The organism is Stenotrophomonas sp. SORGH_AS_0321, assembly GCF_031453215.1.
GTDB classification, from domain to species: domain Bacteria; phylum Pseudomonadota; class Gammaproteobacteria; order Xanthomonadales; family Xanthomonadaceae; genus Stenotrophomonas; species Stenotrophomonas chelatiphaga.
Genome location: NZ_JAVIZG010000001.1, coordinates 2,109,480 through 2,166,496, shown reverse-complemented (window position 1 = coordinate 2,166,496; position 57,017 = coordinate 2,109,480). Strand labels below are relative to the sequence as shown.

General features: G+C 68.5%; 52 protein-coding genes (2 of these 52 cut by a window edge). 36 read left to right on the top strand and 16 right to left on the bottom strand.

Translation table 11 applies throughout. The features are described from left to right. Positions 1–226 carry the 5' portion of a prepilin peptidase gene (locus QE373_RS09430; protein WP_309685785.1) on the bottom strand. 320 nt of this gene lie to the left of the window's left edge, so only the first 226 of its 546 coding nucleotides appear in the window; its start codon is at positions 224–226; its stop codon lies beyond the left edge, outside the window. Between the two features lie 102 nt (positions 227–328). After that, a complete protein-coding gene (locus QE373_RS09425; protein WP_309685783.1) occupies positions 329–535 on the bottom strand; it encodes a Flp family type IVb pilin in 207 nt (68 codons plus the stop codon). A gap of 582 nt (positions 536–1,117) precedes the next feature. Here QE373_RS09425 and QE373_RS09420 point away from each other — a divergent pair. The 7 genes from QE373_RS09420 to QE373_RS09390 all read left to right on the top strand — a co-directional run bounded on the left by QE373_RS09420 (position 1,118) and on the right by QE373_RS09390 (position 14,139). Next, positions 1,118–2,107 (top strand): helix-turn-helix domain-containing protein, encoded by a 990-nt coding sequence (locus QE373_RS09420; RefSeq protein WP_309685781.1) that lies wholly within the window; start codon positions 1,118–1,120, stop codon positions 2,105–2,107. Between the two features lie 199 nt (positions 2,108–2,306). Continuing rightward, positions 2,307–6,935 carry a YadA-like family protein gene (locus QE373_RS09415; RefSeq protein ID WP_309685779.1) on the top strand — a complete coding sequence of 1,543 codons (4,629 nt, stop codon included), beginning with the start codon at positions 2,307–2,309 and terminating at the stop codon, positions 6,933–6,935. Between the two features lie 66 nt (positions 6,936–7,001). Then, on the top strand, positions 7,002–7,850 hold the full coding sequence (locus tag QE373_RS09410) for an OmpA family protein (RefSeq protein WP_309685777.1): 849 nt from the start codon (positions 7,002–7,004) through the stop codon (positions 7,848–7,850). A gap of 132 nt (positions 7,851–7,982) precedes the next feature. After that, positions 7,983–8,267 carry a hypothetical protein gene (locus tag QE373_RS09405; protein WP_042613608.1) on the top strand — a complete coding sequence of 95 codons (285 nt, stop codon included), beginning with the start codon at positions 7,983–7,985 and terminating at the stop codon, positions 8,265–8,267. A 62-nt stretch (positions 8,268–8,329) separates the two neighbouring features. Beyond that, positions 8,330–9,259, top strand: a complete 930-nt coding sequence (locus QE373_RS09400; protein WP_309689684.1) for a M14 family metallocarboxypeptidase — start codon at positions 8,330–8,332, stop codon at positions 9,257–9,259. Positions 9,260–9,413: 154 nt separating this feature from the next. After that, positions 9,414–11,393, top strand: coding sequence for a choline BCCT transporter BetT (gene betT, locus QE373_RS09395; RefSeq protein ID WP_309685774.1), 1,980 nt, complete (start codon positions 9,414–9,416; stop codon positions 11,391–11,393). A 205-nt stretch (positions 11,394–11,598) separates the two neighbouring features. Continuing rightward, positions 11,599–14,139, top strand: a complete 2,541-nt coding sequence (locus QE373_RS09390; protein WP_309685772.1) for a methyl-accepting chemotaxis protein — start codon at positions 11,599–11,601, stop codon at positions 14,137–14,139. 635 nt (positions 14,140–14,774) lie between these two features. Here QE373_RS09390 and QE373_RS09385 read toward each other — a convergent pair. Beyond that, positions 14,775–15,752 (bottom strand): zinc-binding dehydrogenase, encoded by a 978-nt coding sequence (locus tag QE373_RS09385; protein ID WP_309685770.1) that lies wholly within the window; start codon positions 15,750–15,752, stop codon positions 14,775–14,777. Between the two features lie 146 nt (positions 15,753–15,898). Beyond that, the gene (gene fabR, locus QE373_RS09380) at positions 15,899–16,552 is read right to left on the bottom strand and encodes an HTH-type transcriptional repressor FabR (RefSeq protein WP_057687575.1); all 654 of its coding nucleotides are present in this window, start codon (positions 16,550–16,552) and stop codon (positions 15,899–15,901) included. A gap of 93 nt (positions 16,553–16,645) precedes the next feature. Here fabR and QE373_RS09375 point away from each other — a divergent pair, with 93 nt between their 5' ends. The 14 genes from QE373_RS09375 (at position 16,646) to QE373_RS09310 (ending at position 29,871) form a co-directional block, all read left to right on the top strand. After that, positions 16,646–17,722: an iron-sulfur cluster-binding domain-containing protein gene (locus QE373_RS09375; RefSeq protein WP_309685767.1), complete on the top strand. Its 1,077-nt coding sequence runs from the start codon at positions 16,646–16,648 to the stop codon at positions 17,720–17,722. Between the two features lie 13 nt (positions 17,723–17,735). Further along, positions 17,736–18,866 carry an acyl-CoA desaturase gene (locus tag QE373_RS09370; protein WP_057506802.1) on the top strand — a complete coding sequence of 377 codons (1,131 nt, stop codon included), beginning with the start codon at positions 17,736–17,738 and terminating at the stop codon, positions 18,864–18,866. Between the two features lie 142 nt (positions 18,867–19,008). Then, positions 19,009–19,983, top strand: coding sequence for a glucokinase (locus QE373_RS09365; protein ID WP_309685765.1), 975 nt, complete (start codon positions 19,009–19,011; stop codon positions 19,981–19,983). Positions 19,984–20,037: 54 nt separating this feature from the next. Next, positions 20,038–21,042 carry a N(4)-(beta-N-acetylglucosaminyl)-L-asparaginase gene (locus tag QE373_RS09360; protein ID WP_309685763.1) on the top strand — a complete coding sequence of 335 codons (1,005 nt, stop codon included), beginning with the start codon at positions 20,038–20,040 and terminating at the stop codon, positions 21,040–21,042. Further along, positions 21,039–21,785, top strand: coding sequence for a copper homeostasis protein CutC (locus tag QE373_RS09355; RefSeq protein WP_309689681.1), 747 nt, complete (start codon positions 21,039–21,041; stop codon positions 21,783–21,785). The genes QE373_RS09360 and QE373_RS09355 overlap by 4 nt, the downstream gene beginning before the upstream one ends. Positions 21,786–21,954: 169 nt before the next feature. After that, complete coding sequence (locus tag QE373_RS09350; RefSeq protein ID WP_057506831.1) at positions 21,955–22,425, top strand: DUF2975 domain-containing protein; 471 nt, start codon at positions 21,955–21,957, stop codon at positions 22,423–22,425. Beyond that, positions 22,425–22,652: a helix-turn-helix transcriptional regulator gene (locus QE373_RS09345; protein WP_309685761.1), complete on the top strand. Its 228-nt coding sequence runs from the start codon at positions 22,425–22,427 to the stop codon at positions 22,650–22,652. The genes QE373_RS09350 and QE373_RS09345 overlap by 1 nt, the downstream gene beginning before the upstream one ends. Before the next feature lie 51 nt (positions 22,653–22,703). Next, positions 22,704–24,239 carry a TerC family protein gene (locus QE373_RS09340; RefSeq protein ID WP_309685758.1) on the top strand — a complete coding sequence of 512 codons (1,536 nt, stop codon included), beginning with the start codon at positions 22,704–22,706 and terminating at the stop codon, positions 24,237–24,239. 227 nt (positions 24,240–24,466) lie between these two features. Next, the gene (locus QE373_RS09335) at positions 24,467–25,327 is read left to right on the top strand and encodes an STAS domain-containing protein (RefSeq protein ID WP_309685756.1); all 861 of its coding nucleotides are present in this window, start codon (positions 24,467–24,469) and stop codon (positions 25,325–25,327) included. A gap of 1 nt (position 25,328) precedes the next feature. Beyond that, complete coding sequence (locus tag QE373_RS09330; protein WP_123699094.1) at positions 25,329–25,691, top strand: STAS domain-containing protein; 363 nt, start codon at positions 25,329–25,331, stop codon at positions 25,689–25,691. Beyond that, the gene (locus QE373_RS09325) at positions 25,688–26,089 is read left to right on the top strand and encodes an ATP-binding protein (RefSeq protein WP_309685753.1); all 402 of its coding nucleotides are present in this window, start codon (positions 25,688–25,690) and stop codon (positions 26,087–26,089) included. Before QE373_RS09330 ends, QE373_RS09325 begins: the two co-directional genes overlap by 4 nt. Then, positions 26,080–27,099 carry an ATP-binding protein gene (locus tag QE373_RS09320; protein WP_309685751.1) on the top strand — a complete coding sequence of 340 codons (1,020 nt, stop codon included), beginning with the start codon at positions 26,080–26,082 and terminating at the stop codon, positions 27,097–27,099. The genes QE373_RS09325 and QE373_RS09320 overlap by 10 nt, the downstream gene beginning before the upstream one ends. Then, complete coding sequence (locus QE373_RS09315) at positions 27,096–27,968, top strand: ATP-binding protein (protein ID WP_057506811.1); 873 nt, start codon at positions 27,096–27,098, stop codon at positions 27,966–27,968. The genes QE373_RS09320 and QE373_RS09315 overlap by 4 nt, the downstream gene beginning before the upstream one ends. Beyond that, positions 27,955–29,871 (top strand): response regulator, encoded by a 1,917-nt coding sequence (locus QE373_RS09310; protein ID WP_309685749.1) that lies wholly within the window; start codon positions 27,955–27,957, stop codon positions 29,869–29,871. The genes QE373_RS09315 and QE373_RS09310 overlap by 14 nt, the downstream gene beginning before the upstream one ends. A 17-nt stretch (positions 29,872–29,888) precedes the next feature. On the opposite strand, the gene QE373_RS09305 is transcribed toward QE373_RS09310, so the two are convergent. The 9 genes from QE373_RS09305 to mdcA all read right to left on the bottom strand — a co-directional run bounded on the left by QE373_RS09305 (position 29,889) and on the right by mdcA (position 38,105). Next, on the bottom strand, positions 29,889–30,608 hold the full coding sequence (locus tag QE373_RS09305; protein WP_057506813.1) for a GntR family transcriptional regulator: 720 nt from the start codon (positions 30,606–30,608) through the stop codon (positions 29,889–29,891). 84 nt (positions 30,609–30,692) lie between these two features. Next, positions 30,693–32,039 (bottom strand): SLC13 family permease, encoded by a 1,347-nt coding sequence (locus QE373_RS09300; RefSeq protein ID WP_309685747.1) that lies wholly within the window; start codon positions 32,037–32,039, stop codon positions 30,693–30,695. A gap of 88 nt (positions 32,040–32,127) precedes the next feature. Continuing rightward, the gene (mdcH, locus tag QE373_RS09295) at positions 32,128–33,045 is read right to left on the bottom strand and encodes a malonate decarboxylase subunit epsilon (protein WP_309685745.1); all 918 of its coding nucleotides are present in this window, start codon (positions 33,043–33,045) and stop codon (positions 32,128–32,130) included. Beyond that, a complete protein-coding gene (gene mdcB / locus QE373_RS09290) occupies positions 33,042–33,899 on the bottom strand; it encodes a triphosphoribosyl-dephospho-CoA synthase MdcB (RefSeq protein WP_309685742.1) in 858 nt (285 codons plus the stop codon). Before mdcB ends, mdcH begins: the two co-directional genes overlap by 4 nt. After that, positions 33,896–34,534, bottom strand: coding sequence for a malonate decarboxylase holo-[acyl-carrier-protein] synthase (mdcG, locus tag QE373_RS09285; protein WP_309685741.1), 639 nt, complete (start codon positions 34,532–34,534; stop codon positions 33,896–33,898). The genes mdcB and mdcG overlap by 4 nt, the downstream gene beginning before the upstream one ends. Before the next feature lie 3 nt (positions 34,535–34,537). Next, positions 34,538–35,242: a biotin-independent malonate decarboxylase subunit gamma gene (gene mdcE, locus QE373_RS09280; RefSeq protein ID WP_309685738.1), complete on the bottom strand. Its 705-nt coding sequence runs from the start codon at positions 35,240–35,242 to the stop codon at positions 34,538–34,540. Beyond that, positions 35,239–36,129, bottom strand: a complete 891-nt coding sequence (locus tag QE373_RS09275; RefSeq protein ID WP_309685736.1) for a biotin-independent malonate decarboxylase subunit beta — start codon at positions 36,127–36,129, stop codon at positions 35,239–35,241. The genes mdcE and QE373_RS09275 overlap by 4 nt, the downstream gene beginning before the upstream one ends. Further along, positions 36,126–36,449 (bottom strand): malonate decarboxylase acyl carrier protein, encoded by a 324-nt coding sequence (gene mdcC / locus QE373_RS09270; protein ID WP_309685734.1) that lies wholly within the window; start codon positions 36,447–36,449, stop codon positions 36,126–36,128. Before mdcC ends, QE373_RS09275 begins: the two co-directional genes overlap by 4 nt. Positions 36,450–36,461: 12 nt before the next feature. Then, positions 36,462–38,105: a malonate decarboxylase subunit alpha gene (gene mdcA / locus QE373_RS09265; RefSeq protein WP_309685732.1), complete on the bottom strand. Its 1,644-nt coding sequence runs from the start codon at positions 38,103–38,105 to the stop codon at positions 36,462–36,464. 191 nt (positions 38,106–38,296) lie between these two features. Between mdcA and QE373_RS09260 the strand changes: the two genes are divergently transcribed. Then, positions 38,297–38,593 carry a DUF3817 domain-containing protein gene (locus QE373_RS09260; protein WP_223181708.1) on the top strand — a complete coding sequence of 99 codons (297 nt, stop codon included), beginning with the start codon at positions 38,297–38,299 and terminating at the stop codon, positions 38,591–38,593. A gap of 11 nt (positions 38,594–38,604) precedes the next feature. Here the strand turns inward: QE373_RS09260 and QE373_RS09255 are convergent, their stop codons facing one another. From QE373_RS09255 to QE373_RS09245, 3 genes are read right to left on the bottom strand one after another with little or no spacing between them, the layout of a single operon-like run. After that, complete coding sequence (locus QE373_RS09255; protein WP_309685730.1) at positions 38,605–39,741, bottom strand: MFS transporter; 1,137 nt, start codon at positions 39,739–39,741, stop codon at positions 38,605–38,607. Positions 39,742–39,761: 20 nt separating this feature from the next. Continuing rightward, entirely contained in the window at positions 39,762–40,547 is a 786-nt protein-coding gene (locus QE373_RS09250; protein WP_309685728.1) for a DeoR/GlpR family DNA-binding transcription regulator, read from the bottom strand. Then, positions 40,544–41,206: an HAD family phosphatase gene (locus QE373_RS09245; protein WP_309685726.1), complete on the bottom strand. Its 663-nt coding sequence runs from the start codon at positions 41,204–41,206 to the stop codon at positions 40,544–40,546. The genes QE373_RS09250 and QE373_RS09245 overlap by 4 nt, the downstream gene beginning before the upstream one ends. 332 nt (positions 41,207–41,538) lie before the next feature. Between QE373_RS09245 and moaA the strand changes: the two genes are divergently transcribed. From moaA to treY, 14 genes are all read left to right on the top strand, one after another. Next, positions 41,539–42,534, top strand: a complete 996-nt coding sequence (gene moaA, locus QE373_RS09240) for a GTP 3',8-cyclase MoaA (protein WP_309685724.1) — start codon at positions 41,539–41,541, stop codon at positions 42,532–42,534. An 8-nt stretch (positions 42,535–42,542) separates the two neighbouring features. Then, on the top strand, positions 42,543–43,541 hold the full coding sequence (moaCB, locus tag QE373_RS09235) for a bifunctional molybdenum cofactor biosynthesis protein MoaC/MoaB (protein WP_309685722.1): 999 nt from the start codon (positions 42,543–42,545) through the stop codon (positions 43,539–43,541). Further along, positions 43,538–44,794, top strand: coding sequence for a molybdopterin molybdotransferase MoeA (locus tag QE373_RS09230; RefSeq protein WP_309685720.1), 1,257 nt, complete (start codon positions 43,538–43,540; stop codon positions 44,792–44,794). Before moaCB ends, QE373_RS09230 begins: the two co-directional genes overlap by 4 nt. Continuing rightward, positions 44,791–45,051 carry a MoaD/ThiS family protein gene (locus QE373_RS09225; protein ID WP_309685718.1) on the top strand — a complete coding sequence of 87 codons (261 nt, stop codon included), beginning with the start codon at positions 44,791–44,793 and terminating at the stop codon, positions 45,049–45,051. Before QE373_RS09230 ends, QE373_RS09225 begins: the two co-directional genes overlap by 4 nt. 2 nt (positions 45,052–45,053) lie before the next feature. Further along, on the top strand, positions 45,054–45,545 hold the full coding sequence (locus QE373_RS09220) for a molybdenum cofactor biosynthesis protein MoaE (protein WP_309685716.1): 492 nt from the start codon (positions 45,054–45,056) through the stop codon (positions 45,543–45,545). Between the two features lie 14 nt (positions 45,546–45,559). Next, on the top strand, positions 45,560–46,303 hold the full coding sequence (gene modA / locus QE373_RS09215) for a molybdate ABC transporter substrate-binding protein (RefSeq protein WP_309685715.1): 744 nt from the start codon (positions 45,560–45,562) through the stop codon (positions 46,301–46,303). Positions 46,304–46,306: 3 nt separating this feature from the next. Then, entirely contained in the window at positions 46,307–46,990 is a 684-nt protein-coding gene (gene modB / locus QE373_RS09210) for a molybdate ABC transporter permease subunit (RefSeq protein ID WP_309685713.1), read from the top strand. Further along, positions 46,980–47,666 carry an ATP-binding cassette domain-containing protein gene (locus tag QE373_RS09205; RefSeq protein ID WP_057507676.1) on the top strand — a complete coding sequence of 229 codons (687 nt, stop codon included), beginning with the start codon at positions 46,980–46,982 and terminating at the stop codon, positions 47,664–47,666. Before modB ends, QE373_RS09205 begins: the two co-directional genes overlap by 11 nt. Positions 47,667–47,716: 50 nt before the next feature. Continuing rightward, the gene (locus QE373_RS09200) at positions 47,717–48,193 is read left to right on the top strand and encodes a YetF domain-containing protein (RefSeq protein WP_057507675.1); all 477 of its coding nucleotides are present in this window, start codon (positions 47,717–47,719) and stop codon (positions 48,191–48,193) included. Positions 48,194–48,495: 302 nt separating this feature from the next. Next, positions 48,496–50,037 (top strand): glycogen synthase GlgA, encoded by a 1,542-nt coding sequence (glgA, locus tag QE373_RS09195; RefSeq protein WP_309685710.1) that lies wholly within the window; start codon positions 48,496–48,498, stop codon positions 50,035–50,037. A gap of 56 nt (positions 50,038–50,093) precedes the next feature. Next, positions 50,094–52,268, top strand: coding sequence for a 1,4-alpha-glucan branching protein GlgB (glgB, locus tag QE373_RS09190; protein WP_309685708.1), 2,175 nt, complete (start codon positions 50,094–50,096; stop codon positions 52,266–52,268). Then, the gene (treZ, locus tag QE373_RS09185; protein WP_309685705.1) at positions 52,265–54,004 is read left to right on the top strand and encodes a malto-oligosyltrehalose trehalohydrolase; all 1,740 of its coding nucleotides are present in this window, start codon (positions 52,265–52,267) and stop codon (positions 54,002–54,004) included. The genes glgB and treZ overlap by 4 nt, the downstream gene beginning before the upstream one ends. Next, positions 54,001–55,878 (top strand): 4-alpha-glucanotransferase, encoded by a 1,878-nt coding sequence (locus QE373_RS09180; RefSeq protein ID WP_309685703.1) that lies wholly within the window; start codon positions 54,001–54,003, stop codon positions 55,876–55,878. The genes treZ and QE373_RS09180 overlap by 4 nt, the downstream gene beginning before the upstream one ends. Next, a protein-coding gene (gene treY / locus QE373_RS09175; RefSeq protein ID WP_309685701.1) for a malto-oligosyltrehalose synthase crosses the window boundary here: on the top strand, positions 55,875–57,017 show its 5' end (the start). 1,395 nt of this gene lie beyond the right edge of the window; 1,143 of the gene's 2,538 nt are visible here — the first part of the coding sequence; it begins with the start codon at positions 55,875–55,877; its stop codon lies off the right edge, out of view. The genes QE373_RS09180 and treY overlap by 4 nt, the downstream gene beginning before the upstream one ends.

Here is a 57,017-nt window from a genome sequence, read left to right as displayed (position 1 = left end):
TCCAGCGCATGGCGTAGAAGGGAAGCAGGCTGCACAGGCCCAGCAGCAGTCCGGCGCCGTGTGGCACGGTGCTGGCGATGCCCTGCCGCATGGCCTGCCAGGCAAGCAGCAGCGTACCCAGCAGCAGTGCGCCCAGCAGCCAGCGATTGGGTACGCGTCGTGCGTACAGATCGCTGGCGATGACCCGCATGCTCAACGTGGTTGCCAGCATAGCGAACAGCAACATGTGGCCTCCCTTTCCCTGGAAACGATGCAACCTGCGGCAAGCCGCCGCCATCGCTGTTGGCCGAGGCCAACAGCGATGCGCAACAAGCGATGTGCTTCGAGATCAGCCCCCAGTGGCCGGGGGCGCCGAACCGCCGGTGGCTTTATCGACGACACCGCTGAGCTTTTCGAACAGGTTTCCAAAGAACGTTTCGATTGCTGGGCCTGCAGCGACGACCAACGCGCCAGCGACGATAGCGGCCAACAGGCCGTATTCCAGCGCGGTGACGCCGTCTTCTTCTTTCAGGAACGTGCGGATCGATGCATTCATGACGGTTTTCTCCTTGTACCTGTCAACGGTTGCATGGTGGCTCCTTTCGATTAACCGGACGCGGCCGGGGTGATAATCAAAGGCCATGCGCGGGCGCGGCCGAGTTAATGCGGCCGTGAATACGGGTGGCAGGTTGAAGGAATAAAAAACCGCGCCGCCGCCAGCGGCGCCGTCGCTTCCTTAGATAGTGGGATGTACATCACATCACCACGTTTCCCCTGGGTAGCCAGATGTCCCCCGGCCAACCACCGTGGTCCTACTGTGCCGTAGTTTCACCCGCCGATGACATCTTTCGATGCGCAAATTCGGCACAAATGCGAAATCCGCCGTCCTGCAATGGCCGTGCCCGTAATCATTTACGTTTGGATCGTAATAAACGAGTCCAGGCCGATGCGGGACGACGGAAAATTGACGCCGCATCTCAACTGTTTATTCGGACGCGCCCACGCAGTTTAGGAATGTTTACGGCCATAGATAATAGGGCATACTCCACCCCATGAATGACAAGGCGGGGTTGGCGGTCACGCGAATGTGGCCGGCACCGGCCGTCGTACGGAAATTGCAAAGGGGGGCGTCACTGTCATGGCAGATGGTGTGGGAAGCGAGAGCACGGATGGGCTGAGGCCGATGGACCTGGCCACGCTGGGCAACGTGCTGCGCGTCTGCGAGGTGGAGCTGGTGCTGCTGGATGGCAACGGACCACGCGCTGCAGTGGATGCACGTGTACAGGACGAAGCGTTGTTCTGCCATGCGGTCACCGGCTTCCAGGCTCGGGGCCGGTTCATGCTGCCCACCGACTGGGCCCTGCTGGGCTACGTGCATGCATCGGACCCGGCATTGAGCTGGTGCCACGGCGTGCCACTGACTGCGGGCACGGTGTTGACCGTGCTGCCGGATGGCATCAGCGAATTCGCCCTTGGCGCAGGCACGCGCTTGACCCTGGTGATGGTGTCTGCGGCGCGGCTGCAACGCAAACTGTCCGAACTCAGCCTGCGCAGCATGCCACCATCGGGCCAGGCGCTGAATCTGTTCTCCATCAGCGAGAATTCCCTGCTGGCCAACCACTACCGTCAGCTGCAGGACGCGCTGGTGGGCGCCGATGGGGCGACGATGGCAGGCGAGGGCAGCGAGCGGCTGCTGCACGAGCACGTGCAGGCACTGCTGGCGGCTGGACCGGGCGAGCAGGCGATGAACACCCGTGCGCGGCGCACCCACTACCTGATCGTGCAGCGGGCCGAGAACTTCATGCGCCTCAACCTGCGGCGCAACATCTACATGAACGAGATCTGTGACGCGGCGGGCGTCAGTGAGCGTGGCCTGCGCTATGCGTTCGAAGACCTGTTCGGGATCTCGCCCAACCGCTACCTGTCGATGCTGCGGCTGTGCGCGGCGTGCCGCGGCTTGTCGATGGCCGACGGTGGCCGGCGGTCGGTCAAGGCGATCGCGCTGAGCTGCGGCCTGTGGGATCTTTCGCGCTTCGCCGACAACTATCGCAAGGTGTTCGGCGAACTGCCGCGCGACACGTTGATGCGCGCACCGGGTGCGCCAGGGATGGTCGGGCAGCCTGCCTGATGCCGGTGCGCAACGCGCGCAGGACCCGGTTGCCGAATTGGTGCATCGCGCTGCCGAATCTGGTCGAGGTCTTGCCGGATTGCGCGCTTGCCCTGCCGGAATGAAGTGCCCCGCCTTCGTTGCACGCGCTCAAATATGAGTCACCTGCCAGCAGGCAGATCTCTGACTCACGAAGCGTCGTCCACGGGGGACTGAACTCATGAATCGTATTTTCCGCTTGGTGTGGAGCAGGCAGCTGCGCGCCATGGTCGTGGCCTCTGAACTGGCCACCGGCGCCCACGGCGCCTCTTCGCTCATCGATCAACGTGCCGCGCTGCCGGCGCCGGCGATGCTGGCCGTTGCCCTGGCGCTGGCGTTGTGCGCCGGGACGGCAGCCGCCACCGAGAACAACCAGACCCTGCGCGACCTGCAGGCGCTGACCGCCAAGTACACCCAGCAGGCGCCGGTAAAAGTGGATGCCGAGGTGACCCTGGCTGCCCTTGCCGGCCATGCTTCGGGTAATGCATTGGCCAATGTCGATGCCAGCGTTTCGCTGGGCATTGCCAGCAGCCTGCCGGTGGTGAGGACTGTCCTGCCGGCGAAGGTGGACGTCGCGGCAGTAGTGCGTACGCCGAGCGTCGCAGCACCGGCAGCGGCAGTTGCCACGCAGCTTGGGGTCAACGCGTCGGTCGGCGCAGCCGCTGCGCCTTCGACCCCGCTTGCCGCGATCACTGCCGCGGTGGATGCAGGCGTCACCGTCGCGCCGACGTCGTCCGCCCTGGTGCAGGCGACGCTGGCGAGCGCAGTGCAGGCGGATGCTGCAGGCACCGACGCAGTGGATGCGAAGGTCGCCGCGCACGCATCGGTCCGCCTCGATGCGAAGGAAGAGGAGCTGGTCGCCACCGATGCCGCGGTCAGTGCCGCGCTGGATACCGGGGTGGCCGGTGGCGTAGGCGTGAACGGTGATGCGCATCTGCTGGCGGTGGCCGATCGCAACCCGAAGCTGGCCACCCAGGCAACGGCGGCCGCGCAGGCCAGCGGGCTCAACCTGGGCAGCGTGGTCGGCGGTGTCGGATCGCTGCTGGATGGCGTGGGCAACGCCGTCGGCGGGTTGGTGCAAGGTGATCTCAACGGCGTGGTAGGTGGGGTGGTGGGTGGCGTAGGCGGACTGGTCGGCGGGGTGACCGATGGCCTTGGCCTGTCGTCGCCGTCAGCCATTCCGCCGACCAGCCCCAAGGCGCCGCGTCCGGCGGATCCGAACTCCGGCCTGATCATCGGCAGCGGTGGCCTGGTCGGCACCCTGTCCACGCTGGTCGGCCCGACCGCGCAGGGCCTGCTCGGTGGCGATGGCTATGTCCGCAACGGCAACCTGGCGGTCAGCAGTGCCAACGTGCAGCAGACCTATTCGGTGACCAACGTGCTGGGCGTGCCGGTGGTCAACCTGACCCCGGTCGGCACGCTGCTCAATGGACTGGGCGGTGCCACCACCGGCGGCAGCTCGCACCTGACCCTGATCGGCGGGGTGACCTCGGACAGCTACATCTACAACATCAACAACGGCGATCCCAATGGCCTGCTCGGCCTGCTGCTGCCGGGCCAGGCGCCGGACTGGGCCGCCTCATGCCTGAATGTGCTGGGCGTCGTGTCGATCGATTGCTGGGCGGTCAATCCCGCGCAGGATTACCAGGTGTTGATGGGCGACGGCGCCTACGCCAACGGCTCGCGCGAAGTGGTGATCGGCGCCAACGCCAGCCATCGGCTGCCGCTGCAGGATGCCAACGTTGCGTTCCCGGGCAACGGGGTGAACGATCCGAGCGATCCGACCGGCGTACCCACCGCGGACTACGCCGCGCGCATGGGCCATTCGGTGATCGTCGGCGACAGCGCCAGCGGCACCGCCAACGGCCAGGTGCTGCTGGGCGCCGAAGCCACCTCCAACCAGGCCAACAGCGTGGCGCTGGGCTACCGTTCCAGCGCGTTGCGGGGCGCACAGGCCAGCTACAACGCCTACGGCCTGGACACCGCGCAGGTGTCCAGTGGCGAGGTATCGGTGGGCTTTGCCGGTGGCGAGCGGCAGATCAGCAACGTGGCGGCCGGCAGCCTGGGGACCGATGCGGTCAACGTCGCGCAGCTGCAGGGTGCGGTCGACCTGATCAATGCCGCCGGCGTGATGGCGATCACCTACGACGACGATGGCACCGGCGCGCCGAACTTCCGTCGCGCCACGCTCGGCGGCGGTACCGGCACCACCACGCTGGCCAACGTGGCCGATGGCGTGGATGCCAACGATGCGGTCAACGTCAGCCAGCTGCAGGCGGTGGAGCAGGGCGCGGTCCGCTACGACGTGGCCGCCGACGGCAGCGTTGATTACCGCAACGCGACGCTGGGCAACGGCAGCGGCACCACCCGGCTCGGCAACCTGAGCAACGGCCTGGTCGCGGCAGGCAGCACCGAAGCGATCACCGGCGCCCAGCTGCTGTCCACCAATGAAGCGCTGGTGGCCTATTTCGGCGGCACCACCGCGTTCGATCCGGCCACCGCGCTGTTCACCGCCCCGGCCTTCGCGATCACCTCGGTGGCAGCCGACGGCGTGCTTGCCCCGGCGGTGTATGACAACGCCAGCGATGCCTTCGCGGCGGTGGACGGTTCGCTGGTCAACCTCAACACGCAGATCAATGACATCCGCAACGGCGAGGCATCGCGCTTCTTCAAGGTCAATTCGGCGGGCGTGGATGCGGCGGCCGGCGGCCTGGAATCGGTCGCCATCGGTGGCGGCGCCAGCGCTGCGGCGGCCAACGCGGTGGCGATCGGCTCGGGCAGCATCGCCGACCGCGATGGCACGGTGTCCATCGGTGCTGCCGGCGCCGAACGCCAGCTTGTCAACGTCGCCGATGCGACGGCGGCCACCGATGCAGTGAACCTGGGCCAGCTGCAGGCCTCCGAACAGGGTGCGCTGCGCTATGACATCGCCGCCGATGGCAGCGTGGATTACAGCAGCGCCACGCTGGGCAACGGCGCCACCGCGACCACGCTGAGCAACCTGGGTGCAGGCGAGGTATCGGCCAGCAGCAGCGAAGCGATCAACGGCGCCCAGCTGTTCGCCAGCAGCCAGTCCGTGGCCACCCGGCTGGGCGGCGGTGCCGGCGTGGATGCCAGCGGGGCGGTGACCGCACCGACCTACACGCTCAACAACGTCGCCGCCGATGGCAGCGTCAGCAGTGGCGACTACAACGATGTTGGCAGCGCCTTCGATGCGGTCAGCAGTTCGCTGGCCAACGTTGCCGACAAGACCGATACGGTCGACCGCCTGGCGGTGAAGTACGACGCCGATGCGTCGGGCAATGCGAGCAACCGCATCACCCTGGCCGGCGATGGCAGCGGCAGTGCGGTGCTGCTGGACAACCTGGCCGATGGCAGCGTGACTGCGGGCAGCCGCCAGGCGGTCACCGGCAACCAGCTGTCGGCGACCAACCAGACCGTGGCGAACTATTTCGGAGGTACCACGATGTATGACGGCGGAAGCAACATCTGGACCGCGCCGACCTTCCGGATATCGTCCATCGCCACCGATGGCACGGTGACCGGCAATGACTACGGCAACGTGACGGTCGCCTTCTCGGCGGTGGATTCCTCGCTGCTCAACATCAACCAGCGCATCGACACCATCGCCGGTGGCAACCCGTTCCTGTCAGTGAATTCGGCCAAGGCCGGCGCCACCGCCAGTGGCGTCGACGCGGTGGCGGTCGGGCCCGAAGCCAGCGCAGCCGGGGCGGCCAGCGTGGCGATCGGCGATGGCGCCGATGCATCGGCCGGCAACAGCGTGGCGCTGGGCGCAGGCTCGGTCGCCGACACCGGCGCGCAGGCGGCTTACACCGGCGCCTACGGCCAGGCCGGGGCCAGCAATTCGGCGGGCGAAGTCTCGGTGGGCAGCAGCGGGGGCGAGCGCAAGGTCACCCATGTTGCCGACGGCTCCGAACGCTATGACGCAGTCAACGTCGGCCAACTGCAGAACGGGGTCAACTACGCGATCGATGAATCCAAGAGCTACACCGATCAGCAGATCAACAACATCAACAACGGCACCTCGGGCATGTTCCAGGTGAACAACTCGCAGGGGCTGGCCAATCCGTCGGCCAGCGGGGCCAACGCGGCGGCCGGCGGTGCCGGTGCAAGCGCCGCCGGTGCCAATGCCACCGCGCTGGGCAACGGTGCGCAGGCCCGGGCCGACAATGCCGTGGCACTGGGTGCAGGCTCGGTCGCCGACCGTGCCAACACGGTGTCGGTGGGCAGCGCGGGCGCGGAGCGGCAGATCGCCAACGTGGCCGATGGCAGCCAGGCCACCGATGCGGTCAACGTCCGCCAGCTGCAGGCCTCGCAGCAGGGCACGCTGCGTTATGACAACAACACCAATGGCACCACCAACTTCAGCAGCGTCACCCTGGGGCAGGCCGGCAGCGGTCCGACCCAGGTGCGCAACGTCGCCGCCGGCACCGCCGGTACCGATGCGGTCAACGTCGACCAGCTGCGCAGCGGCATGGCGCAGACGCTGGACTGGTCCAAGGCCTATACCGACGAGCGCATGGACAACTTCGACCGCAACCTGAAGCGCACCGACGACCGTGCATCGGCCGGTATTGCCTCGGCGATGGCGGTGGCCTCGCTGCCGCAGCCCAGCGAGGCGGGCCGCAGCATGGCCTCGTTCGCGGCGGGCAGTTTCAACGGCGAATCGGGCATGGCGGTCGGTCTGTCCGGCGTCTCCGATGGCGGGCGCTGGATCTACAAGTTCAGCGGTTCAACCAACACGCGCGGTGATGGCGGGGTGGCCGTAGGTGCCGGCATCCAGTGGTAAGCACGCCGGACGGGCCGGTGCGAGATGCCGGCCCGTCCAGGCTCCAGCAATGACAGGGGGAACCTGATGGACACGACGATTACACATGAGAGGGCGCTGCGCGCGGTGCTGCTGCCTGCGCTGCTGGCCTGCCTCACGCTGGCCGGCTGCCGCAGCCATGGCGCGGCGGGCGAGGCACCGCTTGCCAGCAGCAGCGCCGGCGAAGCCGTGAGCTTCCCGGAACCCGGCAAGGCCTCGCTGAAGGAAGGCGTGTTCGCCGACCCGGCCGACCTGCGGCGCTTCGCGCCGGGCATGAGCAAGCGCCAGCTGTACGCCTTGCTGGGCACGCCGCACTTCAACGAGGGCATGTGGGGCGTGCGCGAGTGGAATTACCTGTTCAACTTCCGCACGCCGCAGCGCGGTGAGTACTTCACCTGCCAGTTCCAGGTGCGGTTCGATGGCAAGGGGATTGCCCAGGGTGGCTACTGGAAGCCGCAGTCATGCGCGGCGCTGGTCGAACCGCCGCCGCCGCCCCGCGCGGAACTACCGGCCGCGCTGCCGCGCGAGCCGCTGCGGCTGGCCGCCGATGCGTTGTTCGCCTTCGACAGTGATGAACTGAGTGCGGCCGGCCACCGCGCGGTGGACGCGGTACTTGGCCAGGTGCAACGTGCCAGCGAGGTACAGCGGATCGAGGTGGTCGGTTACACCGATCGCATCGGCAGCGCGTCCTACAACCAGGCGCTGTCACAGCGTCGCGCCGAGGCCGTGCGCCGTGCGCTGGTGGACGGCGGGGTGGCTGCCGAGGCGATCCGTGCCGAGGGTCGCGGCGATGCCGAGCCGCTGGTGCAGTGCGACCAGCGCAGCCAGCCGGTATTGATCGCCTGCCTTGCGCCGAACCGCCGGGTGCAGATATCCGGGCGAGCCCGGGTCGACTGACCTTTCCTTTACGTGGGCGGCCTGCGGGCCGGTCCACATCCCGTGTCCCCCTGGTTCCCCGGCACGCGCGGCAGCGTCTCCCCCGTCCAGCCCGCGCGTGCCGGTGAACCAGCTCTCTCCAGGCAGGATTGCATGAACGCCCAACTGGCCATGAAGACCTACACCACGATCAGCCTGTACGGACAGCTCGGCAACCATGCCGTGGTGCGCCTTCCCGGGCGCCGCCATCCCGGCCTGATCGTGCAGTCCGACACCGTGGCCGGATTCATCGCACAGCTGCAGGAGGCGCAGGTGTCGCTGCGTGCCGGGCGGCTGCCCCGCGCCGACGCCGAGATGGATCTGCTGATCGAAGTACTGCAGGACTGGTATGCGCAGATCGAAGAGCGCCTGGCCGATGCCGGCGAGGCGATGGGCTGATACCGGGCGGTGGCGGGTGCGGTGCTAAAATGCGTGCTGATTTCCGCTGCCGCGAGCGCACCATGACCCCTGTTGCCTTCTATCCCGTGGGAACCCCCGGCCAGCCCTGGGGCGAGGTCGAGCGCACGCAGTGGCGTGCCCGGCAGCAGCGCCTGCGCCGTTTCGACCAGGACGTGCTGCCGCGCATCGATGCGTTGTCGCGCACCTTCGAACGCGTGCAGTACGGTGCGCTGGACTACGCCGGCGAGACCTATCCGCTGCTGGCCCTGCGCAGCCCCGACTGGGACCGGTCACTGCCGGCGGCGCTGGTGACCGGTGGCGTGCATGGCTATGAAACCAGCGGCGTGCTGGGCGCGCTGGAGTTTCTCGAACAGCATGCCGCCGCCTACGCCGGGCGCATCAACCTGCTGGTGGTGCCCTGCGTGAATCCATGGGGCTACGAGCGTATCAACCGCTGGAATTTCGATGCCATCGACCCGAACCGGAACTTCCGCGCAGGCGGTCCAGCGCGCGAATCGACGGCGCTGATCGAGCTGGTGGCCCCGCTGAAGTCGCAGTTCGTGCTGCACATCGACCTGCACGAGACGACCGACAGCGACGAAAGCGAGTTCCGCCCGGCAGTGGCTGCGCGCGACGGCAAGCCGTTCGAGCCGGGCCTGATCCCGGATGGCTTCTACCTGGTGGATGACACCGAAAACCCGCAGCCGGCGTTCCAGCAGGCGGTGGTGGCGGCGGTGGAGCAGGTGACCCACATCGCGCCGGCCGACGAGGCCGGGGAGATCATCGGCTCCAAGGTGGTCTCGCACGGGGTGATCGAGTATCCGCTGGTGGCGCTGGGCCTGTGTGCCGGCATCACCGGTGCCCGTTACACCACCACCACCGAAGTCTATCCGGACAGCCCGCGGGCTACGCCGGCGCAGTGCAACCAGGCCCAGGTGGTGGCGATCCGGGCGGCGCTGGATCATGCGCTGGCGCATGCCGATCGCGCGTGATCTGACGTTTCCAGCACCTGCAGGGCCCGGCCCGGCAGCCGACTGACGTCGGTTTTACCGGGCTTGGCGAGCAATTTGCCGGCTCTTCATTCGTTCTCCATGTGATTTCGTCCACACTTCCACGGATATATCACTGATCTGGAGTAGGCCGTCCATGGAAGCACTGGAGCCTGGCATCCCCCCGGTGCGTACCCTGCGACCTGTCTTCGCCGTTGCCTCGGTGATCGTCGTGGCGTTCGCGGTTTTCGTCAGCCTGTTCCCGCTCGGGGCCGGGCGGATGCTGATGCAGGCGCAGGACTGGGCCTCGTCCAACGTGGGCTGGTACTACCTGCTGGCGATGACGCTGTACCTGGTGTTCGTGGTGGTGGCCGCGCTGTCGCCGTATGGCAGCATCAAGCTGGGCGCCGACCATGACGAGCCGGAGTTCAGCTATCTGTCCTGGGCCGGCATGCTGTTCGCGGCCGGCATCAGCATCACCCTGTTCTTCTTCTGCGTGTCCGAACCGCTGACCCACTTCATGCAGCCGCCGCAGGGTGATCCGGCGGCAGGAGAAGCCGGGGCGCGCCAGGCCATGCAGCTGCTGTTCCTGCATTGGGGCCTGCACGGCTGGGGCGTGTTCGCGCTGGCGGCGATGGCGATGGCCTACTTCGCCTACCGGCACAACCTGCCGCTGGCCCTGCGTTCGGCCCTGTATCCGCTGATCGGCAACCGCATCAACGGACCGATCGGCTACACCGTGGATGCGCTGGGCATCGTCGCCACCGTGTTCGGGCTCGGCGCGGACATGGGCTTCGGCGTGCTGCACCTCAACGCCGGCCTGGCCCATCTGTTCGATGTGCCGCATACCCACGGCGTGCAGATCACCCTGATCGTGCTGATGATGGGCGCGGCGGTCGCGGTGGCGGTCACCGGCGTGGAAAAGGGCGTGCGCTGGATGTCCAACATCAACATGCTGCTGGCCATCGCGCTGGTGCTGTTCATGCTGTTCGCCGGCCCCACCCAGTACCTGCTGGGCACGCTGATGCAGAACGCCGGTGACTACCTGGGCAGCGTGGTGGGCAAGAGTTTCGATGTGTATGCCTACGGCGGCAAGCCGGGCTGGATGGGCAGCTGGACGGTGTTCTACTGGGCCTGGTGGATCGGCTGGTCGCCGTTCGTGGGGCTGTTCATCGCGCGCATCTCGCGCGGCCGCACCATTCGTCAGTTCGTGTTCGGCGTGCTGTTGATTCCGCTCGGCTTCACCCTGGCGTGGTTGTCGATCTTCGGCAACAGTGCGCTGGACCAGGTGCTGCACCATGGGCAGTCGCAGCTGGCGCAGCTGGCCATCGACGACCCGCCCACCGTGCTGTACGCCTTGCTGGAAAGCTATCCGTGGAGCCGGGCAGTGATCGCGGTGACGGTGCTGGTGAGTTTCGTGTTCTTCGTGACCTCGGCCGATTCCGGTGCGGTGGTGCTGTCCACGCTTTCTTCGCACGGCGGGTCGCCCGAAGATGACGGTCCGCGCTGGCTGCGGGTGTTCTGGGGCACGGTCACTGCCGTGGTCACCGCCGGCCTGCTGCTGGCCGGCAACATGGATGCGTTGAAGTCGGCCGTCGTCTTGGCGTCGCTGCCGTTTTCCGCGGTGCTGCTGCTGATGGCGTGGGGACTGATGCGGTCCTTCGCCGATGAGTCGCACCGCAAGCGGGCGCTGCAGTACCGTGCCTCGCCGTTGGTGGGGGCCAGCCGGCACCACCAGGGTTGGCGCCAGCGCCTGGGCCAGGCAGTCAACTTCCCGGTCCGCGACCAGGTGTACCGTTTCATGGATGCCGACGTGAAGCCGGCCATGGAAGCGGTGGCCGAGCAGCTGCGCGGGGATGGCTGGGAGGTGTCCACGCGGCTCGAGGCGGGTGACATGGAGCTGTCGGTCAACCATGGCGACCAGCAGGATTTCCTGTACCGGGTGATCCTGACCGGCTACCGGGTACCGTCGTTCGCCTCGCACCAGGCGCGCAACAGTCGTTACTACCGGGCCGAGGTGCATCTGTACGAAGGCAGCCAGGACTATGACCTGGTGGATTACAGCCGCGAGCAGATCATCAACGACATCATCAGCCAGTACGAGCGCCACGTGCAGTTCCTGCACCTGAGCCGCTGATTTCCCGCTGGCGCCGGGCGATGCCCGGCGAGCGCACGGTAGCGCCGAGCCATGCTCGGCGAGCGCAGCGGCGAGCGCAGAAGCGGACGGCCAGCGGCCGTCCCTACCAAGCGGGGAGGGGGCCGACGCTGGCGCCGGGGCGACGGTCAAGAAACCGTCACACAGGTCGATAGAGAGGCTGTCCGCCCCCCTTCCGAGTTCCGTGATGCGCGCCGTTTCCCTCTCTTCCCGCTCCAAGCGCCCGCCCAGCGTGGCCCGGCGCCTGATGCTCGGCACCGGCCTGCTGGCCCTGGCCTGCTTCGGTTTCACCGCTGTGATCAGCTACTGGCGCAGCAGCGACGCGCTGCTGGACAGCGCGCAGGCGCGGCTGCAGAACCTGGCCGGGCAGGAAGCCCAGCGCATCGCGGCGGAGATCGCGGTGGCCGCCGATACCGGCACGGCGTTGGCCAACAGCTTCAGCGTGCAGCGATCGCTGGGCAGCCTGGACCGCACGGCCGCCAACGAGATCATCCGCGCCCAGCTGCAGGCACATCCGCAGTGGCTCGGCATGGGCACCTTGTGGGAGCCCGATGCGTTCGATGGCAAGGACGCTGCGTTCGTGGACAGCGAGGGCCATGACGGCAGCGGCCGTTTCATGACCTGGTGGGCCTGGCAGGACGGGACGCTGGTACGCGAGCCACTGCGCGATTACGAAAAGCCAGGGGATGGCGACTGGAACCTCAAGCCCCGCCAGACCCTCGCCCAGGCGGTGGTGGAACCGTATTACTACCCGGTGGCCGGCAAGGACACCCTGATGACCACCGTGGCCACCCCGATCCTCGAAGACGGGCGCTACCAGGGCGTGATCACGGTGGACTTCACCCTGGCCACCCTGCAGGCGCGCATCGCGGCGATGCGTCCGATGGAGGTCGGCCACGCGACGCTGCTGTCGCCGGCCGGTTCGGTGATGGCCAGCCGGGATGCGGCCGAGGTCGGCAAGCTGCGTGACGATGCCGGCACCCAGGCGATGCTGGCCGCCGTGGCCAAGGGCGAGATGGTCAGCAGCGAAGACCGCTTCAACGGCGAGCAGCAGTTGCAGGTGTTCGGGCCGCTGCGGGTTGGCTCAGCGCCACAGGTGTTCGCGTTGGGTATCGCGGTACCCAAGGCCCACGTGATGGCGCAGGCGCGCACGCTGCTGTGGGTGATCGTGGCGGTGGGCCTGTTCTCGGCCGTGCTGCTGAGCGCGGCGTTGTTCGTGCTGCTGCGGGCGCTGGTGCTCAAGCCGCTGGCCGAGGCCGAACGGGTGTCCGCAGCGGTGGCCGAGGGGCGCCTGGACAGCCGCATCACAGTGGCGCGCAATGACGAAGTGGGACGCTTGTTGACCTCGATGGGGGCGATGCAGGACCAGCTGCGCGCGGTGATCGCCGCGCAGGCCGACATGGCCCGCCGGCACGACCAAGGGCAGATCAGCCATCGGCTGGATGCGCAGGCGTTCCCGGGCGAATACGGGCGCATGGTAGCCGGCACCAACATGCTGGTGGCCGGGCACGTGGACGTGCAGCGCCGGCTGGTGGAGGTGATGGCCTGCTACGCGGTGGGTGACATGAGCGCGGACATGGAGGAGCTGCCCGGCGAGAAAGCGATGATCAGTGCGGCGATGCGCGACACCAAGGCCAACCTGCAGGCGATCAACGCGCAGATCCTGCAGCTGGCACACGCTGCCGCGGCCGGCGATTTCACCCAGCGCGGTGATGCGGCGCGCTTCACCCACGATTTCCGCAGCATGGTGGAGGGCCTGAACACCCTGATGCACACCACCGATGGCAACCTGGCCGAGCTGTCGCGGCTGCTACAGGCGATCGCCCGTGGCGACCTCACCGCGCGCATGCAGGGTGATTTCCACGGCGTGTTCGCGCAGATGCGGCGCGATGCCGATACCACGGTGGAGCAGTTGACCCGCATCGTCGGCGGCATCCAGCAGGCCAGTGCGATGATCAACAGCGCGGCAGGCGAGATCGCCGCGGGCAACGAGGACCTGTCGCGGCGTACCGAACAGCAGGCGGCCAGCCTGGAAGAAACCGCCGCGTCGATGGAAGAGCTGACCTCCACCGTGCGCCAGAATGCCGACCATGCGCGCCAGGCCAACCAGCTGGTGCAGGGCACCGCCGCGGTGGCGTCGCAGGGTGGGGACGTGGTGGCGCAGGTGGTGCAGACCATGACCGGCATCGAGGGATCGTCGCGGCGCATCGCCGAGATCATCACGGTGATCGATGGCATCGCGTTCCAGACCAACATCCTGGCGCTGAATGCCGCCGTGGAAGCCGCGCGTGCCGGCGAGCAGGGCCGCGGCTTCGCCGTGGTGGCCACCGAGGTGCGCGCCCTGGCCCAGCGTTCGGCCACCGCCGCGCGCGAGATCAAGGGCCTGATCGATGATTCGGTCGGCCAGGTGGAGCAGGGCGCGCAGCTGGTGCGCCAGGCCGGCAGCACCATGCAGGACATCGTCAGCTCGGTGCACCGGGTGACCGACATCATGGCCGAGATTTCCGCCGCGTCGCAGGAGCAGAGCGCGGGCATCGAGCAGGTCAGCCAGACCGTGGTGCAGATGGACGAGGCGACCCAGCAGAATGCCGCGCTGGTGGAAGAAGCCAATGCCGCGGCGCGTTCGCTGGAAGAGCAGTCACACGAACTGCAGCAGGCGGTGGCGATCTTCCGCCTGCGCGAGGCATCAAGCCGCACGCAGCGTGCCGCGGTCGCCGAAACGGCCTGAGCGCGTCAACCAGAGCGGGGAGCGGACGGCCAGCGGCCGTCCCTACCGGTGGTGCAGAGCACTGCTTCGGTAGCGCCGGGCCATGCCCGGCGAGCGCAGCGGCAACGGTCCAGGCGTGGCGACCAACGGTCGTCACCCACCAGAGCGGGGAGCGGACGGCCAGCGGCCGTCCCTACCGGCGGTGCGGAGCAACGGCTTCGGTAGCGCCGGGCCATGCCCGGCGAGCGCAGCGGCTACGGTCCACGCGTGACGACCAACGGTCGTCACCCACCAGAGCGCGGAGCGGACGGCCAGCGGCCGTCCCTACCAGCGGTGCGGAGCAACGGCTTCGGTAGCGCCGGGCCATGCCCGGCGAGCGCAGCGGCAACGGCCCACGCGTGACAACCAACGGTCGTCACCCACCAGAGCGCGGAGCGGACGGCCAGCGGCCGTCCCTACCAGCGGTGCGGAGCAACGGCTTCGGTAGCGCCGGGCCATGCCCGGCGAGCGCAGCGGCAACGGCCCACGCGTGACGACCAACGGTCGTCACCCACCAGAGCGGGGAGCGGACGGCCAGCGGCCGTCCCTACCAGAGCGGTGAAGCGGACGGCCAGCGGCCGTCCCTACCGGAGCGGGGAGCGGTTGGCGGGTGCCGCTTAGGGGCGCAGCAGCACCTTGCCGGTGCGTCCGCCCACGAGGCTGGCTGCGGCGGCTTCGGCGATCTGCCCGAGCGGGTAGACCGCCTGCACCGGCAACTGCAGTTCGCCTGCCGAAGCACGCTGCAGCAGCTCGCCGACCAGCCGGCGCTTGTCCTCCACCGCCATCGCCTGGCTGACCTTGCTGCCCCAGAAGCCCTTCACCGTGGCCTGCTTGAAGATCACATCGCCAGAAGGAATCTGCATCGGTTCGCCGGTCATCGAACCGAACGACACCAGCGTGCCGCCTTCGCCGAGCAGCCCCATCAGTGCTCCGCTGGCGGCGCCACCGATCGAGTCCACCGCCGCCGTTGCCAGCGCATCGCCGAGCCGTGCGCGCACCGCGTCCTGCCAGCCTTCCGATGCGGTGGAAAACACGTTGCCGATGCCCAGTGCTTCCAGTTCGGCCACGCCGTCATCGCGACGGACCAGGTTGGCCACATACACTCCGCGGGCGCTGGCCAGCATCGCCAGGGTCTTGCCGACCGCACCGTTGGCGGTGTTCTGCACGATCCACTGGCCGCGCTCGACCTTCAGGAATTCGAGCAGCATCAACGCGCTGAGCGGCATCGCGATCAGCTGTGCTGCGGTTTCATGGGCAATCGCATCCGGCATCGGGATCACCATCCGCACCGGCGCGATGAATGCTTCGGCCCAGGTGCCGTGGACCGAAGCGGCAGCCACGCGCTGTCCCAGCGTGAAGCCTTCCACACCCTCTCCCAGGGCATCGATGGTGCCCAGCCCTTCGCTTCCGCCGACCGCCGGCAGGGTCGGCTTGTAGCCGTACTGGCCGCGCACGGTCCACAGGTCGTGGTTGTGGATCGGCGCCAGCACGGTGCGGATGCGCACCTCGCCGGGACCGGGTTCGGGCAGCTCGGCCTGGCCTTGGGAAAGGACGGAAGCGGGGTCGCCGAAGCTGGCGTGGAGGGCGGCGCGCATGCAGGTTCCTTGGTGTTCGAGGGAGCGCCACAGGGTGCCACCGCGCACGGTAACGGCAGGTCAACGGCAACAGCGATGCGAGGTAGTGACGGCCGCTGGCCGTCAGAGGGAGAGCGTCATGACGGCCAGCGGCCGTCACTACCGGGTCAGCGCTTGCGGCGGAAGGCGGCCGGGGTGCGGGCGCCGACGATGATCATGCGCACCATCGTGGAGATCTCTTCGATCAGCTCGGCATCCTTTTCCGGCGGCAGGTCCATGGCGCTGGCGCCCATCGCGAACACCAGCCGGGTGATCGCCTTGGCTGCCAGCTGGGGGGCATGCAGGCGCACCCCGTCCATCGCGGCCAGCCGCACCAGGTCGACCTGCAGTTCGTCTTCGAAGTACTGCAGTTCGCGTTCCACCGCGTGCTTGAAGTCATCCGACCCGACCGCGCCTTCGCGCAGCAGCACGTGCAGCAGCTTGTCGTCGGCGCGCAGCTGTTCCATGAAGGTTTCCACCGACACCCAGACCACGCTGGTGGCCGATACCGTGGCACGCCGGCGGGCCTGGCCGATGATCGTGCGCAGCGAACGCCCGGCCAGGTCGATCAGCGCAATGGACAGTTCATCCATGTCGCGGAACTGGCGGTAGAAGCTGTTCGGTGCGATCCCGGCCTCGCGGGCCACTTCACGCAGGCTGAGCGTGGACAGGCTGCGGTGCGGCCCGATCAGTGCCAGTGCCGCGATGATCAGATCCTCTCGGGTCACCGTACGGCGGACCGGGGTGGCGTCTTCGGGCGGAGGCGTGACGATGGGGGGCATGGGGTAACCGGGTGGACCAAGCGTGAATCATACCTGATCCGGTTTGATATACACCTGTATACACAGCTGTGTGCGCGCACGTATAGTTCACCCATGAACGCTGCCGCCCGCGCCCAGATCGACCGCAAGTCGCCGCTCTCCCCCCAGCGCTGGCTGTCGCCGGCGCTGTTCGACTACTGGGCGGGGCAGGTCAACCGCCTGTGGACCCTGCGCCAGCCGCTGGCCCGCCTGGTCCGCCGCGAGCCGGCCGGGGAGGGCTCCTGCACCCTGGTGCTGCGCACCAACCGCCACTGGCGCGGCATGCAGCCCGGTCAGCACGTTTCGCTCGGTGTGGAGATCGACGGCCGGCTGCTGCAGCGCAGTTACAGCCCGACCGTGCTCGGTCGCAACCTGCTTTCCATCACGGTCAAGGCCGTCGACGGCGGCCGCGTGAGCCGATTCCTGGTTTCGCAGGCCCGGCAGGGCAGCGTCTTCCACATCGGTGAAGCCTTCGGTGATTTTTCCGTGCCGACCGCGGCCCCGCTGCTGCTGCTGGCCGCGGGCAGTGGCATCACCCCGATGCGCAGCCTGCTGCGCGCCTTGGCCGGCCGTCCGCTCGGTGCGCCGGTGGATCTTTATTACTGGGAACGCAGCCACGCCGGCTTCAGCTTCCGCGAGGAGCTGCTGGCCATGGCGGCCGCCGATCCGCAACTGCAGGTGCGCCTGCTGGCCACGCGCGATGCGCAGGCGCCGGCGGCACGCATCGACAGCGTGGTCTTCGACAGCCTCGGCGATGTGCCGCTGGCCCAGCGCCACGTGCTGGCCTGTGGTCCGGACGGCTTCGTGGCTGCCGCGCGCAACCGCCTGCTGCATCACGTGGCAGGCTTCCAGGCCGAAGCCTTCACCCCGCCACCAGTGCCTGCCGGTGACCAGGGCGAGGTCCAGCTGACCTTGGCCCGCAGTGGCCGCACGTTGAGCGTGCCGCGCGGCAGGCCATTGCTGGACAGCCTGGAAGCGCATGGACTGAAACCGAAGCATGGGTGCCGCATGGGCATCTGCAATACCTGCACCTGCGTACGCGCCAGTGGCGCCACGCGGCACCTGCGTACCGGCCAGGACCAGGATGAACCGGCAATGCCGGTGCGTATCTGCGTCAGTGCCCCGACCACCGACCTGGTCCTGGATATCTAAGGAAGCCTTGCTGATGAGCCGCCCTGATCGAGCCCTGACCCCTACCGAGCTGGACGCCTTCGGCGCCGAACTGGACGCGATCCGCGACCGCGTGATCGGCGAACTGGGCGCCAAGGACACCCGTTACATCCGGCGCGTCGCCGCTGCGGTGCGCTGGTCCGGCGTGCTCGGCCGCCTGCTGCTGTTCGTCGGCGCGTTCTCCCCGCTGTTCTGGTCGCCGCTGCTGTGGCCGGCGTGCATCGCCGGTACGCTGCTGCTGGCGCTGTCCAAGATCCTGGAAAACATGGAGCTGGGGCACAACGTGATGCACGGCCAGTACGACTGGACCGGCGACCCGAAGCTGGATGGCAACAGCTACGAATGGGACATCGTGGCCACCAGTGACAACTGGCGCAAGACACACAACTTCAAGCACCACACCTATACCAACGTGCGCGGCATGGACGATGACATCGGCTACGGCCTGCTGCGCATCTTCCCCGAACAGCGCTGGCGCCCGTTCTACCTGCTGCAGCCGATCATCGCGCCGATCTTCGCGCTGCTGTTCCAGTGGGGCGTGGCGATCCAGGACCTGCGCATCGGGCGCTGGCTGAAGGGCCGCATGACTGCCCGCCAGCTGTGGAAGGAAACCCGTCCGGTCGGCGCCAAGATGGCGCGCCAGCTGGGCAAGGACTACCTGCTGTTCCCCGCGCTGGCCGGCCCGTTCTTCCTGCCGGTGATGCTGGGCAACCTGGTGGCCAACGGCATGCGCAACATCTGGACGTACGTGATCATCTTCTGCGGTCATTTCACCGCCGATGCCGAAACCTTCTCCAAGGACTGCCTGCGCAATGAATCGCGTGGCCATTGGTACCTGCGCCAGCTGCGCGGCTCGTCCAACCTCAAGGGCGGCTGGGTGATCAACGTGCTGTCGGGCAACCTGAGCCACCAGATCGAGCACCACTTCTACCCGGACCTGCCGGCCAACCGCTATTCACGCATCGCCGTGGAAGTGAAGGACATCTGCCGCCGCTACGGCCAGCACTACAATACCGGGTCACTGCCGAGCCAGTTCGGGCAGGTGGTCTGGCGGATCCTGCGGCATGCCTTCCCGAGCCGGCCGGCGCGCATGCGGGTACGCCAGCCGGTGGCCGGTGCCGCCTGAACGGCCAGGGCCCGCGCTATGCAAAGCGCGGGCAATCGCTGAGAATTGCGCGCATTGAGTTGCTTTCCGTAAAGGCGTGCGAGTGAACGTTGCGGCATCGTCCCAGGTCTCCATCCAGAGCCCATCCCCCTCGCCGCGGCCGTTGCCCGAATCCCCTGATGCGCAGATCGTCGCCGATGTCGGCGGCACCTTCGCGCGCCTGGCCTGGTCGCATGGCGGTGCCCACGCGCCGCGCATCGACGGCTTCCGGCGTTACCGCTGCGCGCAGTACCCCAGCCTGGCCGCGATCCTGGCCGATTTTGCGGCTACTGCCCCGCCACGGCCTGCTGCGGCTGTGGTCGCCATCGCCGGACTGCTGCAGGGCGATACGCTGGTCAATGCCAACCTGCCGTGGCCGGTATCGGTGGACGCCACGCGCCAGCAGGCCGGGTTGCGGTCGCTGCAGTTGATCAATGATTTCGAAGCGGTGGCGCTGGCCATCCCGCACGTGCGCCGCGATGCGCTGGTGGCCCTGCATGGCGACGCGGACCCGGCCACGGCCTGGCCGGCACTGGTGCTGGGGCCTGGCACCGGACTGGGCGCAGCACTGCGTTTCGCCGACGGCGCACGGCCGGTGCTGGCCAGTGAAGTCGGCCATTCGGCGCTGTCGGCCGGTACCGCGCTGGAGCTGGACGTGCTGCGCCTGCTGCTGCAGCGCTGGGACCACGTCGACAACGAACGCGTGCTGTCCGGCACCGGCCTGCTCAATCTCTACCAGTGCCTGTGCCAACTGCGTGGCGCGAGCGCGTACTGCGACGACACCGAAGCGCTGCTGGCTGCCGCCCACCGCGGCAATGATCCGCTGGCGCGCGAGACCGTGGACGTGTTCTGCGGCTGGCTCGGCAGTTTCGTTGGTGATCTGGCAATCACCTTCGGCGCCCGCGCGGTGTACCTGGCCGGCGGGGTGTCGGCACACATCGCCCCGTTCCTGCCAGACAGTCCGTTCGTCGCGCGCTTCCTCAACAAGGGTGTGCTCGGCAGTGTGCTGCAGCAGGTGCCGGTGTGGCGGGTGGAACATGGCGAACTGGGTGTGCTGGGCGCGGCGGCCTGGAACGCATCGAACGCATTAGCGGCGTGACCGCGCGCGTCCGGCGGCGGCCAGGCGCGGGGCTTGGACAACAGAGGGGTTCGCATGACCGATCGTAGAAGCTTCCTGCAGGCCGGTGCGTTGGCCGTCGGCGCGCTGGGACTGCCACGCAGCGCACGTGCGGCCGCGGCCGATCCGGGTCCCCGGGTGGTGTCGACCTGGGATTTCGGCGTGGGCGCCAACCAGGTGGCCTGGAAGACCCTGGCCGACGGCGGCAGCGCGCTGGATGCGGTGGAACAGGGCGCACGCTGGGCGGAGAGCGAACTCTGCAACCCGACCGTGGGCCGCTGCGGCAACCCGGACCGGGACGGCAACCTGAGCCTGGACGCCAGCATCATGGACGGCGACGGCCGCTGTGGTTCGGTTGCCGCGCTGGTCGACATCCTGCACCCGGTATCGGTGGCACGCCGGGTGATGGAAAAGACCCCGCACGTGATGCTGGTCGGGCAGGGCGCGCAGGCCTTCGCGGTGGAACAGGGTTTCCCGCGCGGCAAGCTGCTCACCCCCGCCGCCGAGAAGGCCTGGAAAGCGTGGCTGAAGACCGCCGAGTACGCACCGCAGATCAATGCCGAACGCCGCGCGATCCCCGGCGACAGCGGCAACCATGACACCCTGGGCATCCTGGCCCGCGACGCGCGGGGGCGCCTGGCCGGTGCGTGCACCACCAGCGGCATGGCGTGGAAGATGCAGGGCCGGGTCGGCGACAGCCCGATCATCGGCGCCGGGTTGTACGTGGACAACGAGGTCGGCGCGGCCACCGCATCCGGTGTCGGCGAAGAGATGATCCGCAACGCCGCCTCGTTCCTGGTGGTGGAGCTGATGCGGCAGGGCCGCAGCCCGGCCGAGGCCTGCCGCGAGGCGATCGCGCGGGTGGTGCGCAAGCGGCCGGAGGCCAGCCGGACCCTGCAGGTCTGTTTCCTGGCGATGAATCGTGACGGTGAAGTGGGGGCGTATGCCCTGCACCGTGGCTTCGTCTACGCAGTGTGCGATGCGCAGCGCCAGGATGTGCTGCACGATGCCGACGCGGTGTACCGCACGGAGCAAACCTGAGCATGCGCCGGCTGCTGGAGGTCGCCTGTGATGGGGTCGGTTCGGCACTCGCCGCGCAGGCCGGCGGCGCGGACCGCGTGGAACTGTTCGCCGACCTTGCCTCTGGCGGACTCACGCCCTCGCACGCGACCCTGGCCGTCACCCGCGACCGGGTGCGGCTGCCGGTGTTCGTGTTGATCCGTCCACGCGCTGGCGATTTCCTGTATGGCGACTGGGAAGCGGAAGTCATGCTGCGCGACATCCAGCACTGCCGCGCACTGGGCATGGACGGGGTGGTGCTCGGCGCGTTGACCGCCGAGGGCGACGTCGATGCCGCGTTGTGCGGCGAACTGGTGGCGGCGGCCGGTGACCTGCCGGTCACCTTCCATCGCGCCTTCGACGCCGCGCGCGACCTGCCTGCCGCGCTGGAGGCGGTGATCGGGCTTGGCTGCGCGCGTGTGCTCAGCTCCGGCGGCCACGGCTCGGCAGTGGACGGCGCAGACGTGCTGGGCGGCATGGTCCAGCGTTCTGCCGGGCGCATCGGGATCATCGCCGGGGCCGGACTTGCCGCGTCCAACATCGCCGATGTCGCCCAGCGCAGTGGCTGCACCGAACTGCATGCCTCGGCGAAGGGGCTGCGACGCAGTGCGATGCAGCACCACAACCGCGCCCTGACCGGTCTGGCGCTGGACCACCAGCAGAGCGACGCCACCCGGGTCGCCGCACTGCGGGCGGCGCTGGACGCCCTGACGGACACGCGCTGACGACCGCATCACGCGCTGGACACGACGGTGTTTATCGTTTATCAATAAACACACGGTGCCCTTCCGGCGCCTGTCTGCTGGAGTCCCCGTGCCAAGCCGTACCCGCCGTGCGCCTGATCCGCGTGGCATCTTCAACCTGACCCATGCCGCGATCCACGCCGTCATGGCGATGTGCTGGCTGGGCATCCTGGCCGCCCTCTGCGCCGTGCCGCTGGTGTTCCATCGGCCGGCGCGGCTGCTCGACGCGGTGGACGCGTCGGTGGTCGCCGAACATGGCGATGCGCCGCACCTGCTGCTGCACTTCAGTGCCGGCCTGCTGGCCATCGTGGTGCTGCTGGCGCTGGGCCTGGTGTTCCTGCGCCACCTGCAGCGGCTGGTGCGCTCGGTGCGCGAGCAGCAACCGTTCACCCAGGGCAATGTCGGCCGGCTGCGCCGGATGGCCTGGCTGATGCTGGCGATGGAGGTGCTGTCCATCCTGATCGGCGTCTACTCCAGCTGGATGGGACCGCAGTTCGCGTGGATGGAGGTCGGCGGCGGCATGTCCATCACCGGCTTGGTAGCGGTGCTGATGCTGTTCGTCATCGCCCATGTCTTCGCCGTAGGCACCGCGATGCGCGAGGACCTGGACGGGGTGGTCTGATGGCGATTGTCATCACCCTGGACCACATGCTGCAGCAACGCGGCATGACCCTGTCCGAGCTGGCCGGGCGCATCGACATCACCCTGGCCAACCTGTCCATCCTGAAGACCGGCAAGGCGCGTGCGATCCGCTTTTCCACCCTCGATGCGATCTGCCGGGAACTGCGCTGCACGCCCGGTGACCTGCTCGGGCACGATCCGGCCGCGACGCAGGACGACCGCGCCTGATCCGGCAGCACCTGCACGACTTCCCCTTCAACCACAGAAAAGAAACGACGCATGGAATGGCTGGCTGACCCCTCGATATGGATGGGGCTTGCAACCCTGGTAGTGCTTGAGATCGTGCTGGGCATCGACAACCTGGTGTTCATCGCGATCCTGGCCGACAAGCTGCCCCCGCACCAGCGCGACCGCGCGCGGGTGATCGGCCTGGGCCTTGCGCTGCTGATGCGGCTGGTGCTGCTGGCCGCGCTGTCCTGGATCATGAAGCTCACCGAGCCGCTGTTCGCGGTGCTTGGGCATGCGTTCTCCGGACGCGACCTGATCCTGCTGGTGGGCGGCCTGTTCCTGCTGTTCAAGGGCACCATGGAGCTGCACGAGCGGCTGGAAGGGCGCTCGCACGAGGGCGGCGGCAAGCAGGTGTATGCGAGCTTCGGCACGGTGGTGGCGCAGATCGTGGTGCTCGATGCGGTGTTCTCGCTGGACTCGGTGATCACGGCGGTCGGCATGGTGGACAACCTGGGCGTGATGTATGCCGCCGTGACCATCGCGATGGCACTGATGCTGCTGGCCAGCAAGCCGTTGACGCGCTTCGTCAATCGGCATCCCACCGTGGTGGTGCTGTGCCTGGGCTTCCTGCTGATGATCGGCTTCAGCCTGGTCGCCGAGGGCCTGGGCTTCAAGATTCCGAAGGGCTATCTGTATGCGGCCATCGCGTTTTCGATCCTGGTGGAGGGCTTCAACCAGTGGGTGGGCTTCAACCGCGCGCGCGACCAGGCGCAGCTGCCGTTCCGCCAGCGCACCGCCGATGCGGTGATGCGGATGTTCGGGGTGCGCGATGCCGGCGCGGCGGCAGACGAGGGTGGGCAGGATGCCGGTCACGCCGGCGAGCGGCTGCAGCCGGTCGAGCAGGACATGATCCGCAGCGTGCTGACCCTGGCCGAGCGGCCGGTGTCCAGCGTGATGACGGTCCGCACGGATGTGCAGTGGATCGACATCAGCCGCGGCACCGACGATGTGATCGCACGGTTGATCGCCAGCCCGCATACGCGCCTGCTGGTGGCCGACGGCGACCTGGACCGGTTGCGCGGGGTGGTGCAGAGCCGTGACCTGCTGGCCAACCTGCTGCAGGGCAGGCCGCTGCAGCTGGAGGCGAGCCTGCGCGAGGCCCAGTTCGTGTCCTCCAACGCCAGCGCGCTGCAGGTGCTGGAACTGATCCGACAGCATCCGGTGCCGCTGGCGGTGGCCGTGGATGAGTACGGCAGCGTGGAAGGGCTGGTGACCGCCAACGATCTGCTGGCCGCCATCGCCGGCGACCTCGCCGATACCCAGGACGAGCGCTATGGCATAACCGAGGTCGCGGCGCAGCACTGGGAGGCCGACGGCGCGCTGACCCTGGACGACCTGCAGCGCATGGCCGGCATCCGCTTCGAGCGCAGCGGCGACTACCAGACACTGTCCGGGCTGGTGCTGCATGCGCTGGACCGGATGCCCCAGGCAGGCGATGTGATCGAGCATGCGGGCTTCCGGCTGCGCGTGCTGTCGATGGCCAGGCGCCGGGTCGGACGGGTGGCGTTGCAGCGCAATTCTGAATGAGTCAGCTGCGTCCGTAACCTTATACGGGCGAGAGGCGGCGGATCGTGTCGTAGACGGTATGCTGGCCTTCACGCGTTGAACACATTGCTGATTGCGTAATGTGAAGGTTGTCCGGTCGGGGGAGGGGCACGTACCGCATTGCGGTCCGCCAGACCCGGCTGGAATCCCTCCGGCCAGGTGGGCATGCAATGGCATGCACTGCTGGCCCTATCCAGCAGGAAACTCCCATGGCGTCATTGCAGCAGCGCACCCTTGAACTCATCCGCAACAACGAGGAACAGGTCCTCACGCAGTGGCAGCAGAACCTTGCCGCCGCAGGCCAGGGACAGGACAACCGTATTTCCAGCCAAGAGGTGGATGCGCAGCTCCGTGAGTTCTGGCGCCTGTTCCTGCAGGCCATTTCGGCCGCCGATGTCGGCAGCCTTCAGGGCCAGGAATGGCAGGGCATCCGCCGCTTCCTGGAAGACCTGTCCACCGACCGTGCGCGCAGGGGCTTCAATTCGTCGGAGACGGCGAGCTTCATTTTCTCGCTGAAGCGCCCGTTGTTCGCGCAGGTCCAGGCCGCACTGGCGGCCGATCCGCAGCAGCAGGGTGACCAGCTGTGGGCCATTTCCGAACTGCTGGACCTGCTCGGCCTGCAGACCGTCAAGGCATTCCAGAAGAGCCGCGAAGAAGTGATCCAGCGCCAGCAGGAAGAAATGCTGGAGCTGTCCACCCCGGTGGTGAAGCTGTGGGAAGGCGTGCTGGCGCTGCCGATGATCGGCACGCTCGATTCGCAGCGTACCCAGGTGGTGATGGAGTCGCTGCTGCAGCGGATCGTCGACACCGGATCGGAGATCGCCATCATCGACATCACCGGCGTACCGACGGTGGACACGCTGGTCGCCCAGCACCTGCTGAAGACCGTCACCGCCATCCGCCTGATGGGCGCCGATGCGATCATCAGCGGTGTGCGGCCGCAGATCGCGCAGACCATCGTGCACCTGGGCCTGGACCTGCAGGGCATCGTCACCAAGGCCAACCTGGCCGACGCGCTGGCGTTGGCGCTGAAGCGGACCGGCCAGACCGTGACCAAGGTGGCTGGCTGAGATGGATCGCATCCCGATCCTGCAGATGGGCGATCTGCTGCTGGTGACCATCCAGGTGGACATGCACGACCAGTTGGCTTTGACCCTGCAGGATGACCTGACCGAGAAGATCCAGCGTACGTCCGCCCGCGGCGTGCTGATCGACATCTCCGCGCTGGATATCGTGGACTCGTTCATCGGCCGGATGATTTCCACCATCTCCGCGTTGGCGCGGATCATGGATGCCACCACCGTGGTGGTAGGCATGCAGCCGGCAGTGGCGATCACCCTGGTGGAGCTGGGCCTGGACCTGCGTGGCGTACGCACTGCGTTGAATGTCGAGCGTGGCATGAAGCTGCTGCAGCTGCCTGCAGGCGATCCATGATCGCCGATGCGGGGTCGATCCCCGTGCGGATCGAACAGGACGTGGTGCTGGCGCGGCAGACCGTGCGGCAGCTGGCGGTGGCCTTCGGGTTGCGGCTGGTGGACCAGACCAAGCTGGTCACCGCCGCCAGCGAGCTGGCGCGCAACGCGGTGATCTACGGCGGTGGTGGCGACATGCACTGGCGGATCGTCGAACGCGGTGTCCGCCGCGGCATCCAGCTGGAGTTCGCCGACCAGGGGCCGGGTATCCCAGACCAGGTCAAGGCGCTCACCGACGGCTGGTCGTCGGGGTCGGGGATGGGCCTGGGCTTGTCCGGCTCGCGTCGCCTGGTCGATGATTTCGATCTGGACTCCGCCGCAGGGCAGGGCACGCGGGTAACCATCACCAAATGGATCTGAATTTTTCCGGTCCGCTTACCCGTGTCGTGGTCGTCGAGGAAACCACCCAGGTCGGGCAGGCACGACGCGAAGCGTTGCGCGTAGCCGCCGAAGCCGGCTTCAACGAGATCGATGCCGGTCGGGTCGCGCTGGCCGCCACGGAAATGGCGACCAACCTGTGGCGGCACGGCGGTGGCGGTCGCATGCTGCTATCGGTCATCGCCGCAGCGCACGGCCATGCCGTGGAACTGTGCACCATCGACCGGGGACCGGGTTTCGTGCTGGCCCAGTGCCTGCAGGACGGCTACTCCACCGGTGGCAGCCAGGGGCTCGGCATGGCGGCGATCGCGCGGCAGGCACGGGTCATGGACGCCTGGTGCGACGCACGCGGTGCGGTGCTGCTGGTCAGGATCCATCCCGAGCGCGCGCCGCGCGACGCCGATCTCGCCTACGGCGCCCTGCGCCTGCCGATGAAGCATGAAGTGGCGTGCGGCGATGCCTGGCATCTGCGGGTGCAGGACCAGCAGCTTGCGCTGACCGTGATCGACGGCCTCGGGCACGGGGTGCTGGCGGCCGAAGCATCCGAAGGCGGGGTGCGCGCGCTCGCCGCGCGGCCGCCGGCCGGCCAGGCGGTGGATGCCATCAACGACCTGCATGCCGCCCTGTCGGGCTCGCGCGGCGGCGCGGCGGCGGTTGCTGTCGTTTCGCTGGGCAGCGGCGACATCGAGTACGCCGGCGTGGGCAACATCGCCGGCACGCTGCTGATAGGAGATACCTCGCGTGGCATGGCGTCGATGCCCGGCATCGTCGGCGTGCAGTACCGCAAGGCGCAGGCATTCAGCCTTCACGCCCCCGCTGGCACGCTGCTGGTGATGCACAGTGATGGACTGCAGGCGCGTTGGAGCCTGCGTGATTACCCGGGATTGCAGCATCGCCATCCGGCGTTGGTGGTTGCCGTGCTGCAACGTGATTTTGATCGTGGTCGCGACGATGTCTGCGTCGTCGCGCTGCGCGTGGGAGCCTTCCGATGAGCGTCACCGATCTGTCCCTGCAGCAGGAAATGGAGCGTCTTCGCGTGGAGAACGAAGGCCTGCGCGCTGAGCTGGACGAGACCAACCAGGGGGTGCTGGCGCTGTACGGCGAACTGGACCAGCAGGCCGAACAGCTGCGCCAGGTGTCCGAATTGAAGAGCCGCTTCCTGTCCTACATGAGCCATGAGTTCCGCACCCCGCTCGGGTCGATCCTGAGCATGACGCGGCTGCTCGACGACGGCATGGATGGCGAGCTCAGCAGCGGGCAGCGCCAGCAGGTACTGTTCATCAGCAGCGCCGCGAGCGAGCTGCGCGAGATGGTCGACGACCTGCTCGACCTGGCCAAGATCGAGGCCGGCCGGATCACCATTTCCCCGGGCTGGTTCGACCTGATGGACCTGTTCTCGGCCCTGCGCGGCATGTTCCGCCCGTTGGTGGACGGCAACGACATCGAACTGGAGTTCATCGCGCCGCCGCAGCTGCCGATGCTGTACACCGACGACAAGAAGCTCGCGCAGATCCTGCGCAATTACGTGTCCAACGCACTCAAGTTCACCCCGCGCGGCCGGGTCGTGGTATCGGCCGAACTGGAAGGAGAGGCCGCCGTGCGTTTCAGCGTACGCGACACGGGCATCGGGATACCGGTGGAGATGCACGCTGCGCTGTTCGAGGATTTCGTGCAGGTGGATTCGCCGCTGCAGAAGCGCCTGCGCGGGACCGGGCTGGGATTGTCGTTGTGCAAGCGCTTCGCCGTTCTGCTCGGCGGCCACGTCGGCGTCAACAGCGTGCCAGGCGAAGGCTCGGAATTCTTCGTGGTGGTGCCGCTCAACCTTCAATCCGCAGCAGAGGCCCTTGATGCCGCACCGTGACCGCATCCTGATCGTGGATGACAACGTCGCCACGCGTTACGCGGTGCGCCGCGTGCTGGAGCACCATGGCTACCGCGTGGACGAGGCCGGGCTTGGCCAGGATGGCCTGGACGCGGTGGCGGTCAATGAGTTCGCTGCGTTGGTGCTGGATGTCAACCTGCCCGACATGAGCGGCTTCGACGTGGTGCGCGAGCTGCGCTCGCAGCCGCGCACCGCGTTGCTGCCGGTGGTGCACGTGTCGGCGGCATCGATCAGCACCGGCGACATGATCACCGGCCTGGACGCCGGCGCGGATGGCTACCTGACCCACCCGGTGGACCCGGAAGTACTGCTGGCCACGCTGCGCAGCCTGCTGCGGGCGCGCCGCGCCGAGGATGCACTGCGCGAGGCCGAGGCGCGTTTCGGTGAAATCTTCCGCCAGATCAACGCACCGGTCGCGGTATTGAACGCGGACCTGACCGTTCGCGATGCCAACGCCGCGTTCGCCCGCCTGCTCGGTACCGGGCTCAGTGACGGGTCACCGCTCGACCGGCTGGGCAATGCCGGCGAGTTCATCGACGGACTGCGCGACGCGCTGCGCCTGCGTGAGCGCTGGCAGGGCACGGTGGCGCTGCCTACCCCGGGCGGTACGCCGCGCATGACCCAATGGCGGCTGACGCCGTACCAGCAGCCGGACCTGGGCCTGGTGGTGGTGGAAGACATCACCGCCCACCACGAACGCGACCGCGAACAGCGACGCGAACTGGCGTACCAGATTTCCGAGCGCGAGCGCACCGAAGCCGAGCTGCTGCAGGCACAGAAGATGGACGCGCTGGGCCAGTTGACCGGCGGCATCGCCCACGATTTCAACAACCTGCTGACCACCATCATCTCCGGCCTGGACATGATCGAACTGGCAGCGGACAGCGGCAAGCTGGACCGCCTTGGGCGCTACATCGACGCGGCGTCCAGTTCGGCCACCCGCGCCGCCGCGCTGACCCAGCGCATGCTCGCCTTCGCGCGCAAGCAGCCGCTGGATCCGCAGCCGTTCGACGTGGCCCAGCGCGTGCATTCGCTGGAAGACCTGCTGCGGCGGACCATCGGCGAGAACATCGAACTGGAGTTCGAACTCGGCGACGAACCGCTGGTGGCGCTGGCCGACCCCAACCAGTTCGAAAGCGTCGTGCTGAACCTGGTGATCAATGCGCGCGATGCGCTGGGCGGCAACGGCCTGATCCGCATCCGCGGTGAACGCACCACGGTGGAAGGCGACTACAGCCTGGCCGCTGGCGACTACATCAGCGTCAAGGTGATGGACAACGGCAGCGGCATCGAAGCGCACCTGCTGAAGAAGGTCTTCGAACCGTTCTTCACCACCAAGCCGCAGGGCGAGGGCACCGGACTGGGTCTGTCGATGACCTATGGCTTTGCGCGCCAGAGCGGCGGCGTGGCACGCATCAGCAGCGAACCCGGCACAGGTACCGAAGTGGAGCTGCTGTTGCCGCTGGGCGATGCGGCGAAGATCGAGGTGGCCGGTGAGCGCGGTGAAACGCCGGTAGGCCGTTTCGAGCGGATCCTGGTGGTGGACGACACCGATTCGGTGCGCCAGATGGTGCAGGACATGCTGCGCGAGGCAGGCTACGAGGTCATCGCGGTGGCCGATGCCCGCCAGGCGCTGCGCGAGCTGCGCGACGATGAAGGCATCGCGTTGCTGCTGTCCGACGTCGGCCTGCCCGGCATGAACGGCCGTGAGCTCGCCGACGCGGCACGTGAGCTGCGTCCGCGCCTGCCGGTGCTGTTCATCACCGGCTATACCGAACGGGCAGCGGTGCGCAACGAGTTCCTCGGGCCGGGCATGGGCCTGCTGCCCAAGCCGTTCAACCTGTCCGAACTGCTGCGTGCGGTGAGTTTCGCCCTGCGTTGAGCGGGGCGCCGGTGCCCTTAGATGCCGCCTTCGCGCGGCAGCGGCGCGGGAACATTCAGCTGGCCGCCGGCCGCGACGTAGGCGGCCAGCGCCTCGCCCTGGCTGAGCAGGTGACGGTTCATGGTCGCTTCGGCGGCCACGGCATCCCGACGGCGGATGCAGTCCATCAGTTCGCGGTGTTCGGCCAGCGACTGCGCCATCCGGCCCGGCGTCAGCAGCTGGCGGCCACGGTGCATCTTCAGGATCCGGTGCAGGTCATGGGTCACCCGGATCAGCCACGGATTGCCGGCGTGGGTCTGCAGGGACTCATGGATGAAGTAGTTGTTGCGGTAATACTCGGCCAGGTCACCGCACGCGGCCGCAGCCTCCATCGCATCGTGCAGGGCCTGCAGCTGGGCGATGCCGGCATCATCGATGCGGCGCACCGCATCGTGCGCGCAGCGACCTTCCAGCATCGCCATCACCGGGAACAGCTGGTTGAGGTCTTCAAGGGTGAGCCGGGTGACCCGGCTGCCACGGCCGGCATCGATCTGCACCAGGCCTTCGGCGGCGAGCAGCTTCAGGCTTTCGCGCAGCGGCGTACGGCTGATGCCCAGTTCTTCGGCCAGCGCCGGCTCGTCGATCCATTCGCCCGGTGGCAGCAGGTAATCGTAGATCTTCTGCCGCAGTTGTTCGGCCACCTCTTCATAGAGTGGCACGCGGCGGGTGCTTTTACGGGGGCCGGGGGCCAGGGGCATGGTCGAAGCGCAGTCCAGGTGGATGCATCAGTCTAGCGGGTGCACCCGGGGGTGACGACCAGCGGTCGCCACCCCCGGCACGGCTTACATCCAGCCCGGTACCACGAACAGCAGCCACGCCAGCAGCGGGCCGAAGGCCACCACCAGCCCGCTGTAGACCAGGAAGCGACGGAACAGTGCCTCGCGCTCTTCCTTCGCCGCCGACGCGACCACCAGCGCGCCATTGGTGGAGAACGGGCTGACGTCCACCACGGTGGACGACACCGCCAGGGCGCAGATCACGCCGGCGGCGCTGAGGTGCCCCTGCATCAGGAACGGGACCGCCAGCGGAATCGTGGCGCCGAGCACGGCCGCCGACGAAGCGAACGCCGACACGATGCCACCCACGTAGCAGACCAGCAGCGCACCCAGCAGCGGAATGCCGATGGCACCGACGCCGTGGCCGACGAAATCGACCGCACCGGCCTTCTGCAGCACCGCGACATAGGTCACCACGCCGCTGATCAGCAGCACGGTGGACCAGCTGATGCCATCCACCGCGCCCTTCTGCGCGGACGGCGAGGCCAGCGCGATGGCCACCGCAACGGTGATCGCCACCAGGCCCACGTTGAGGTCATACACCAGCGCCGCCACGCCCAGGCCCAGCAGGCCGACCAGGGTGATCAGGCGGTCGCGGTTGATGCGTACCTCGTCCAGTGCCTGCGGATCGTTGGACAGGGTGCCGCCACCGGCGCTGACCACGGCGCCATGGCCTTCGATGGCGAACTGGCGCGAAGAGGCCTGCACCCCGGCGACCAGCGGTTCCTCGGCGACCGCACGCCCACGCCGCAGCAGCGCGATGCCACCGAAGGCGAAGAAGCAGATGAACGCCATCAGCAGGTTGAAGCCGAGGCTGGTCAGGAACACCGCCATTTCCGTGACTTCCAGTCCAGCCTTCTGCACCACCTGGTTGGTGATGCCGCCGTACACGCTGATCGGCGAAAATCCACCGGCCTGCGCGCCGTGGATGACCAGCAGGCCCATCATCAACGGGTTGATCTTGTACTGCTTGGCGAAACGCAGCGCGACCGGGCCGATGATCGCCACCGCTGCCGGACCCAGCGCGCCGAAAGCGGTGAGCACTGCGGTCACGATGAACATCACCCACGGGATGGCCACGATATGGCCTCTTACGGCTTTCACCGCCCAGTGCACCAACAGGTCGATGGTGCCGTTCTTCTGCGCGATGGCGAACAGGTAAGTGATGCCGACCAGGGTCAGGAACAGATCGCCGGGGAATCCGGCAAGGACTTGCTTGCCGTCCATGCCGACCCAGACGCCGCCGACGATGAACGCCAATGCAAAGCCGACGGCACCCATGTTGATGGGCAGGGCCGTGGCCACGATGAACATGATCACCAGACCGATGATCGTTGCAATTTCCGGACTCATGCGCCCTCCCGAGACATCTGGTTCGTTGCTTCCGATGGCGACCCGCCATCCAGGGGTAGTGCTTCAACTGCGTGGCCGATGCGCTCGCTCATACGCGCGCGCAGGCCGTTTCCACCCATTCCGCCACGCCCTCCAGCGTGTGGAAATCCTCCACCGACCGCGCCTGCAGCTGCGGATGCAGCTCGCGCGCGAGACGGCTCAATGCACTGCCGGGGCCCAGTTCCAGGAACACCCGCGCGCCGCGTTCCACGGCCTGCTGCATCACCGCCTGCCACTGCACCGTCTCAGCGATCTGGCGCGCCAGCGTGTCGCGGACCTGGTCCGGCGTGGCCACGCGTCGGCCGTCGATGCCGGCCAGCAGCGGCAGGCGCGGTGCCTGCAACGGGGCGGCGGCCAGCCGTTCCCCGAATCCGCTGGCGGCCGCGGCCAGCAGCGGGGTATGCGCTGGCACGTGCACCGGCAACACCACGCAGCGCGCTCCGCCTTGTTCGGCGCTCGCCTGTACGGCCAGCAGATCGGCGCGCAGGCCGCCGAGCACCACGTGGTCGTCACCGTTGACGATGGCGATGGACACGCCGTGCTCAGCACACAGCGCTTCGATGCCGCCGCGTTCCAGCCCCAGCACCGCCAGCAGGCCGGCGTCAGCGGGACTGGCCGCATCCATGCAGGCGGCGCGGTGCACCGCCAGCTGCAGGCAGGTGGCTGCGTCGTAGCTGCCGGCCACGGCGTGCGCGGCCAGTTCGCCAGCGCTGTAGCCGGCAACGACGGCGGGTACCGGCAGGCGTGCTTTCAGCGCCAGCCAGTGGGTGAGTGCGGCGGCGCAGACCAGCGGTTGGGCGATGGCGTTGTCGAAGCGGCTGGGGCGGCTGGCAGCGTCGGTGGGCGCATCGCCGAGCAGCACCGCCGCCGCCGCCAGCAGCGCGCAGGCATCCGGGTCTGCCTGCACGCGGCGGAACATGTCCGGGTGCTGGCCGCCCTGGCCGGGGCACAGGATGGCCAGGCTCATGCGGCCTCCTGCTGCAGCAGGAACAGCGCGCAGGCCAGCAGGTCAGCGCTGCCGCCCGGGCTCAGGCGGCGCTGTTCGAAGGCGTTGCAGATGCGTGCCATGTGCGCGGGTGCGTCGGCTGCGCGCACGCCGCCGGCGGCGAGAAAGCCGCGCGCCTGCGCCTGTGCGAAGGCCAGGCCTTCGGCGCCGCCACGATGCAGCAGGTTGAGATCATCGGTGACCGCGACCAGCTGCATCAGTGTCTGCAGCAGGGCGGCATCGCGCGGCAGCCCATCGGCCAGCGCGGCGCGCAGCGCCGGTACGGCGACCTCGCGCAGCAGCGGGAAGCCGGCGGCAGCCTGTTCGCGCACCCCCGGTACCGCGTGGCGGGCACGGGCACGCTGCCCGGGGCTGGTGGCATCCAGTGGCGCCTGCAGCAGGGCGTGGCGCCACTGTCGCACGCCGTCGCACACCGCTTCGGCGGAGCGGGCAGGGCAAGCGTCGGCACGCAGCCGCGCGGCCGAAGCAACGAGCAGGCCGAGGCTGAAGATCGCGCCGCGATGCGTATTGACGTTGCCGGTGGCGGCCAGCATGCCGCGCTCGGCCTGGATGCCGAGCTGGCGCAGCGGCGCGAAGTCGGCGCAGGTGGCCGCCTGCGCGGCGATCGCGGTGAAGTAACCGCGCAACGCGAACAGGCTGCGCAGGAAGGTGCCGGCATCCATGTCGTGGTGGCTGCCACGGCTGAACGGAGTCACCAGTCCGGGCTTCGGACTGCAGGCCAGTTCGGCATGCAGCGCGGCGATCGCAAGGCGGCCGAGCGGACGTGCACGCGGCAGGACCGGCGCGGCCGTACGCGGGCGGGCCAGCGCGCTCATGCCGGCAGCTCCTCGCCGGAAAGGCATGAACGCGCTGCCAGCCAGCAGGCAGCATCGCCCTTGACCACTACCTGCGTGGCGTCGCCGGCGTACTCGCGCCAGTTCACGGCGTGCGCCGCATCGAACACCAGTTCGCCGTCGGCACGCAGCCCGTGCAGCGCTTCCCAGTCCTGCAGCAGGCGGCAGACCTGCGTTGCCTGGCCGGCTCCATCGACCTGCCACAGCAGGTCCAGGTCCGAACCGGCATGCAGGTAGTCCAGGCCGGTGATCGCCTGCCAGGCATGGCTGCCGAACACGCGCGCGGACAGGTCCTGCGCCGTGCAGCGCTGCTGCAGCGCCTGCAGGGCAGGGCGCCACGGCGCGGACAGCGCATCGATCACCTCGGTCAACCGCGGCGGTGGCGCGTGACGGATGACCGCCGCGCGATCAATCCGCAGTGACAGCCGTTGCCGGCCCTCATCCAGTGGCAACGGCACGCCGAGCCGCAGCTGCGCGCCGTCCACGGCCGGGTCACGCCGTGCCACCACCAGCGGCAGGCGCGCCTGCACCCACGCACGCAGGCGCGGTTCGGCGTGCGGGCTGAGCGTGGTCCACGCCGCCTGCGCGTCGATCCACACCAGGTCGTGGCGATGCATCGCTCAGGCCTCGCCTGCGGCCACGGCGCGGGCGACGGCATGCGCCAGCAGGCGGCCGCCACGTTCCAGCCCGCGCTCGCGGCGCAGGTCGAGCCGTTGCGGTTCGGCCAGCGCGGCGGCCAGCGCGGCGGCAAGATCGCCCTCCCAGACCGCCTCCACCGCGCCCATGCGCACATAGTTGTCCACGCCCGGTGCGAATACCGGCGAGCTCTCGCTCAGGGCCTGCAGCTTTTCCAGCGGTTGCTTGGTGACACGCGCCATCGCGCGCAGGTCCATCACCCGCACCTGCGCCTCGGGCAGGGCGAAGATGCGGTCGGCCATCAGGCCGAAGGACAGGAAACCGCCGCTGACCGATTCACCATAGACCAGGCTGACCAGCGCGGCGCCGCGCCGGCGGGCCAGCTCCAGGCTGCGTGCCAGGTGGGCGAAGCAGCCGTTGATGCCCAGCAGTTCATCGCGCCGGGCCAGCCGCTGGCCGGCCGTATCGACCAGCATCACGATCGGGCGCGTCGGATGGGCGCGGGTACTGGCCAGCACGCAGGCCGACAACGCCAGCGCATGGTCCACGCCGACCTCCAGCTTGTTGGCCGTGCCGATCACCGTCACCTCGCCGCCGGCTGTCGTGGCCGTACCGGTGAGCACGTCGTCGTTGCGTTGGATGTGGTGACCGGCGGGAAACAGCGCCGGCAACAGTTGATCAAGCTTCATGGAACGCTCCGCGCGGCGACCGCGTCGAGGAAGGCGGCGGTATCCAGCAGCGGCAGCCCGGCGGGATCGGCGATGCCCTGGCGGGCCCAGATCTCCAGGCCGTCACGGCAGTCGCCGTAGGCCGCGATGCGCGCTTCCAGCTGCTGTTGCGCCTGCTCCAGCGCCGCCAGCGGATCCTGGTCTGGATCGCAGGCCGCGATCGCGGCGACCGCGGCATCGGCGAAAGCCTGCATGCGGTCGGCGACCAGGGTGGCCGCTTCGCCGATCAGTAAGCGGTGCTTGCCACCGGTCACCCGCCACACCAGCGCGCGATCGCGCGAGTCGAACTCTTCCACGCCGCGCACGGTTTCGATGACTTCCGGACCCGACAGCGACAAGCGGCCTTCTTCGGACATCAGCACCGCCGAGCAGCAGCGGGCGACGATGCCCATGCCGCCGAACGCCCCATTGCCGCTGCCTACCAGCGCGATGACCGGCACGCCCTCGGCACGTGCAGCGAGGACCGCGCGCATGATTTCGGAGATCGCGATCAGCCCGGCATTGGCCTCGTGCAGGCGCACCCCGCCGCTGTCCAGCAGCAACAGCACGGCCTCCGGGCGCAGCTCACGGGCACGTTCCAGCAGGCCGGTCAGCTTGGCGCCATGCACCTCGCCGACACCGCCGCCCATGAAGGCCCCCTGCTGTGCAGCGACCAGCACCTCGCGCCCCTGCAGCCGACCGGCACCGACCACGATGCCATCGTCGAACGCGCCGGGCACGTCCAGCTGCGCCAGGTGCGGGCTGATGGTGCGGCGGCGCGGACCGAAGAACTCGCTGAAGCTGCCGGCATCCAGCAGCCCTTCGATGCGCTCGCGGGCATCGGCTTCATAATAACTGCGCTGGTTCATGCGTCGCTCCCGCGTTCGGCGAGGGTTTCCAGCGCCTGCTGCAGGCGCAGGCTGACCACGGCCGGCGTGGCGCCGGCATCGTTCAACGACAGGCGGACATCGCGCAGCGGATGGCGGGCGGCGAAATCGGCCAGCACCGCCTGCCAGACCTCGCCGAAACCGCGCGCGGAGGTGATCACCTCGATCTCCATCGCGCCGTCCAGCGCGGCCGGCTCGATCAGTACCTCCAGGTTGCCGGAGGCGACCACGCCGACCAGCGCATGCAGCTCGGCGCTGCCAAGCGCCTGGGTACCGGGAAAACGATAACGAAGGGTTTCCATGGAGAGTGTCCCTTACCAGTTGCGGAAACGTTTGGGCGGGTCGTACAGGCCGCCGGACCAGTGCACCAGGTCTTTCACCGAGCGCGCGGCCAACAGGTCGCGGCTGGCATCGCGGCTGCGCACGCCAAGGTCTTCGGCGCGGCGGATCACCCCACGGTCGCGCAGGTTTTCCACCATCGCCCTGTCGCGGGCCATGCCGACGGCGGTGTAGCCGGCGACCCCGCGGATCGCCTGTTCGCGCTCTTCCGGCGTACGGCACAGCAGCAGGTTGGCGATGCCTTCTTCGGTGAGGATGTGGGTGACATCGTCGCCATAGATCATCACCGGCGGCAGCGGCATGTTCGCCCGCTCGGCCAGTTCCCAGGCATCCAGCCGCTCGACGAAGGCGGGCGCCATGTGTTCGCGGAAGGTTTCCACCATCTGCACCACCAGCTTGCGGCCGCGCGGCATCTGGCCGGGCAGGGCGGCCTGCTCACCGGCCTTCAGCCAGGCCGGGCTGGCATGCCGGCGGCCGCGGGCGTCGGAGCCCATGTTCGGCGCGCCGCCGAAACCGGCGATCCGGTCGCGGGTGGCGGTGGAGCTGTTGCCCTGCAGGTCGATCTGCAGGGTGGAGCCGATGAACATGTCGCAGGCGTACAGGCCGGCGGTCTGCGAAAACGCGCGGTTGGAGCGCATGCTGCCGTCGGCGCCGGTGAAGAACACATCCGGACGGGCCTGGATGTACTTCTCCATGCCCAGTTCGGAACCGAACGAATGCACGGATTTGACGAAGCCGGACTCGATCGCCGGGATCAACGCAGGATGCGGGTTGAGCGCCCAGTGGCTGCCGATCTTGCCTTTCAGCCCGAGCGATTCGGCATAGGTGGGCAGCAGCAGTTCGATCGCAGCGGTATCGAAGCCGATGCCGTGGTTGAGGCGCTGCACCCCGTATTCGGCGTAGATGCCCTTGATCGCCATCATCGCCATCAACACCTGGATCTCCGATATCTGTGCCGGATCGCGGGTGAACAGCGGTTCGATGTAATTGGGGCGTGGCGCCAGGGTCACGAAATCGACCCAGTCGGCCGGGATGTCGACGCGGGGGAGGGTGTCGACGATCTCGTTGACCTGGGCGATGACGATGCCCCCACGGAACGCGGTGGCCTCCACGATCACCGGGGTGTCTTCGGTATTGGGACCGGTGTAGAGGTTGCCGTGGCGGTCGGCGGCCTGCGCGGCCACCAGCGCGATTTTCGGGGTGAGGTCGACGAAGTAGCGGCCGAACAGTTCCAGGTAGGTGTGGATGGCACCGATGTCGATGCGGCCTTCGGCCACCAGCGCGGCCAGCCGTCCGCCCTGCGGACCGGAGAAGGAAAAGTCCAGGCGCTTGGCGATGCCGCGCTCGAACACATCCAGGTGCGAGGGCAGCGACAGCACCGACTGCACCATGTGCAGGTCGCGCACCCGCTCCGGATTGACCTGGGCCAGCGATTCGGCGAGGAAATCGGCCTGCTTCTGGTTGTTGCCTTCCAGGCAGACCCGGTCGCCTGGTTCGATCACGGCCTCGAACAGGTCGATCACGCGGGCATGAGGCACCTCGCGCTGCAGTCCGGCTTCGGCAGCCCGCTGCAGGCGTTGCTGGCGCTGTTGCTCAAGGGTGTTCCAGACACGGGTCATGCCACTGACCTTTGCAATTACGGAGTAATTACGACGCTATCACCGGATCCGGAGCGCTGCAAGCGCGAGTGCAGCAGATCATCCGTATCTTTAGAAACGGCGGCGCCCGCAATCCAGTGCGGATGCGTATCATCCGTATCTTTGGCCCGCCGCCGGAGTCCTGCTTGACCTCTATCCGCCCGATCAGCCCGATGGGCCGCGTGTTTGCGTGGACCGCTTTCTTCGAAGCCCTTACCTGGGCTGGCCTGCTGCTGGGCATGTGGCTGAAATACGGCCCACAGACCACCGAGTCGGTGGTCTGGCTGTTCGGTCGCCTGCACGGGGTGGTGTTCATGGCCTACGTGGCGGTGACCGTCGTCGCGGCACTGCGCCTGCGCTGGCCGTGGTGGGCGACCCTGCTGGCGCTGCTGGCGGCCGTGCCGCCGCTGGTCACCCTGCCGCTGGAATGGTGGTTCCGCCGGCGCGGATTGTTGTCGGTGCAGCGCTGACGCGCCGCCGCTCAGCGCACCGCGCGCGCCGCGATACCCACCAGCAGCAGGGCTGTGGCCACCAGCACGAAGGCGACCACCAGACTGCTCTGGTGGGCCACCAGGCCGACCAGTGCCGGGCCGGCCAGTACGCCGGCATAACCCAGCGTGGTGACCGCAGGAATGGCCAGGCTTGCCGGCATCGCCTTCTGGTTGCCGGCCAGGGTGAACAGTACCGGGACGATGTTGGCGCAGCCCAGGCCCACCAGCGCGTAGCCGATCAGCGCCAGCGGCAGCGCGCTGGCAAAGGTGGCCAGCAGCAGGCCAGCGGCCGCCACCGCGCCGCCGATCAGCACCGCACGCTGCTGGCCCAGCGACGCGACCATCCGGTCCCCGAACAGCCGGGTCAGCGTCATCGCCACGGAAAACACCAGGAAGCCGAGCCCGGCGCGGCCCGCCGGCACGCCCTGCACCTGGTTGAGGAACACCGCGCTCCAGTCCAGCATCACGCCCTCGCCGAGGAAGGCGACAAAGCACAGCAGGCCGATCAACAGCACGATCCCGCGTGGGATGGCGAACATCGGCGCATCGCTGGCGGCGCGCTCATCGCGCCAGTGTGGCGCGGCCACCAGCACCACCATGGCCATCGCCGCCAGCAGCAGGCAGGCGCCTACCCACGGCGCTACGCCGAGCGCGAGCAGTCCGGTCATCGCCGCCGCACCGACCGCCCCGCCGATGCTGTAGAAGGCATGGAATCCGGACATCATCGGGCGCCGGGCATCGCGCTCGACCATCACCGCCTGCAGGTTCATGACGCAGTCGCAGGCGCCGATGCCTGCCCCGAACACGAACAGTGCCAGCGCCAGGCTGATCGCCGACGGTGCGATGGCAAGCAGCGGCAGGGTCAGGCCCGCCATCAGCAGGGTCACCAGCATCACCACGCGGCAGCCGAAGCGGGCCGCCAGCGCGCCGGCCACCGGCATCGCCAGCAGCGAGCCGGCGCCCAGGCACAGCAGGGTCAGGCCGAGGCCACCTTCGTCCAGACCGGTGCGTGCCTTGGCGAAGGGAACCAGCGGGGCCCAGGCCGCGATGGCGAAGCCGGGCAGGAAGAACACAGCGCGCGTGGCGTGCTGCTGCCGCGCGGCAACGGGGAAGGAGGCTGCAGACATAGGTAGGCCCGGTCGGGGAATCAGGAGGAGGGGGCGGCGCTGACGATCACGTCCAGCCCCTGCAGGCGCAACGCATCGACCAGCGCGGCGGGCGCATCGGCTTCGACCAGCAGCAGGTCCAGCTGCGCGCGCGAGGCGATCCGATGGCTGGCGATCGCACCGAGTTTTTCATTGCTGGCCACCACCACCACGCGATCGGCGCAGCGCACCAGCGCACGCTTGAAGGCCGCTTCCTCGCCGTCCACCGCCCAGGCGGTGCCCTCGCGATCGATCGCGCAGGTGCCGGCGAAGCAGACATCCACGTGCAGGCCGGCGAGGCTTTCCATGGCCTGGCTGCCGAGCACCGCGCCGGAGCGCCGGTCCACGCGGCCTCCGATCAGGCTGACCTCGATGCCCTCGCGCGCCATCAACAGCAGCGCGATGTCCGGTGCATTGGTGACCACCTGCAACTGCAGGTCACGCGGCAGCACTGCGGCAATGGCGCTGTTGGTCGATCCGGCATCCAGTGCGATGACCTCACCGTGGCGGACCAGGCCGGCCGCCTGCAGGGCGAGTGCCTGCTTGCGCGGCAGGTCCTGCTGCTGGCGCTCGGCCAGCGGCGGGAAGGTCGGGGTGAGGGGCAATGCGCCGCCGTGCACGCGCCGGCACAGGCCGCGCTGGGCCAGGTCGCGCAGATCGCGGCGGATGGAATCCTCGGACACGCCGAACTGCAGCGCCAACGGTGAAGCAAGCACCCGGCCGTGTTCGCGCAGCAACTGCAGGATGGCCTGCTGGCGCTCGCCGGGCAGGGTGTCCGCAGTGTTCATCGCGGTGCCTGCGCAGCAACCGGCAAGCCCAGCGCATGCAGCGACGCGCGCAGGCTGTCGGCATTGCGGAACAGCAGCGAAGGAATGCCCCGTCCCATTGCTGCCTGTACGTTGGCCGCGGCGTCATCGACGAACAGCGTGGCCGATGGCTCGACGCCGAAACGCTGGAGTGCGCGCTCGAAGATGCGCGGGTCCGGCTTGGCCAGGCCTTCCTCGCCGGACACCAGGATATCGTCGAAGGCGGACAGGAAGCCGAAGCGTTCGCGCGCGATCGGGAAGGTCTGCGCCGACCAGTTGGTCAGCGCATACAGCGCAACGCCCGCGGCCTTCAGCTCGGCCAGCAGGGCGACCGTACCGTGCAGTGCATCGCCCAGCGTTTCCTGCCAGCGCAGCCAGTAGGCGGCGATCAGCTCGCGTTGGTGCGGATGCTCGGCCGCCAGTTCGTCGACCGCCTGTTCCCAGCTGCGCCCCGCATCCTGCGCGGCATTCCACTGCGGGCTGCAGACGTGTTCGAGGAAGTGTTCCATCTGCGCGGCATCGTCGAACAGCGTGCGGTACAGATAGCGCGGGTTCCAGTCGATCAGCACGCCGCCGAGGTCGAAGATCAGCGAGGACGGCGGCGCGGAAGGCAGCAGGGCGCGGGGCGGCGATGAGGGCATGGGCGGGCACAAGGTCGGGCAGGGCGCCATGCTAGCGCATCCGTGCAGTTGCGTGCACGCCCGTGCAGCATCGTGCATACGTATGCAGTGCCCTGCTGCACAGACGCTGCCTCGGCCGGCGCGCGATCGCCCGCGCTCGCGGCCGCACGGGTGCCTCATCAATCGGCAGGCAACCGAAATGGAATGCTGCATGCTGCGCAGCGCTGCAGCCCGGCATCGCAACGCGCGCGAAAGTCATCCCATCACGACGGCGCGGACGGTACGCTGGAGCCCATGATGGCGATGGGAAGTGGACGGATGGACAACGCATGCCGGTAGGACGGGTAAGTGCAATGATTGATGGGGACGCCCCCGCGCTCGGCGACAGCTTTGGCCGTCGCTTCCCGTATCTGCGCCTGTCGCTCACCGAAGCCTGCAATTTCAGTTGCAGCTACTGCCTGCCCGATGGCTACCAGGGGGAGGTCGGTCCGCGCTTCCTCGGCGTCGCGGAGATCCAGCGGCTGGTGCGTGGCTTTGCGGCCCTGGGCATGCACAAGATCCGCCTGACCGGTGGCGAGCCCAGCCTGCGCAAGGATCTGGAACAGATCATCGAAGCGGTCGCCGCCGTGCCGGGCATCCGCAAGGTGGCCATCACCACCAATGGCACGTTGCTGCCACGTCGGTTGCCCGGCTGGCATCGCGCCGGCCTGACCGCGTTGAACGTCAGCATGGACAGCCTGCAGCGCGATCGCTTCCATGCCCTGACCGGGCATGATCGGCAGCCGGAGATCCTGCAGGGCCTGCAGATGGCCCAGGCACTGGGCATCGCGTCGGTGAAACTCAACGCGGTACTGCTGCGTGGCGTGAATGACGACGAACTGCCGCAGTGGATGGAGTTCCTGCGCGAGCGGCCGGTCAGCGTGCGCTTCATTGAACTGATGCGCACCGGCGACAACGAGGCCTACTTCCTGCAGCACCACCGGCGCGCGGACGAGGTCATCACCCAGTTGCTGGCGGCCGGCTGGAGCGAGCGCCCGCGGTATCCGGATGCGGGGCCGGCGCGCGAGTTCGGCCATCCGGGCCACCGTGGCACGGTTGGCATCATCGCCCCGTATGCCCGTGACTTCTGCAGCAGCTGCAACCGCCTGCGGGTGACCGCGCGCGGTGACCTGCGGCTGTGCCTGTTCGGTGAGTTCGGCGTGCCACTGCGCCCGCTGCTGCAGTCCGATGACGATTTCGATGCCCTGCTGGCCCGCATCACGACCCAGCTTGGGTTGAAGGCGGCCGGCCACGGCTTGCACCAGGGCCAGACCGGGCTGATCCCGCACCTGGCCTCCATTGGAGGATGAAATACAGCATGAGCGGTGAGATGAGCGCGGCCTTCCACATGGCCGATGTGCGTGACAAACGGATCACCCGACGTCGCGCGGTGGCGGTCGGCGAACTGCTGGCGGGTCCACTGGCGTACCCGATGATCGTCGAGCGCCGCCTGCCCAAGGGCGATGCGCTGGTGATGGCGGAGATCGCCGGGCTGCAGGGCGCCAAGATGGCCTCCGCGCTGATGCCGTTGTGCCACCCGCTGCCGCTGGAACTGGTGCGCGTGCACTGTGCGCCGGTGCCCGCACGGCACGCCATCCGCGTGTGGTGCGAGTGTGCCAGCGAGGCCCGCACCGGGGTGGAGATGGAGGCCCTGGCCGGGGTCAACGCCGCGCTGCTGACCCTCTATGACCTGACCAAACCGGTCGAACCGGCACTGGAGATCGGTGGCGTGCGGCTGCTGTTCAAAGAAGGTGGCAAGCGCGGGGTATGGATCCATCCGCAGGGCATGGATGCGCAGGAAACCGAACGCTTCGCCCCGCGTGCGCCGTTGCAGTTGGACGGCGCGCGGAGCGCGGTGCTGACCCTGAGTGATCGTGCCAGCGATGGCCGCTACGAGGATCGTTCCGGACCGGTACTGGTGGAGGGCCTGCAGGCGCTGGGTGCGCAGGTCCTGCACGCGGAGCTGCTCGCCGATGGCATCGAACCGCTGGCGTCGCGCCTGCGCGCGCTGGCGGCGGAGGGCGTGCAGCTGTGCCTGTGCACTGGCGGCACCGGACTGGGGCCGCGTGACCTGACCCCGGAAGCGCTCCAGTCGCTGGGTGGCCGGCGGGTCGATGGGCTGGCGCAGATGCTGCGCGCGCTCAGCGCCCAGCACACGCCGATGGCCTGGCTCAGCCGCGCCGAAGTGGTGCAGCTGGACGGCATGCTGGTGTTCGCCCTGCCGGGCAGCCCGCGCGCCGCCACGCAATGCCTGGAGATGCTGGCGCCATTGCTGGGCCATGCACTGGCGATGGTGACCGGCAGGGGGCACGCGTGATCGCCTATGCCGAGGCACTTCGCATCGTGATGGAGGCGGCAGCATTGCTGCCGGAAGAGGCGGTCGCGCTGGACCAGGCGTGCGGTCGTACGCTGTCCGCGCCGGTCTACAGCCCGCAGTGCGTTTCTCCGTTCGACAATTCTGCGATGGATGGCTTCGCGCTGCGCCTTGATGGATCCACGGCCACGGCCGGCAGCGAATTCGACGTAGCAGGGTGGCAGGCCGCGGGGGATGCGGCGAGCGTGGCGGGCAACGGCGCTTGGGAAATCATGACCGGGGCACGTCTTCCCGATGGCCTGGACAGCGTGGTGCCGGTGGAGCAGGTGGAGATCCTGCGCAGCGAAGGGGGACGTCCGCTTCGCATCCGCCTGCGCGCCGACGTGGCACCGCAGCAGTTCGTGCGCCTGCGCGGGCAGGACGTGCAGTCCGGCGAGCAGGTGCTGGCCGAAGGTGAGTGCCTGGACCTCAATGCGCTGAGCCTGCTGCACGCCATCGGCGCGGGGCAGGTGAGGGTCCGCGTGCGTCCGCGCGCGGCCGTCATCGCCACCGGCAAGGAGCTGGTCAGCCAGGCAGGGCAGGCCCTGCAGTCCGGACAGATCCGTGACAGCAGCCGACCCGCGCTGATTGCCCGGCTGCAACTGGCGGGTGCGCAGGTGGTTGCCGATGCGCTGGTGGGTGACGACGCAGCCGCCTTCGATCAGGCGATGGACCAGGCGCTTGCCGGCGGCGCGCACGTACTGGTGAGTACCGGCGCGGTGTCTGCCGGCCGCTACGATTTCATTCCCGCCGCGCTGCAGGCGCGCGGGGCGCAGATCCTGTTCCACAAGGTGGCGATCCGTCCGGGCAAGCCGGTGTTGTTCGCGCGACTGCCCTGCGGCGCGCTGTACTTCGGCCTGCCGGGCAACCCGGTATCGACCGCGGTCGGCCAGCGCTTCTTCGTGGAGCCCCTGTTGCGCGGCATGCTCGGCCTGCCTGCGGAGGTCGCGCTGCGCCTGCCCCTGCTGGCCGCCGCGGACAAGCCGGAAGGCCTGCGCTTCCACGCGCGTGCACGGGTGCAGGTTGATGCCAGCGGGCAGCTGGGCGTGCGCGTGTTGGCCGGGCAGGAGTCATTCCGCCTGAAGTCTTCATTGCAGGCCAATGCGTGGGCGGTACTGGATGAAGCGGGTAGCCATGCCCCGGCGGGAACCCCGGTGCAGGTAATGGGCTGGGGCCATGCAACGCCCCTGCAGGTGAATCGACAGGAGCAGGCATGAGGCAGGTGACGGTGCAGTTGTTCGGCGCGTTTTGCGAACTGGATCCCGCGCGCGAAATCGCGGTGGAGGTGGCCGGCGGCCAGGTAGCGGATCTGCGTGCGGCATTGAAGGCGCTGCTGCCGCTGCGCTGGCCCGCGTTCCGCGCTGGATTGCTGGACTATTCGGCGTTCTCCGACCAGCAGCAGGTGCTGCGCGATGATGACGCGCTGCCCGATGACGGGCGCGTGGCGATCCTGCCGCCGGTGAGTGGAGGATGAGCATGCCAGAGCAGGACCAGTGGATGATCGTCGAGCGCGCCAGCGCGGCCATCGATGCGGCCGAGGCGATCGCGTTCGTGTCCGATCCCGGCTTCGGCGGTATCGATGTATTCATCGGCAAAGTGCGCGACCTCAATCAGGGGCGCGCGGTACAGGGCATCACCTACGACCTGTTCGACCCGTTGGTGATGGCCGAGTTCGAACGACTGGTCGCTGAAGTGCGCGCGCAGTTCGGGCCGCGGGTGAAACTCTACGTGGCGCATGCCAAGGGGCGCCTGGCGGTCGGCGATACGGCGGTGGTGGTGGCCGCCGGAACGCCGCACCGCGACGAGGCCTTCAAGGCCTGCCGCGCGCTGATCGAAGCGGTCAAGCATCGCAGCCCGATCTGGAAACAGGAGCACTACCTGGACGGCGACAGCGTCTGGAGCGAAGGTTGTTCGCTGTGCCACGCCGACGATGGGGCCCGCCCCGCACCGCCGCCCCCGCTACCCTGAAAGAGACCCATCCGATGAAAACCCTGATTGCCGCGTTCCTGCTGCTCGCCGCGGCGCCGCTGGCGGGTGCCGCAGAGTTGACCGTATCGGCGGCCTCGAGCCTGACCGAAAGCTTCCGCGAGATCGCCAGCGCCTACCAGAAGGCGCATCCCGGCACCCGGATCGACCTGAACTTCGCCGCCTCCGGGGTCCTGCTGCAGCAGATCGCGCGCGGGGCGCCGGTGGACGTCCTTGCGTCGGCCGATGAGGCCACCATGGACCAGGCGGTGCAGGGCGGCCACGTCGACCCGGCCACCCGCCAGGTGTTCGCGCGCAATGCGCTGTGGGTGATCGTGCCGCCGGACAGCGCACTGCCCCTGACTTCGCTGCAGTCGCTCGCGCAACCGGCGGTCACGCGGGTGGCCATCGGCAACCCGGACAGCGTGCCGGTGGGCCGTTATGCACGCGCCGCGCTGCAGTCCGCCGCACTGTGGACCGCCGTGCAGCCCAAGGCGATCACCACCCAGAACGTGCGCCAGTCGCTGGACTACGTGGTCCGCGGCGAAGTGGACGCCGGTTTCGTCTATGCCACCGACGCGCAGGCGATGCCAGGCCGTGTCAAGCGCGCCTTCCAGGTGCCGGTCAGCGCCGGCATCACCTATCCGCTGGCGGTGGCTTCGCACAGCAGCAGGGCGGCCGAAGCGAAGCGCTTCGTCAGCTTCGTGCAATCGGCAGCGGGCCAGGCGATCCTGCGCCGGCATGGCTTCAGCTCGCCCTGACCGATGGACCTGGACTGGAGCGCACTCGGGTTGTCGCTGAAGGTGGCCGGCTGGGCCACTGCGATAAACCTTGTGCTGGGTGTCGCGCTGGGCTGGCTGCTGGCCCGCCGCCGCTTCCCCGGGCGCGAACTGCTGGACACGCTGCTGACCCTGCCGATGGTGCTGCCGCCGACCGTGCTCGGTTACTACCTGCTGGTGCTGATCGGTCGCAACGGTCCGCTGGGCGGGTGGCTGCAGTCCAGCTTCGGCATCAACCTGGTATTCACCTGGCAGGCGGCGGTGATCGCCGCCGCGGTGGCGGCCCTGCCGCTGGTGTTCAAGCCGGCCCGCGCGGCCTTCGAAGGCGTGGACGGCCAGCTGGAGCAGGCAGCGCGCACGCTGGGTGCCACTGAGGCGGCGGTGTTCTTCCGCATCACGCTGCCGCTGGCCTGGCGCGGCATCCTGGCGGGGCTGTTGTTGGCGTTCGCCCGCGCGATGGGGGAATTCGGTGCCACGCTGATGGTGGCCGGCAGCATTCCCGGGCGCACCCAGACGTTGTCCATCGCCATCTACGAGGCAGTGCAGGCGGGCCAGGATGGCCGCGCCAATACGCTGGTGCTGCTCACCTCGGCGGTCTGCATCGTGGTGCTGCTGGTGGCTGCGCGACTGGTTGGCGGACGCCGGCAGGAGGTGCGTGATGTGGCTTGAAGCCGATATCAGCCGTCACCTGCAGGCCGCCGGCCAGCACTTCCGCCTGCAAGTGCAGCTGCACTGCAGCCAGCGCCACGTGGTGCTGTTCGGCCCGTCCGGTGCCGGCAAGAGCCTGACCCTGAAGGCCATCGCCGGGCTGCTCACGCCCGACGCCGGCCGCATCGTGCTGGATGGCCAGGTGCTGTTCGATGCCGCCGCCGGCATCTGCTTGCCGGCACGCGCGCGCCGGCTTGGATATGTGTTCCAGGATTACGCGTTGTTCCCGCACCTTACGGTGCGCCAGAACGTTGCCTTCGGCCTGCAGACGGGATGGTGGAATCCACGCCGCGGCGGCCGCCATGCCGAAGTGGAGCACTGGCTGCAGGCGCTGCGTATCGAGCGCCTGGGGGACCTGATGCCATCGCAGGTGTCCGGCGGCCAGCGTCAACGCACGGCATTGGCCAGGGCACTGGTGACCCGACCGCGTGCGCTGCTGTTGGATGAACCGTTCGCCGCGCTGGACCACGATCTGCGTGCCCACCTGCGCAGCGAGCTGCAGGCGGTGCTGGAGCAGGCCGGCATTCCGCTGCTGCTGATCAGCCATGATCCGCAGGACGTGACGATGTTCGGCCAACAGGTACTGCGGCTGGCCGATGGCCGTACGCTGCAGCCCGGACCGCTCACTGCCCGCTGACAGGGGCTGCACTAGAACAGGCCGTGTCATCGGCGAGGGGAGGGCGGGTCATGAGTGATCTGTGGACATTGAGCATGCCGTGGTGGGAGTTCATCCTGCGCGCCGTGGCCGTGTATGTGATCGTGCTGCTGATGACGCGGCTCAGCGGCAAGCGCTCGCTCGGACAGTCCACTGCCTTCGACGTGCTGGTCATCGTGCTGCTGGGCAATGCCGTGCAGAACTCACTGATCGGCCAGGACAGCTCGCTGCTCGGTGGGCTGCTGCTGGCGGCCACGCTGTTGTCGTTGAACTGGCTGGTGGGTTTCGTGACCGCGCGCAACCGTCGGCTGGATCGCCTCGTGGAAGGGGCACCGGTGGTGCTGGTGCGCAATGGCACGGTGTTCTGGAACCAGTTGCGCCACTGCAATCTCTCCCCCGCCGATCTCGATGTCGCGATGCGCAGCGAGGGCTGTCGGCAGCATGCCGACATTGAACTGGCGATGTTGGAGACGTCGGGGCGCATCACCATCACGCCCCGACCGGACTGAAACGTACGCCGCCGTGTGCAGCGCGCGCGGTGTCGTAATGCTGCGCAGTTCACGCGCAGTGGCGCTGTCGCATTCGTTTCTGAAGCAGTTCATCAGCGCCCTCATGCGTCGCTGTACGGCGCTCATTACGCAATGTCACACAGAGTGCGCTCTGATTTCACGAAGGGTTGATTCGCTGCAGGTATAGATTCACTGCAAGAGCAACGCCAGCGTCCCCCACGCCCGCGCCGATCCCCGATTACTACCTCGCTGCCTGAACGGGCGGCTGGGTACGCCACTCTGCACGCCTTTCGAGCCCCCTGATGAACACGATGCCTCCCTTCAGTCGTCCAAAGCCGTCCCCTGTCGCGCGCAAGACGAGCCAGCGCTCGCGCCGGCGTGATGTGCGCGGACGGTTCGTCCCCGCCGTTGCATCGGTGGATCGTGGCGAGCCGGTCCTGTTCGTCGTTTCTGAAATGGCCGACTTCATCAAGGCCGGTGGCCTCGGTGATGTCGCCGCTTCATTGCCGCGCGCCCTGCGCGGCGCGTGTGATGTGCGGGTGCTGATTCCGGGCTATCCGGAGGTGCTGTCGCGGCTGCGCTCGATCGAAGTGGTCGGCAGCGTTGCACCTCGCGGCCACCTGCCCGCCTGCCGCATCGGACGGGCGATGCAGAGCGACGGGCTGCCGATCTACGTACTGCTCAACGGCCCCTTGTTCGACCGCGAAGGCACGCCGTACGTCGACCATGCAGGCAAGGAATGGAAGGACAACGCGATCCGCTTCGCGACCCTGTCGCACGCCGCGGCGGAAATCGCCGCGGGCCGCACCGGGATGGAATGGAAGCCGGGCCTGTTGCACCTCAATGACTGGCCGACCGCGCTGGCGGCCGCGTACGTGCGCTGGGACGGCACGCAGGTGGCCACCCTGCTGACCATCCACAACCTGGCCTACCAGGGCTTGTTCCCGTACGCGCTTTCCGAGGCGCTGGGGATCCCGGCCGGGCACCTGGAGGAAATGCAGTTCTTCGGCCACATGTCCTTCCTGCAGGCGGGGATCGTCAATGCCACGCGACTGAATACCGTAAGCCTGAACTATGCCGAGCAGATCACCGCACCGGCCGATGGCTGCGGACTGGATGCACTGCTGGCGCGACGCGCCGCGCGCGGCCACCTGAGCGGTATCGTCAACGGTATCGACGCCAGCTGGGATCCGCGCTCGGACCAGCACCTGAGCGCCCATTTCAGCGTGCAGCAGTGCGCTGGCCGGGCCGACAATGCCGCCAGCGTCCGCCAGGCCTTCGGGCTGCGCGACAGTGGCGGCCCGTTGTTCGCAGTGGTCAGCCGGCTGGTGCACCAGAAGGGCCTGGACATCACCTGTGACGTGGCCCCGCAGATCATCGCGGCCGGTGGCCAGCTGGTGGTGATCGGCGGCGGTGAGCCGCAGGTCGAACAACAGGTCCGCGCGCTGGCGCGGCGTTTCCCCGGCCAGGTCGGGGCGTGGATCGGATTCGATGAACAACTGGCCCGGCAGATGTTCGCCGGCGCCGATTTCCTGCTGATGCCCTCGCGCTTCGAACCGTGCGGGCTGAGCCAGATGTATGCCCAGCGGTTCGGCTGCCTGCCCATCGCGCATGCCACCGGCGGGCTGGTGGATACCGTGGATGACGGCGTGACCGGCTTCCTGTTCCATGAGGCCACCGCCAACGTGATGCGTCGCTGCGTGGAACGCGCGCTGCGCACCTTCCGCATGCCGTCGCTGCTGCGGTCGATGCAGCGTGCGGCGATGCTGCGCCCCAGTGGCTGGGACATCGCCGGGCGGCACTACCTCGACCTGTACCAGCAGGCAAGGCAGGTGGCGGCATGATGGACGGTGAGCATGGTCCATCGCCTGCCGTGGTGCGCGAAACGGATGTATCGGCAATGATTGATCCCCTTCCCGAGCCGTTGCTGGCGCTGTCGCGCGGCGAACCGGTGGACCCGTTTGCCTGGCTGGGCGTGCATGCCGATGGCAAGGGCGGGCACGTGCTGCGTGTGCTGCTGCCGGAAGCCCGGGCGGTGTGGGCGCGGCTGCCAGGCGAGGCGGCCGAACAGGCGCTGGCTGCCACGGCGGCCGATGGGCTGTTCCAGCTGGCGGTGCCGGGCCCGGGCCGGGCGATGCTGCGGATCAGCTGGGCCGAGGGTGAGCAGCGGATGGAGGATCCGTATGGGTTCTGGCCGCTGCTGCCGGATGACGTGCTTGCAGGAATCCGCGACGGTGACGGTGAGGCGATGCGCGCGCTCGGCGCCCTGCCGATGCAGGTCGACGGCGTGGACGGCGTTCGTTTTGCGGTGTGGGCGCCCAATGCGCAGCGCGTCGCGGTGGTCGGTGAATTCAACGGCTGGGACGGGCGCCGCCACCCGATGCGGCTGCGCCATGATGGCGGGGTGTGGGAGCTGTTCCTGCCCGGCGTGGCGGCCGGTGCGCGCTACAAGTACCGCATCACCGGGGCCGACGGCACGATCCTGGCCGACAAGGCCGACCCGATGGCGCGCTGGGCCGAACTGCCGCCGGCCACCGCCTCGCGCGTGGCGCCGGCCGAGGCACGGCAGTGGCAGGATGCGCAGTGGATGCAACAGCGCACCGCCGCACGCCACGCCCCCCTGTCGATCTACGAAGTACATGCCGGATCTTGGCAGCGCGATGCCGAGGGCAATGCCTACGACTGGAACGCGCTGGGCGACCGCCTCATCCCGCATGTGCAGGGGCTGGGCTTCACCCACATCGAACTGCTGCCGGTCAGCGAGCATCCCTTCGGTGGCTCGTGGGGCTACCAGCCGCTGGGTATCTACGCACCGACCGCGCGCCACGGTACGCCGGAGGATTTCGCGCGCTTCGTCGACCGCTGCCACCAGGCCGGTATCGGCGTGATCGTCGACTGGGTCAGCGCCCATTTCCCCAATGATGCACACGGGCTGGAGCGCTTCGATGGCACCGCGCTGTACGAACACGCCGACCCGCGCGAAGGCTTCCACCAGGACTGGCACACCCTGATCTACAACTACGGCCGCAATGAAGTGGCCGGCTACCTGATCGGCAGCGCCTTGGAATGGATCGAACGTTTCCATGTCGATGGCCTGCGCGTGGATGCGGTCGCTTCGATGCTGTACCGCGACTACAGCCGCAACGAAGGCGAGTGGGTGGCAAACGAGCATGGCGGGCGCGAGAACCTGCAGGCGGTCGCGTTCCTGAAGCGGATGAACACCACGCTGCAGGCACGCTTCCCCGAGGTGATGGTCATCGCCGAGGAATCCACCGCATGGCCCGGGGTCACCGCGCCGGTGGAGCAGGGCGGCCTGGGCTTCTCGCACAAGTGGAACATGGGCTGGATGCACGACTCACTGCGCTACATGCAGCATGACCCGGTGCATCGCCAGCACCACCACAGCGAGATGACCTTCGGCCTGGTCTACGCGTTTTCCGAACGGTATGTGCTGCCGCTTTCGCATGACGAAGTGGTGCACGGCAAGGGCGCGCTGCTGGCGCGCATGCCCGGTGATGAGTGGCAGCGCTTTGCCAACCTGCGCGCCTACTACGCACTCATGTGGGCGCACCCGGGCAGCAAACTGCTGTTCATGGGCGGGGAGTTCGGCCAGGCCCACGAATGGAACCATGACGCTGCACTGGACTGGGAGCAGGCCGGACGCCCGTTCAACCACGGCGTGGCCCGGCTGGTCGGTGACCTCAACCGGCTGCTGCGCGCTCAACCCGCGCTGCACCGCGACGAGCAGGACGAACGCACGTTTGAATGGAGCATCGGCGATGACCATGCCAACAGCGTGTTCGCCTTCGTCCGCCACGATCCGCACGGACACGCTCCGCCGTTGCTGGTGGTCAGCAACCTGACCCCGGTGCCCCGCCATGATTACCGCGTGGGCGTGCCGCGTGCCGGGCAGTGGCGTGAGGTGCTCAACACGGACAGCGCCTTCTACGCCGGCAGCAATGCGGGCAACGGCGGTGCACTGCACACCCAGCCGCACAGCATGCACGGGCAGCCGCATTCGCTGCAGCTGACCCTGCCGCCGCTGGCCACGCTCTACCTGCAGGTCGACGCATGACACCAGCGGGGAGGGGGCGGCTGGGCGCATGGCCGCTCGGCGACGGACGCTATGCGTTCAGGCTGTGGGCGCCCGATGCCGGGCAGGTTGCAGTGGTACTCGATGGCGAGGTGCATCCGATGCAGCCCGAACACGAGGGCTGCTTCTTCTTGGAGGCCTCCGGCAGCAGCGGAACGCCGTACCGGTTCCTGGTCGATGGCCAGGCGCAGGTGCCCGATCCTGCGTCGCGCTGGCAGCCGCATGGGGTCGAGGGTGCCAGTGCACTGCTTCCCGATGATGGCCACGCGTGGCAGTCACGATGGGAGGGGCGGCCCTGGCAGGAACTGGTCATCTACGAGGTGCACCTGGGCTGCAGCGGGGGCACTGCCGGGCTGATGGCGCAGTTGCCTGCGCTGGCCGCGATGGGTATCACCGCGCTGGAGCTGATGCCGGTGGCGCAGTTCCCGGGGCGTCGCAACTGGGGCTACGACGGCGTCTTCCCGTACGCGCCCGCCGAGGCCTACGGGCATCCGGACGCGCTCAAGGCGCTGGTCGACGCCGCCCACGGACACGGCATGGCGGTGCTGCTGGACGTGGTCTACAACCATTTCGGGCCGCAGGGCAACCTGCTGGACACCTACGCCTCGGCATTCTTCAAGCGCGATGCACCCACGCCGTGGGGCGAGGCCATTGATTTCACCCAGGCGCAGGTCAAGCGCTTCTTCGTCGACAACGCCTTGATGTGGCTGCAGGAGTACCGTTTCGACGGCTTGCGGCTGGACGCGGTGCAGGCGATCACCCCAAATGCGTTCCTGGGTGAACTGGTGCAGGCGATACGCGAGGGCTGCCCGGGGCGGCCGCATGTTCACCTGGTGCTGGAAAACGAACGCAACCAGTCGCGCTGGCTGCGGGGGGACTACCAGGCGCAGTGGAACGATGACGTCCACAATGCGCTGCACGTGATGCTGACCGGCGAAGTGGAGGGGTATTACGCCGACTACGCCGGGCGCGCACCACAGTTGCTGGCGCGCGCGCTTTCGGAGGGATTTGCATGGCAGGGCGAGCGCAACCACAAGGGCGAACTGCGCGGCGAGCCGAGCGCGGACGTGCCGCCGCAGCGCTTCGTGGTCTTCGCGCAGAACCACGACCAGATCGGCAACCGGGCATTCGGCGAGCGGCTGGTGACACTGGTCCCCGCGGCGCATGCGCGCGCCGCGCTGGCGCTGGTGCTGCTGCTGCCGATGGTGCCGTTGCTGTTCATGGGCGAGCCATGGCAGGCGCGACAGCCGTTCCTGTTCTTCACTGATTACGTGGCGCCGCTGGATGACCTCGTACGCGAGGGGCGACGACGCGAGTTCGCCGGTTTCGCCGCGTTCGCCGATGCCGACCAGCGCCAGCGGATCCCCGATCCCAATGCGCGCGCCACCTTCGATGCGTGCCGGGTCATGCTGCCTGCGGCCGGTGATGCAGATGCCGATGCGCATCTTGCCGTGTTCACCGAACTGCTTGCGCTGCGTCGTCGCTACCTGCAGCCGGGACTGGCGCAGGCGCGCTCGCTGGGCGCGCGGGTACTGGTACAGCAGGCGGTGCAGGCGGGCTGGCAGCTGCCGGAGGGGCAGTGGTGGATCGCGATCAACGTGGGCGATTCCGAGGTGGAGCACGCGCTTCCCGATGGCGCGCTGGTGTGGGAACAGCAGCCCGCCGCGGCCGGCAGGATCGCCGCCGGCAGCGTGCGGGTGCACTGGGTGGCGGGATGAGCGGCCGCCATCCGTTGCAGCAGTGCGCTGACCAGGCCGGCCTGCAGGTACGCTGGACCGACGTGGCCGGCGTGGAGCGCGACGTGGCGTGGGACGTGGTCGAAGCGGTGTTGCTGTCGCTGCAGGGGAACACCGACGAGGAAGGTGTTTCCCCGCCACTGCTGACCTGCATCGCCGGCCAGGGGCTGCGGGTGCCTGCTGCGGGATCCGGGCCTGCCCATTGGGTGGGCGAACAGGGGGCGGAGCTGCCGGCGCAGCAGGTCGGTCCCGATCAGTGGCTTGCGCCGGCAACGCCGGGCTACTGGCACTGGCGCCAGGGCGAACGCCTGCAGGCCGTGGCCGTGGCGCCGCTGCACGCATGGTTCCCCGACAGGGCCGATGGCCCCCGCTACTGGGGCATTTCCACGCAGGTGTACGGCGTGTCCGCCACAGGCGATGGCGGGATCGGTGACAGCGGCGGGATTGCAGCCTGGCTGCCGCGCCTGCAGCGCCATGGTGGGGACGCGATCGGGCTTTCGCCGATCCACGCCAACATGCCGATCCGCAGCAGTTTCAGTCCGTATTCGCCGAGCGACCGGCGCTGGCTGGAGCCGTTGCATGGCGCTCCCCTGCAGCACCTCGCTGAAGCGGCCCTGGCGGTGCGTGCCGCCGATCCCCGGCTTGATGCGGACCTTGCCCTGCACGAAGCGGCCGGTCAGATCGACTGGCCCGCGGCGGCGGCGGCGAAATGGCAGTGGATAGGCCGGTTGCCCGCGTGGCTGCAGACGCACCACCCTGGCCATTGGCAGCTTATCGAATCGGAAATTGCCGCCTACGGTGCGCCGCTGGCGTCGTGGGCCAGCCAGACCGCCGCCTTGTCCCGGACGCCGGCTTCGGTGCAGGCGTTCGGGCAATGGTTGGTGCAGTCGAGCTGGCACCAGGTGCAGCGTGATGCACGCGAACGCGGCATGGCGATCGGGCTGATCGCCGACCTGGCGATCGGCTTCGATCCGGCCGGGGTGGAGGCGCATGACAACGCCGGTGCCGTGCTGCAGGGCCTGGAGCTGGGCGCACCCCCGGACGCGTTCAATCCGCATGGGCAGGCGTGGGGCATCACCGGGTATGCCCCACGTGCGCTGCGCGCGCAGGGCTATGCGCCCTTCATCAGCCTGCTGCGCGCGGTGATGGCGCGGCGCGGCGGCGTGCGCATCGACCACATCCTGGGCCTGCTGCGGCTGTGGGTGCTGCCGCGGGGTGCCGGCGCGGGGCAGGGCGTCTACCTGCGCTGCCCGTTCGATGACCTGCTCAACCTGCTGGTGCTTGAATCATGCCGCCACCGCTGCGTGGTGATCGGCGAAGACCTGGGGGTCGTGCCCCCCGGCATCCGCGATGCCCTGGCGTCGCGCGGCGTACTGGGCATGGACGTACTGGCCTTCAGCCGCGATGGACAGGGATTCCTGCCGGCCAGGCAGTGGCGTGCATCGGCAGTGGCGATGAGCTCCACCCATGACCTGCCACCTGTTGCAGGCTGGCTGCAGGGGCGCGACCTGCAATGGCGGCGTCGACTGGGCTGGACCGGCGAAGCGGCGCAGCAGCTGCAGCTCGAACAGCGCCAGGCCGAGGTGCGGCAGCTGGCCGCGCAGGTGCAGGCCGAAGGCCTGGACAGTGGCGATCTGCAGCGCGATGCGTTGGCCTTCACCGCGCGTACGCCGTCGGTGCTGGCGCTGCTGCCGCTGGAGGACGCGGCGGGGATCATCGAGCAGCCGAACCTGCCCGGTACCGTGGACGAGCACCCGAACTGGCGGCAGCGGTTGCGGCTGCAGGACGATGATGGCGCGCTCGACCAGCGCCTGTCTGCGTTTGCCGCACAGCGGATGCCGGCGGTGGGCGCATGACCGCGCTGCGTGCCAGCGTGCGCCTGCAGCTGCATGCCGGCTTCGATTTCGATGCCGCCGCAGCCCAGGTCGATTATTTTGCACGCCTGGGCATCAGTCACCTGTACCTTTCACCGATCGCGGCGGCCGTACCGGGGTCGACGCACGGTTATGACAACATCGACCCCACCCGGATCAGCCCCGAACTGGGCGGCGAAGCCGGTTTCGCGCGGCTGGCCGAGGCGGTGCGGGCGCATGCCATGGGCATCCTGCTGGACATCGTGCCCAACCACATGGCGGCGCATCCGGGCAATCGGTGGTGGAGCGACGTGCTGCGGCACGGCCGGCGCAGCGTGCATGCAGGCTGGTTCGATATCGACTGGGAGGCGCCCGGGTGCGAGGGCAAGCTGTGGCTGGCCGTGCTGGACAGGCCGCTGGCCGCTGCGCTCGCCGACGGCGTACTGAGCCTGGACATCGGTGCGACCGGTCCCTGCCTGCGCCACCACGACCTCACTTTGCCGCTGTCACCGCTGAGCTTCCCTGCAGCCGCCGACAGCTGGCCGGCCTGGGTCGAGCGCTGCCAGCGCTCGCCGCAGCGACTGCATGACCTGCTGCAGCGCCAGGCCTACCGGCTGGCGTGGTGGCGCAGCGGCGCTGACCGCACCAACTACCGTCGCTTCTTCGACATCGATGGGCTGGTGGCGTTGAAGGTGGAAGAACCGCAGGTCTTCGAGGCGGTGCACGCGCTGCCGCTGCGGCTGGTCGCCGAAGGCCACGTCGATGGCCTGCGCATCGATCATGTCGACGGGCTGGCCGATCCGGCCGGGTACCTGCAGCAGCTGCGGACGTGCCTGGACGGCGTGGCCGCGCAGCGCAGCCTCCCGCCCGGTTCGATCACCCTGCACGTGGAGAAGATCCTCGCCGACGGTGAAGCGCTGCCGGCCGACTGGACCTGCGATGGGACCACCGGTTACGACTTCATGGACCAGGTGGGCGCCTTGCTGCACGACGGCGCCGCCGAACCTGCCCTGCAGGCGCTCTGGCAGGCGCAGAGCGGGGACGGACGCGGTTTCGATGCCTGGCAGCAGCAGGCCCGGCTGCAGATGCTGCAGGGCTCGTTGCGCTGCGACCTTGATCGGTTCCTGCGCGGCCTGGCCGAA

Coding starts and splice junctions, on each gene's coding strand:
- treZ (WP_309685705.1), top strand. CDS start 52,265: ATGACACCAGCGGGGAGGGGGCGGCTGGGCGCATGGCCGCTCGGCGAC.
- QE373_RS09275 (WP_309685736.1), bottom strand. CDS start 36,129: ATGAACCAGCGCAGTTATTATGAAGCCGATGCCCGCGAGCGCATCGAA.
- moaA (WP_309685724.1), top strand. CDS start 41,539: ATGATTGATGGGGACGCCCCCGCGCTCGGCGACAGCTTTGGCCGTCGC.
- QE373_RS09335 (WP_309685756.1), top strand. CDS start 24,467: ATGGCGTCATTGCAGCAGCGCACCCTTGAACTCATCCGCAACAACGAG.
- QE373_RS09200 (WP_057507675.1), top strand. CDS start 47,717: ATGAGTGATCTGTGGACATTGAGCATGCCGTGGTGGGAGTTCATCCTG.
- mdcA (WP_309685732.1), bottom strand. CDS start 38,105: ATGACCCGTGTCTGGAACACCCTTGAGCAACAGCGCCAGCAACGCCTG.
- moaCB (WP_309685722.1), top strand. CDS start 42,543: ATGAGCGGTGAGATGAGCGCGGCCTTCCACATGGCCGATGTGCGTGAC.
- QE373_RS09250 (WP_309685728.1), bottom strand. CDS start 40,547: ATGAACACTGCGGACACCCTGCCCGGCGAGCGCCAGCAGGCCATCCTG.
- QE373_RS09325 (WP_309685753.1), top strand. CDS start 25,688: ATGATCGCCGATGCGGGGTCGATCCCCGTGCGGATCGAACAGGACGTG.
- QE373_RS09350 (WP_057506831.1), top strand. CDS start 21,955: ATGTGCTGGCTGGGCATCCTGGCCGCCCTCTGCGCCGTGCCGCTGGTG.
- QE373_RS09330 (WP_123699094.1), top strand. CDS start 25,329: ATGGATCGCATCCCGATCCTGCAGATGGGCGATCTGCTGCTGGTGACC.
- mdcG (WP_309685741.1), bottom strand. CDS start 34,534: ATGCATCGCCACGACCTGGTGTGGATCGACGCGCAGGCGGCGTGGACC.
- mdcH (WP_309685745.1), bottom strand. CDS start 33,045: ATGAGCCTGGCCATCCTGTGCCCCGGCCAGGGCGGCCAGCACCCGGAC.
- QE373_RS09225 (WP_309685718.1), top strand. CDS start 44,791: ATGAGGCAGGTGACGGTGCAGTTGTTCGGCGCGTTTTGCGAACTGGAT.
- QE373_RS09300 (WP_309685747.1), bottom strand. CDS start 32,039: ATGAGTCCGGAAATTGCAACGATCATCGGTCTGGTGATCATGTTCATC.
- modB (WP_309685713.1), top strand. CDS start 46,307: ATGGACCTGGACTGGAGCGCACTCGGGTTGTCGCTGAAGGTGGCCGGC.
- QE373_RS09245 (WP_309685726.1), bottom strand. CDS start 41,206: ATGCCCTCATCGCCGCCCCGCGCCCTGCTGCCTTCCGCGCCGCCGTCC.
- fabR (WP_057687575.1), bottom strand. CDS start 16,552: ATGCCCCCCATCGTCACGCCTCCGCCCGAAGACGCCACCCCGGTCCGC.
- QE373_RS09220 (WP_309685716.1), top strand. CDS start 45,054: ATGCCAGAGCAGGACCAGTGGATGATCGTCGAGCGCGCCAGCGCGGCC.
- mdcE (WP_309685738.1), bottom strand. CDS start 35,242: ATGAAGCTTGATCAACTGTTGCCGGCGCTGTTTCCCGCCGGTCACCAC.
- QE373_RS09205 (WP_057507676.1), top strand. CDS start 46,980: ATGTGGCTTGAAGCCGATATCAGCCGTCACCTGCAGGCCGCCGGCCAG.
- QE373_RS09310 (WP_309685749.1), top strand. CDS start 27,955: ATGCCGCACCGTGACCGCATCCTGATCGTGGATGACAACGTCGCCACG.
- QE373_RS09390 (WP_309685772.1), top strand. CDS start 11,599: ATGCGCGCCGTTTCCCTCTCTTCCCGCTCCAAGCGCCCGCCCAGCGTG.
- mdcC (WP_309685734.1), bottom strand. CDS start 36,449: ATGGAAACCCTTCGTTATCGTTTTCCCGGTACCCAGGCGCTTGGCAGC.
- QE373_RS09410 (WP_309685777.1), top strand. CDS start 7,002: ATGGACACGACGATTACACATGAGAGGGCGCTGCGCGCGGTGCTGCTG.
- QE373_RS09375 (WP_309685767.1), top strand. CDS start 16,646: ATGAACGCTGCCGCCCGCGCCCAGATCGACCGCAAGTCGCCGCTCTCC.
- QE373_RS09385 (WP_309685770.1), bottom strand. CDS start 15,752: ATGCGCGCCGCCCTCCACGCCAGCTTCGGCGACCCCGCTTCCGTCCTT.
- QE373_RS09260 (WP_223181708.1), top strand. CDS start 38,297: ATGGGCCGCGTGTTTGCGTGGACCGCTTTCTTCGAAGCCCTTACCTGG.
- mdcB (WP_309685742.1), bottom strand. CDS start 33,899: ATGAGCGCGCTGGCCCGCCCGCGTACGGCCGCGCCGGTCCTGCCGCGT.
- QE373_RS09315 (WP_057506811.1), top strand. CDS start 27,096: ATGAGCGTCACCGATCTGTCCCTGCAGCAGGAAATGGAGCGTCTTCGC.
- QE373_RS09360 (WP_309685763.1), top strand. CDS start 20,038: ATGACCGATCGTAGAAGCTTCCTGCAGGCCGGTGCGTTGGCCGTCGGC.
- QE373_RS09255 (WP_309685730.1), bottom strand. CDS start 39,741: ATGTCTGCAGCCTCCTTCCCCGTTGCCGCGCGGCAGCAGCACGCCACG.
- betT (WP_309685774.1), top strand. CDS start 9,414: ATGGAAGCACTGGAGCCTGGCATCCCCCCGGTGCGTACCCTGCGACCT.
- QE373_RS09345 (WP_309685761.1), top strand. CDS start 22,425: ATGGCGATTGTCATCACCCTGGACCACATGCTGCAGCAACGCGGCATG.
- QE373_RS09340 (WP_309685758.1), top strand. CDS start 22,704: ATGGAATGGCTGGCTGACCCCTCGATATGGATGGGGCTTGCAACCCTG.
- QE373_RS09425 (WP_309685783.1), bottom strand. CDS start 535: ATGAATGCATCGATCCGCACGTTCCTGAAAGAAGAAGACGGCGTCACC.
- QE373_RS09180 (WP_309685703.1), top strand. CDS start 54,001: ATGAGCGGCCGCCATCCGTTGCAGCAGTGCGCTGACCAGGCCGGCCTG.
- QE373_RS09405 (WP_042613608.1), top strand. CDS start 7,983: ATGAACGCCCAACTGGCCATGAAGACCTACACCACGATCAGCCTGTAC.
- glgA (WP_309685710.1), top strand. CDS start 48,496: ATGAACACGATGCCTCCCTTCAGTCGTCCAAAGCCGTCCCCTGTCGCG.
- QE373_RS09320 (WP_309685751.1), top strand. CDS start 26,080: ATGGATCTGAATTTTTCCGGTCCGCTTACCCGTGTCGTGGTCGTCGAG.
- QE373_RS09370 (WP_057506802.1), top strand. CDS start 17,736: ATGAGCCGCCCTGATCGAGCCCTGACCCCTACCGAGCTGGACGCCTTC.
- QE373_RS09400 (WP_309689684.1), top strand. CDS start 8,330: ATGACCCCTGTTGCCTTCTATCCCGTGGGAACCCCCGGCCAGCCCTGG.
- modA (WP_309685715.1), top strand. CDS start 45,560: ATGAAAACCCTGATTGCCGCGTTCCTGCTGCTCGCCGCGGCGCCGCTG.
- QE373_RS09420 (WP_309685781.1), top strand. CDS start 1,118: ATGGCAGATGGTGTGGGAAGCGAGAGCACGGATGGGCTGAGGCCGATG.
- glgB (WP_309685708.1), top strand. CDS start 50,094: ATGATTGATCCCCTTCCCGAGCCGTTGCTGGCGCTGTCGCGCGGCGAA.
- QE373_RS09415 (WP_309685779.1), top strand. CDS start 2,307: ATGAATCGTATTTTCCGCTTGGTGTGGAGCAGGCAGCTGCGCGCCATG.
- QE373_RS09305 (WP_057506813.1), bottom strand. CDS start 30,608: ATGCCCCTGGCCCCCGGCCCCCGTAAAAGCACCCGCCGCGTGCCACTC.